The sequence below is a fragment of the Brachybacterium sp. AOP42-C2-15 genome, assembly GCF_052377065.1.
GTDB lineage: Bacteria > Actinomycetota > Actinomycetes > Actinomycetales > Dermabacteraceae > Brachybacterium.
This window is the reverse complement of sequence record NZ_JBQSWK010000029.1, coordinates 1-53,023: the sequence shown is the minus strand read 5'-3', so window position 1 is coordinate 53,023 and position 53,023 is coordinate 1. Positions and strand designations below refer to the sequence as shown.

63 protein-coding genes are annotated in these 53,023 nt (G+C 69.2%); 32 read left to right on the top strand and 31 right to left on the bottom strand.

The annotated features are described in order from the left end of the window. Nucleotides 1-126 precede the first annotated feature (126 nt). The 3 genes from ACT3SQ_RS14720 to ACT3SQ_RS14710 all read left to right on the top strand — a co-directional run bounded on the left by ACT3SQ_RS14720 (nt 127) and on the right by ACT3SQ_RS14710 (nt 3,382). A complete protein-coding gene (locus ACT3SQ_RS14720) occupies nt 127-1,566 on the top strand; it encodes an MDR family MFS transporter (protein WP_442331890.1) in 1,440 nt (479 codons plus the stop codon). Nucleotides 1,567-1,660: 94 nt separating this feature from the next. Beyond that, entirely contained in the window at nt 1,661-2,407 is a 747-nt protein-coding gene (locus tag ACT3SQ_RS14715) for a helix-turn-helix transcriptional regulator (protein WP_441445897.1), read from the top strand. 177 nt (nt 2,408-2,584) lie between these two features. Beyond that, nucleotides 2,585-3,382 (top strand): VOC family protein, encoded by a 798-nt coding sequence (locus tag ACT3SQ_RS14710; protein WP_441445896.1) that lies wholly within the window; start codon nt 2,585-2,587, stop codon nt 3,380-3,382. A 103-nt stretch (nt 3,383-3,485) separates the two neighbouring features. Here ACT3SQ_RS14710 and ACT3SQ_RS14705 read toward each other — a convergent pair whose 3' ends face one another. After that, nucleotides 3,486-4,400, bottom strand: a complete 915-nt coding sequence (locus tag ACT3SQ_RS14705; RefSeq protein ID WP_441445895.1) for an NADP-dependent oxidoreductase — start codon at nt 4,398-4,400, stop codon at nt 3,486-3,488. A 150-nt stretch (nt 4,401-4,550) separates the two neighbouring features. Between ACT3SQ_RS14705 and ACT3SQ_RS14700 the strand changes: the two genes are divergently transcribed. Next, nucleotides 4,551-5,045, top strand: a complete 495-nt coding sequence (locus tag ACT3SQ_RS14700) for a flavin reductase family protein (RefSeq protein WP_441445894.1) — start codon at nt 4,551-4,553, stop codon at nt 5,043-5,045. Between the two features lie 13 nt (nt 5,046-5,058). On the opposite strand, the gene ACT3SQ_RS14695 is transcribed toward ACT3SQ_RS14700, so the two are convergent. Together ACT3SQ_RS14695 and ACT3SQ_RS14690 are read right to left on the bottom strand one after the other, a co-directional pair. Next, entirely contained in the window at nt 5,059-7,065 is a 2,007-nt protein-coding gene (locus ACT3SQ_RS14695) for a BCCT family transporter (protein WP_442331898.1), read from the bottom strand. A gap of 184 nt (nt 7,066-7,249) precedes the next feature. After that, nucleotides 7,250-8,911, bottom strand: coding sequence for an ABC-F family ATP-binding cassette domain-containing protein (locus tag ACT3SQ_RS14690; protein WP_441446328.1), 1,662 nt, complete (start codon nt 8,909-8,911; stop codon nt 7,250-7,252). A 210-nt stretch (nt 8,912-9,121) separates the two neighbouring features. Here ACT3SQ_RS14690 and ACT3SQ_RS14685 point away from each other — a divergent pair, with 210 nt between their 5' ends. From ACT3SQ_RS14685 to ACT3SQ_RS14675, 3 genes are all read left to right on the top strand, one after another. Further along, nucleotides 9,122-9,460, top strand: a complete 339-nt coding sequence (locus tag ACT3SQ_RS14685) for a hypothetical protein (RefSeq protein ID WP_441446327.1) — start codon at nt 9,122-9,124, stop codon at nt 9,458-9,460. Between the two features lie 174 nt (nt 9,461-9,634). Next, the gene (locus tag ACT3SQ_RS14680; protein WP_442331893.1) at nt 9,635-9,964 is read left to right on the top strand and encodes a hypothetical protein; all 330 of its coding nucleotides are present in this window, start codon (nt 9,635-9,637) and stop codon (nt 9,962-9,964) included. 222 nt (nt 9,965-10,186) lie between these two features. Beyond that, entirely contained in the window at nt 10,187-11,494 is a 1,308-nt protein-coding gene (locus ACT3SQ_RS14675) for an acyl-CoA dehydrogenase family protein (RefSeq protein ID WP_441445713.1), read from the top strand. Nucleotides 11,495-11,560: 66 nt separating this feature from the next. Here the strand turns inward: ACT3SQ_RS14675 and ACT3SQ_RS14670 are convergent, their stop codons facing one another. Then, entirely contained in the window at nt 11,561-11,698 is a 138-nt protein-coding gene (locus ACT3SQ_RS14670; protein WP_441445712.1) for a hypothetical protein, read from the bottom strand. Nucleotides 11,699-11,833: 135 nt separating this feature from the next. On the opposite strand from ACT3SQ_RS14670, the gene ACT3SQ_RS14665 reads away from it, so the two are divergent. The 4 genes from ACT3SQ_RS14665 (at nt 11,834) to ACT3SQ_RS14650 (ending at nt 16,259) form a co-directional block, all read left to right on the top strand. Next, on the top strand, nt 11,834-12,874 hold the full coding sequence (locus ACT3SQ_RS14665) for an LLM class flavin-dependent oxidoreductase (RefSeq protein WP_441445711.1): 1,041 nt from the start codon (nt 11,834-11,836) through the stop codon (nt 12,872-12,874). Between the two features lie 127 nt (nt 12,875-13,001). Then, nucleotides 13,002-13,415 (top strand): VOC family protein, encoded by a 414-nt coding sequence (locus tag ACT3SQ_RS14660; RefSeq protein WP_441445710.1) that lies wholly within the window; start codon nt 13,002-13,004, stop codon nt 13,413-13,415. Nucleotides 13,416-13,545: 130 nt separating this feature from the next. Continuing rightward, a complete protein-coding gene (locus tag ACT3SQ_RS14655; protein ID WP_441445709.1) occupies nt 13,546-14,502 on the top strand; it encodes a TIGR03885 family FMN-dependent LLM class oxidoreductase in 957 nt (318 codons plus the stop codon). Nucleotides 14,503-14,564: 62 nt separating this feature from the next. After that, nucleotides 14,565-16,259, top strand: coding sequence for an alpha-amylase family protein (locus tag ACT3SQ_RS14650; RefSeq protein ID WP_441445708.1), 1,695 nt, complete (start codon nt 14,565-14,567; stop codon nt 16,257-16,259). 36 nt (nt 16,260-16,295) lie between these two features. On the opposite strand, the gene ACT3SQ_RS14645 is transcribed toward ACT3SQ_RS14650, so the two are convergent. From ACT3SQ_RS14645 to ACT3SQ_RS14635, 3 genes are all read right to left on the bottom strand, one after another. Continuing rightward, nucleotides 16,296-16,445, bottom strand: a complete 150-nt coding sequence (locus ACT3SQ_RS14645) for a hypothetical protein (protein ID WP_441445707.1) — start codon at nt 16,443-16,445, stop codon at nt 16,296-16,298. Next, nucleotides 16,415-18,016 (bottom strand): L-lactate permease, encoded by a 1,602-nt coding sequence (locus tag ACT3SQ_RS14640; protein ID WP_441445706.1) that lies wholly within the window; start codon nt 18,014-18,016, stop codon nt 16,415-16,417. Before ACT3SQ_RS14640 ends, ACT3SQ_RS14645 begins: the two co-directional genes overlap by 31 nt. A 152-nt stretch (nt 18,017-18,168) precedes the next feature. Next, nucleotides 18,169-19,119, bottom strand: a complete 951-nt coding sequence (locus tag ACT3SQ_RS14635; RefSeq protein WP_441445705.1) for an L-lactate dehydrogenase — start codon at nt 19,117-19,119, stop codon at nt 18,169-18,171. A gap of 6 nt (nt 19,120-19,125) precedes the next feature. On the opposite strand from ACT3SQ_RS14635, the gene ACT3SQ_RS14630 reads away from it, so the two are divergent. Next, nucleotides 19,126-19,254 (top strand): TraR/DksA C4-type zinc finger protein, encoded by a 129-nt coding sequence (locus ACT3SQ_RS14630; RefSeq protein ID WP_441445704.1) that lies wholly within the window; start codon nt 19,126-19,128, stop codon nt 19,252-19,254. Nucleotides 19,255-19,433: 179 nt separating this feature from the next. Here ACT3SQ_RS14630 and ACT3SQ_RS14625 read toward each other — a convergent pair whose 3' ends face one another. Both ACT3SQ_RS14625 and ACT3SQ_RS14620 read right to left on the bottom strand, forming a co-directional pair. Then, complete coding sequence (locus ACT3SQ_RS14625) at nt 19,434-19,730, bottom strand: hypothetical protein (RefSeq protein WP_441445703.1); 297 nt, start codon at nt 19,728-19,730, stop codon at nt 19,434-19,436. A gap of 155 nt (nt 19,731-19,885) precedes the next feature. After that, entirely contained in the window at nt 19,886-22,177 is a 2,292-nt protein-coding gene (locus ACT3SQ_RS14620; RefSeq protein WP_444599772.1) for a sodium-translocating pyrophosphatase, read from the bottom strand. Nucleotides 22,178-22,461: 284 nt separating this feature from the next. Here ACT3SQ_RS14620 and ACT3SQ_RS14615 point away from each other — a divergent pair, with 284 nt between their 5' ends. Continuing rightward, nucleotides 22,462-24,027 carry an alkaline phosphatase D family protein gene (locus ACT3SQ_RS14615; RefSeq protein ID WP_441445701.1) on the top strand — a complete coding sequence of 522 codons (1,566 nt, stop codon included), beginning with the start codon at nt 22,462-22,464 and terminating at the stop codon, nt 24,025-24,027. A gap of 156 nt (nt 24,028-24,183) precedes the next feature. Here the strand turns inward: ACT3SQ_RS14615 and ACT3SQ_RS14610 are convergent, their stop codons facing one another. The 3 genes from ACT3SQ_RS14610 to ACT3SQ_RS14600 all read right to left on the bottom strand — a co-directional run bounded on the left by ACT3SQ_RS14610 (nt 24,184) and on the right by ACT3SQ_RS14600 (nt 25,984). Then, entirely contained in the window at nt 24,184-24,498 is a 315-nt protein-coding gene (locus ACT3SQ_RS14610) for a 4a-hydroxytetrahydrobiopterin dehydratase (RefSeq protein WP_441445700.1), read from the bottom strand. Between the two features lie 32 nt (nt 24,499-24,530). Then, the gene (locus tag ACT3SQ_RS14605) at nt 24,531-25,133 is read right to left on the bottom strand and encodes a GrpB family protein (RefSeq protein WP_441445699.1); all 603 of its coding nucleotides are present in this window, start codon (nt 25,131-25,133) and stop codon (nt 24,531-24,533) included. Between the two features lie 104 nt (nt 25,134-25,237). Beyond that, nucleotides 25,238-25,984, bottom strand: coding sequence for a hypothetical protein (locus ACT3SQ_RS14600; protein WP_441445698.1), 747 nt, complete (start codon nt 25,982-25,984; stop codon nt 25,238-25,240). Between the two features lie 187 nt (nt 25,985-26,171). Here ACT3SQ_RS14600 and arfB point away from each other — a divergent pair, with 187 nt between their 5' ends. From arfB to ACT3SQ_RS14560, 8 genes are all read left to right on the top strand, one after another. Continuing rightward, nucleotides 26,172-26,612 (top strand): alternative ribosome rescue aminoacyl-tRNA hydrolase ArfB, encoded by a 441-nt coding sequence (gene arfB, locus ACT3SQ_RS14595; protein WP_441445697.1) that lies wholly within the window; start codon nt 26,172-26,174, stop codon nt 26,610-26,612. Between the two features lie 71 nt (nt 26,613-26,683). Next, nucleotides 26,684-27,283 carry a 1-acyl-sn-glycerol-3-phosphate acyltransferase gene (locus ACT3SQ_RS14590; protein ID WP_441445696.1) on the top strand — a complete coding sequence of 200 codons (600 nt, stop codon included), beginning with the start codon at nt 26,684-26,686 and terminating at the stop codon, nt 27,281-27,283. Nucleotides 27,284-27,434: 151 nt separating this feature from the next. Further along, a complete protein-coding gene (locus tag ACT3SQ_RS14585) occupies nt 27,435-27,638 on the top strand; it encodes a hypothetical protein (RefSeq protein ID WP_441445695.1) in 204 nt (67 codons plus the stop codon). Nucleotides 27,639-27,665: 27 nt separating this feature from the next. Beyond that, nucleotides 27,666-28,289, top strand: coding sequence for a DUF3152 domain-containing protein (locus ACT3SQ_RS14580; protein ID WP_441445694.1), 624 nt, complete (start codon nt 27,666-27,668; stop codon nt 28,287-28,289). Between the two features lie 61 nt (nt 28,290-28,350). Beyond that, complete coding sequence (locus ACT3SQ_RS14575; protein WP_441445693.1) at nt 28,351-29,115, top strand: dihydrofolate reductase family protein; 765 nt, start codon at nt 28,351-28,353, stop codon at nt 29,113-29,115. Next, nucleotides 29,108-29,617 (top strand): flavin reductase family protein, encoded by a 510-nt coding sequence (locus ACT3SQ_RS14570; RefSeq protein WP_441445692.1) that lies wholly within the window; start codon nt 29,108-29,110, stop codon nt 29,615-29,617. Before ACT3SQ_RS14575 ends, ACT3SQ_RS14570 begins: the two co-directional genes overlap by 8 nt. Before the next feature lie 242 nt (nt 29,618-29,859). Further along, nucleotides 29,860-30,204, top strand: coding sequence for a TraR/DksA family transcriptional regulator (locus ACT3SQ_RS14565; RefSeq protein ID WP_441445691.1), 345 nt, complete (start codon nt 29,860-29,862; stop codon nt 30,202-30,204). A 67-nt stretch (nt 30,205-30,271) separates the two neighbouring features. Continuing rightward, nucleotides 30,272-30,886 (top strand): NAD(P)-dependent oxidoreductase, encoded by a 615-nt coding sequence (locus ACT3SQ_RS14560; protein WP_441445690.1) that lies wholly within the window; start codon nt 30,272-30,274, stop codon nt 30,884-30,886. On the opposite strand, the gene ACT3SQ_RS14555 is transcribed toward ACT3SQ_RS14560, so the two are convergent. The 11 genes from ACT3SQ_RS14555 to ACT3SQ_RS14505 all read right to left on the bottom strand — a co-directional run bounded on the left by ACT3SQ_RS14555 (nt 30,770) and on the right by ACT3SQ_RS14505 (nt 39,867). After that, nucleotides 30,770-31,630 (bottom strand): phosphatase PAP2 family protein, encoded by an 861-nt coding sequence (locus ACT3SQ_RS14555; RefSeq protein ID WP_441445689.1) that lies wholly within the window; start codon nt 31,628-31,630, stop codon nt 30,770-30,772. The two genes, ACT3SQ_RS14560 and ACT3SQ_RS14555, sit on opposite strands and share 117 nt — an antisense overlap. Before the next feature lie 159 nt (nt 31,631-31,789). After that, nucleotides 31,790-32,683 (bottom strand): amino acid ABC transporter permease, encoded by an 894-nt coding sequence (locus tag ACT3SQ_RS14550; protein WP_441445688.1) that lies wholly within the window; start codon nt 32,681-32,683, stop codon nt 31,790-31,792. Next, nucleotides 32,680-33,354, bottom strand: a complete 675-nt coding sequence (locus ACT3SQ_RS14545) for an amino acid ABC transporter permease (protein ID WP_441445687.1) — start codon at nt 33,352-33,354, stop codon at nt 32,680-32,682. Before ACT3SQ_RS14545 ends, ACT3SQ_RS14550 begins: the two co-directional genes overlap by 4 nt. A 154-nt stretch (nt 33,355-33,508) precedes the next feature. After that, the gene (locus tag ACT3SQ_RS14540; protein ID WP_441445686.1) at nt 33,509-34,378 is read right to left on the bottom strand and encodes a glutamate ABC transporter substrate-binding protein; all 870 of its coding nucleotides are present in this window, start codon (nt 34,376-34,378) and stop codon (nt 33,509-33,511) included. Nucleotides 34,379-34,438: 60 nt separating this feature from the next. Beyond that, nucleotides 34,439-35,233 carry an amino acid ABC transporter ATP-binding protein gene (locus ACT3SQ_RS14535; protein ID WP_444601268.1) on the bottom strand — a complete coding sequence of 265 codons (795 nt, stop codon included), beginning with the start codon at nt 35,231-35,233 and terminating at the stop codon, nt 34,439-34,441. Nucleotides 35,234-35,525: 292 nt separating this feature from the next. Then, the gene (locus ACT3SQ_RS14530; RefSeq protein ID WP_444592499.1) at nt 35,526-36,278 is read right to left on the bottom strand and encodes a hypothetical protein; all 753 of its coding nucleotides are present in this window, start codon (nt 36,276-36,278) and stop codon (nt 35,526-35,528) included. 13 nt (nt 36,279-36,291) lie between these two features. Continuing rightward, the gene (locus ACT3SQ_RS14525; protein WP_444592498.1) at nt 36,292-37,023 is read right to left on the bottom strand and encodes a hypothetical protein; all 732 of its coding nucleotides are present in this window, start codon (nt 37,021-37,023) and stop codon (nt 36,292-36,294) included. 153 nt (nt 37,024-37,176) lie between these two features. Continuing rightward, nucleotides 37,177-37,632 (bottom strand): OsmC family protein, encoded by a 456-nt coding sequence (locus ACT3SQ_RS14520; protein ID WP_444592497.1) that lies wholly within the window; start codon nt 37,630-37,632, stop codon nt 37,177-37,179. Nucleotides 37,633-37,739: 107 nt separating this feature from the next. Further along, nucleotides 37,740-38,075, bottom strand: coding sequence for a hypothetical protein (locus tag ACT3SQ_RS14515; RefSeq protein ID WP_444592496.1), 336 nt, complete (start codon nt 38,073-38,075; stop codon nt 37,740-37,742). Between the two features lie 491 nt (nt 38,076-38,566). Continuing rightward, entirely contained in the window at nt 38,567-38,863 is a 297-nt protein-coding gene (locus tag ACT3SQ_RS14510) for a hypothetical protein (RefSeq protein WP_444592495.1), read from the bottom strand. Between the two features lie 26 nt (nt 38,864-38,889). Then, the gene (locus tag ACT3SQ_RS14505) at nt 38,890-39,867 is read right to left on the bottom strand and encodes an aldo/keto reductase (protein WP_444592494.1); all 978 of its coding nucleotides are present in this window, start codon (nt 39,865-39,867) and stop codon (nt 38,890-38,892) included. 111 nt (nt 39,868-39,978) lie between these two features. Here ACT3SQ_RS14505 and ACT3SQ_RS14500 point away from each other — a divergent pair, with 111 nt between their 5' ends. Beyond that, nucleotides 39,979-40,338 (top strand): hypothetical protein, encoded by a 360-nt coding sequence (locus tag ACT3SQ_RS14500; protein ID WP_441445676.1) that lies wholly within the window; start codon nt 39,979-39,981, stop codon nt 40,336-40,338. A 181-nt stretch (nt 40,339-40,519) separates the two neighbouring features. On the opposite strand, the gene ACT3SQ_RS14495 is transcribed toward ACT3SQ_RS14500, so the two are convergent. Further along, the gene (locus tag ACT3SQ_RS14495; RefSeq protein ID WP_441445675.1) at nt 40,520-41,014 is read right to left on the bottom strand and encodes a GNAT family N-acetyltransferase; all 495 of its coding nucleotides are present in this window, start codon (nt 41,012-41,014) and stop codon (nt 40,520-40,522) included. 105 nt (nt 41,015-41,119) lie between these two features. On the opposite strand from ACT3SQ_RS14495, the gene ACT3SQ_RS14490 reads away from it, so the two are divergent. Next, a complete protein-coding gene (locus tag ACT3SQ_RS14490; protein WP_442332504.1) occupies nt 41,120-41,359 on the top strand; it encodes a PspC domain-containing protein in 240 nt (79 codons plus the stop codon). Nucleotides 41,360-41,476: 117 nt separating this feature from the next. Here the strand turns inward: ACT3SQ_RS14490 and ACT3SQ_RS14485 are convergent, their stop codons facing one another. From ACT3SQ_RS14485 to ACT3SQ_RS14475, 3 genes are all read right to left on the bottom strand, one after another. Beyond that, nucleotides 41,477-42,007, bottom strand: coding sequence for a hypothetical protein (locus ACT3SQ_RS14485; protein ID WP_444601267.1), 531 nt, complete (start codon nt 42,005-42,007; stop codon nt 41,477-41,479). 193 nt (nt 42,008-42,200) lie between these two features. Continuing rightward, nucleotides 42,201-42,641: a YtoQ family protein gene (locus tag ACT3SQ_RS14480; RefSeq protein WP_442332506.1), complete on the bottom strand. Its 441-nt coding sequence runs from the start codon at nt 42,639-42,641 to the stop codon at nt 42,201-42,203. Nucleotides 42,642-42,751: 110 nt separating this feature from the next. After that, the gene (locus ACT3SQ_RS14475) at nt 42,752-43,012 is read right to left on the bottom strand and encodes a type II toxin-antitoxin system RelE/ParE family toxin (protein ID WP_444592493.1); all 261 of its coding nucleotides are present in this window, start codon (nt 43,010-43,012) and stop codon (nt 42,752-42,754) included. Nucleotides 43,013-43,110: 98 nt separating this feature from the next. Between ACT3SQ_RS14475 and ACT3SQ_RS14470 the strand changes: the two genes are divergently transcribed. Then, nucleotides 43,111-43,854, top strand: coding sequence for a sulfurtransferase (locus tag ACT3SQ_RS14470; protein ID WP_444601266.1), 744 nt, complete (start codon nt 43,111-43,113; stop codon nt 43,852-43,854). A 107-nt stretch (nt 43,855-43,961) separates the two neighbouring features. Here ACT3SQ_RS14470 and ACT3SQ_RS14465 read toward each other — a convergent pair whose 3' ends face one another. Beyond that, entirely contained in the window at nt 43,962-44,756 is a 795-nt protein-coding gene (locus tag ACT3SQ_RS14465) for an ABC transporter ATP-binding protein (protein ID WP_444601265.1), read from the bottom strand. Nucleotides 44,757-44,929: 173 nt separating this feature from the next. Here ACT3SQ_RS14465 and ACT3SQ_RS14460 point away from each other — a divergent pair, with 173 nt between their 5' ends. Next, nucleotides 44,930-45,592, top strand: a complete 663-nt coding sequence (locus ACT3SQ_RS14460; RefSeq protein WP_444601264.1) for a FadR/GntR family transcriptional regulator — start codon at nt 44,930-44,932, stop codon at nt 45,590-45,592. A gap of 51 nt (nt 45,593-45,643) precedes the next feature. On the opposite strand, the gene ACT3SQ_RS14455 is transcribed toward ACT3SQ_RS14460, so the two are convergent. Beyond that, nucleotides 45,644-46,189, bottom strand: coding sequence for a TetR/AcrR family transcriptional regulator (locus ACT3SQ_RS14455; RefSeq protein ID WP_444601263.1), 546 nt, complete (start codon nt 46,187-46,189; stop codon nt 45,644-45,646). On the opposite strand from ACT3SQ_RS14455, the gene ACT3SQ_RS14450 reads away from it, so the two are divergent. Both ACT3SQ_RS14450 and ACT3SQ_RS14445 read left to right on the top strand, forming a co-directional pair. Next, nucleotides 46,166-47,059, top strand: coding sequence for an ATP-binding cassette domain-containing protein (locus ACT3SQ_RS14450; protein WP_444601262.1), 894 nt, complete (start codon nt 46,166-46,168; stop codon nt 47,057-47,059). The two genes, ACT3SQ_RS14455 and ACT3SQ_RS14450, sit on opposite strands and share 24 nt — an antisense overlap. After that, entirely contained in the window at nt 47,052-47,837 is a 786-nt protein-coding gene (locus tag ACT3SQ_RS14445) for an ABC transporter permease (protein WP_444599722.1), read from the top strand. The genes ACT3SQ_RS14450 and ACT3SQ_RS14445 overlap by 8 nt, the downstream gene beginning before the upstream one ends. Before the next feature lie 92 nt (nt 47,838-47,929). Here ACT3SQ_RS14445 and ACT3SQ_RS14440 read toward each other — a convergent pair whose 3' ends face one another. Continuing rightward, nucleotides 47,930-48,220 carry a putative quinol monooxygenase gene (locus tag ACT3SQ_RS14440; RefSeq protein ID WP_442332514.1) on the bottom strand — a complete coding sequence of 97 codons (291 nt, stop codon included), beginning with the start codon at nt 48,218-48,220 and terminating at the stop codon, nt 47,930-47,932. Between the two features lie 197 nt (nt 48,221-48,417). On the opposite strand from ACT3SQ_RS14440, the gene ACT3SQ_RS14435 reads away from it, so the two are divergent. Beyond that, the gene (locus ACT3SQ_RS14435; protein WP_444601261.1) at nt 48,418-49,209 is read left to right on the top strand and encodes an SDR family oxidoreductase; all 792 of its coding nucleotides are present in this window, start codon (nt 48,418-48,420) and stop codon (nt 49,207-49,209) included. 8 nt (nt 49,210-49,217) lie between these two features. On the opposite strand, the gene ACT3SQ_RS14430 is transcribed toward ACT3SQ_RS14435, so the two are convergent. Next, on the bottom strand, nt 49,218-49,589 hold the full coding sequence (locus ACT3SQ_RS14430; protein WP_444502734.1) for a zinc ribbon domain-containing protein YjdM: 372 nt from the start codon (nt 49,587-49,589) through the stop codon (nt 49,218-49,220). Nucleotides 49,590-49,908: 319 nt separating this feature from the next. On the opposite strand from ACT3SQ_RS14430, the gene ACT3SQ_RS14425 reads away from it, so the two are divergent. From ACT3SQ_RS14425 to ACT3SQ_RS14410, 4 genes are all read left to right on the top strand, one after another. Continuing rightward, a complete protein-coding gene (locus ACT3SQ_RS14425; protein ID WP_442332517.1) occupies nt 49,909-50,601 on the top strand; it encodes a histidine phosphatase family protein in 693 nt (230 codons plus the stop codon). 24 nt (nt 50,602-50,625) lie between these two features. After that, a complete protein-coding gene (locus tag ACT3SQ_RS14420; protein ID WP_442332518.1) occupies nt 50,626-51,189 on the top strand; it encodes a DUF3090 domain-containing protein in 564 nt (187 codons plus the stop codon). Continuing rightward, a complete protein-coding gene (locus ACT3SQ_RS14415; protein ID WP_442332519.1) occupies nt 51,189-51,956 on the top strand; it encodes an SCO1664 family protein in 768 nt (255 codons plus the stop codon). The genes ACT3SQ_RS14420 and ACT3SQ_RS14415 overlap by 1 nt, the downstream gene beginning before the upstream one ends. Before the next feature lie 172 nt (nt 51,957-52,128). Further along, nucleotides 52,129-53,023, top strand: an 895-nt coding sequence (locus ACT3SQ_RS14410) for an alpha/beta fold hydrolase (RefSeq protein ID WP_444502735.1), incomplete at its 3' end; no start/stop codon positions are given.

Here is a 53,023-nt window from a genome sequence, read left to right as displayed (position 1 = left end):
GCTCATCCCAGCCCAGAGACCTTGCACCCAGTGCAACTTCACCCCTAGTGTCGAGCGCGGCGACGAATGCCGCCCGACGAGCGGGAAAGCAGCCCGATGGGGATCACGACAGGAGACGTTCCGAGCATGGGGCAGCACAACGAGGGGACCGACGGCGAAAAGGGCTCCGCACCGGCGGTGAACCCGAACCTCGTGATGGCGGTCCTGCTCGCGGGAGCCTTCGTCATCATCCTCAATCAGACCCTCCTGAACACGGCCCTGCCGGCGTTCATGGTCGACTTCGGCATCACCGCGAACACCGCTCAATGGGTCACCACGCTGTTCATGCTGGTCAACGGGATCATGATCCCGGCAACGGCGTTCCTGATCCAGAAGTTCACCACTCGCACGATGTTCTTCGCCGCGATGGTCATCTTCACCCTGGGGACGATCATCTGCGCCGCCGCCCCGGAATACCCGGTGCTGCTGCTGGGCCGGATCGTCCAAGCGGCCAGCGGCGGGATGATCATGCCGCTGATGCAGACGATCCTGTTCGCGATCTTCCCGATCCACAAGCGCGGCACCGCCATGGGCACCTTCGGACTGGTGATCTCCTTCGCCCCCGCGATCGGCCCCACCCTCTCCGGCTTCATCGTGGACCACTGGTCCTGGCGGTGGCTGTTCGTGATGATGCTGCCGATCGCGCTCGGAACCCTCCTCTTCGCGCGCTTCACCCTGAAGAACGTCACCGAGCAGACGAATCCACGCCTGGACGTGCTCTCGCTGATCCTGTCCTCCTTCGCCTTCGGCGGACTGCTGTTCGGCTTCAGCAATGCGGGCAACGTCGGCTGGCTGAGCCTGCAGGTGCTCATCCCCCTGATCGTCGGCGCCCTGACCCTGGTGTGGTTCGTGCACCGTCAGCTGCGGCTGACGGAGCCCCTGCTCGACCTGCGGGTGCTGAGCAACCGCATGTTCACGCTCGGCACCGTGCTGGGGATGCTGGTATTCATGGCGATGATCGGCGGGATGCTGATGATCCCGCTGTACATGCAGAACATGAGTGACTTCACCGCGATGGAATCCGGGATGGTGCTGCTGCCCGGAGCGGTGATCATGGGCATCATGTCGCCGGTGACCGGGCGGTTCTTCGACCGCTTCGGTGCCTCCGCGCTCGCGATCACCGGCTTCGCGGTGCTGACGGTGACCAGCTTCCTGCTGGCCCGGCTGACCGTGGACACGACCTTCACCTACATCGCGATCGTCAATGCCGTGCGGATGTTCGGCACCGCGATGGTGATCATGCCGGTGACCACCGCCGCGCTGAACCAGCTCCCGCAGCGGCTGATCCCCCACGGGGCCGCCGTGAACAACACCATGCGACAGGTCGCGGCTTCCATCGGCACCGGGGTGCTGGTGACGGTGATGACGGCCACCGCACGGGACCCGGAGGAGTACGGTGTGGCCGGTGCCATCCACGGGGTGAACGTGGCGTTCATCGTGGCCGGCGGGATCGCCGCAGTGGGCCTGATCGGTTCGTGCTTCCTGCGCGGCTCCCGGCCGACCCACGAGGTCACGGACGAGCACTGAGCTGCGCAGAGTCTGCCGAGGACGCCGCCACCCACGGCCCTGTGCCCCGCGAGACCCTTCTGGAACGTCCGGCCAGGACCGTACACTCTGAACTGTGACCACGCTCACGCCCGCTGTCGCGGAGGACAGGTTCGCCTCCGTGCTGCGCCTCGCGCACGAGAACGCCGCCACCCTGGACGTCGCCGACCTGGCGGCGTACGCCGGGTACAGCCGCTTCCATTTCTCTCGGATCTTCAGCGCCCGGGTGGGTATCGGTCCCGGCCAGTACCTCACGGCACTGCGGATCGATGCGGCGAAGCGAATGCTGCTGACCGGGAACGATGCGGTGATCGACGTGGCCGGTGCCGTCGGCTTCGACTCGCTCTCGAGCTTCAGCCGTCGCTTCCGCAGCACCGTCGGGGTCGCGCCGGGGCAGCTGCGCCGACTCGCCGACCGGATCAGCGACCGGCCGCCGCGCCCCTTCGCGCTGCTGCGCCCGCATCCTCAGGCGGTCCGCGTGCACCTGTCGCTGCCCGTGACGGCGCAGACGCGCGGCGACGCGTCGGTGTGGGTGGGCTGGTACCCGCAGCCAGCGCCGATCGGGCTGCCCCTCTCGGGTGCCCTCGTCTCCGGAGTCCCTCACGTGGATCTGCCGCTGTGCGAGGGGGCCCCGTTCCTCCTCGGATTCCTGGTGCCCGCACACGCCGACCCGCTGGACATGCTGGTGCCCGAGCAGCCAGTGGTGGCGGTGCACCCTGCACCGCTCATGGCGCCGGGCGAGGTGACGCTCGAGTTCGCCGCGGGAGGGTCAGCGTTGCGGCCGCCTCTGCTCTCGGCCCTGCCGAGCCTCTGCCGTCGCTGAGACCCGGGTGGCGCGGGGCCGCCCTCGCCCTCGAGCATCCCGGCACGAGCCGCACACACCTGGCCGCACACGCCAGGTCACCGTCCAGGTGCGCAGGATCGGACAAACCTGCGCGACCCGCCCCCTCTAGGTTGGGGGCACCAGGGCCCACGGGTCCACCGCACCCCAGGAGGAATGATGACTCGCAGCACCGGCACCAGCACCTGGCTCGATCTCAGCATCACCGACACCGACGCGGCGAAGGCCTTCTACGGAGGCCTGTTCGGCTGGGAGTTCGAGGACCTCGGCGAGAGCTTCAACCACTACCACCTGATCCGCAACGGCGGCGCCCTGGTGGGCGGGCTGATGAACGTCTCGGGCATGACCTGCCCGGCCGGTGATCCGCTGCCGCCAGAATGGGGCGTCTACCTCGCCGTCGACGACGCCGATGCCCGCACCGCGAAGGCGACGGCGGCCGGCGGCACGGTCATGGTCCCGCCCGATGCGATCAGCGACTCGGGGCGGATGTCGGTCGTCCTCGACGCCACCGGCGCGCCCATCGGCCTGTGGCAGGCCGGGAACCTCGAGGGCTACGAGTTCACGGGCACGCCCGGCTCACCGGTGTGGTTCGAGCTGATGACGCACAAGTACGACGAGGCCGCCGCGTTCTACACCGAGGTGTTCGACGCCCAGCTGGTGCCGATGGCGGAGGAGATGTCCGGGCCGGACTTCCGCTACGCCACCAACGGTCCCGGCGAGAGCGTGAGCTGGGGGCTGTGCGACGCGACCGGCATGATGCCCGAGGACGCCACCGGGTGGCGCGTCTACCTGGGCGTGGGCTCGAGCGATACCGCGATCGCCCGGGTGAAGGAGCTCGGCGGAACAGTGCTGGACGGACCGACGCCTTCCCCCTTCGGGACCATCGCCACGATCGCTGATCCCGAAGGCGCGACCTTCCAGATCAGCGCGATGGGCGAGGCCGAACCCGAGGGATGAGCCCCCACCGGCAGCACAGGTGGTCCCCGCCTGCTCGCTCCGGGGCCGGAGACGAGGACGGCGCTGCACCGCGCAGTGCAGGGCCGTCCTTCGCCTGCGAGACTCAGCGGGTCGCGTCGATGAGGAGCTTGCCGGATTCCGAACCCTCCATGCTCGCTTCGAAGGCCTTCCCCGCCTCGGCGAGCGGAAAGGTGCGGGCGATCTCGACGTGGAGCGCGCCGGCCGCGACCTTCTCGAGCAGGCTGCGCAGCCGTGCGCCGTCGGGCCGCACCCAGACCCAGCGCCCGCCGGCCTCCTCGACCGAGGGATCCGCGATCGAGACGTGCCGGCCGCCGTCGGCCAGGACCGCGAGGGTCTCCTCGCGCACCCCGCCCACGAAGTCCGCGACCGTGCTCACGCCGCCGGGAGCGATCTCGCGCACTCGCTCGACCAGGCCCTCCCCGTAGGTGACGGGCGTGACGCCGATGGCCTGCAGCTTCTCGTGGTTGCGCGCGGAGGCGGTGCCGATCACGGTTGCGCCGCGCTCACGGGCGAGCTGCGCGGCGAGATAGCCGACACCGCCGGAAGCGGCATGGATGAGCAGGGTGTCCTCCGCCGTCAGCTCCAGGGTGTCGAGGCTGCGCAGCGCCGTCAGCCCGGTCAGCGGCAGACCCGCGGCGGCCTCGAACTGCACGCCGTCCGGGATCGCGGCGACCGAGGTGGCCGGCAGCGCGACGTACTCCGCGAAGGTGCCGCCGTGGATGACGTCCTTGCGGCCGTAGGAGGCGACGCGGTCACCGGGCGTGAATTCGGGGGCGTCGGGGCCGACGGCCTCGACCACTCCGGCCACATCCCAGCCGGGGATCACGGGGAAGACCGCGTCGATCAGGGAGTCCAGGCCGCCGCTCATCACCTTCCAGTCGACCGGGTTGACGGAAGCGCGCTCCACCCGGATCAGCACGTTGCCCGGGCCGAGAGTGGGCAACGGGGCGTCGGTGAGCTCGAGAGTGGAGGGGTCGCCGTATTCGGAGTAGGTCATTGCACGCATGAGGGGGCAACGCGTCGCGGGGGCGGTGCATTCCCTGCGGGGTGTCAGGTACACGACGCATATGACGCTGCGTGACGCCGCACGTCCGAGATGAAACTCCTCCCCTGACTCGGAGGCGGTGGGAGGCCTACAGTGAAAGCCATGCTGTCCGACATCGCGCTCCGTGAGGCGTTCTCCCATTTCCCGCAGGGTCTGGTCCTGGTGGCCGCCGAGATCGGCGGAGTCCGACACGGGCTGATCGCCTCGACCTTCACCGTCGGCGTCTCCCTGGATCCGCCGCTGGTGTCCCTCGCAGTGCAGCACAGCTCGAAAACCTGGCCGGCCCTGCACGAACAGGGGCATCTCGGGGTCACGGTGCTGGGCCGTGCTCAGGCGCCGTTCGCGCGCCAGCTCTCGGCGACCGATCGGGGGCGCCGCTTCGACGGCATCGACGTGACGGTGGATCCCCACGGCGCACTCACCCTGCAGCACGCCCCCGCCTGGATGACCGTGCAGGTGCACGACCAGATGCGGGCCGGGGACCACGACCTGGTGCTGCTCGAGGTGCTCTCCATCGACAGCACCCCCGAAGCCGAGGCAGTGGTCTTCCATCGCAGCCGCTTCAAGGAGCTGGCGCACGAGGACCCTGCCGCCTGACACCCCTGGACGGTCAGCGGACAGGTTCGGGGTCTGACCCCGTGCCGCTCGGATCCTCAAGTGCGTCCGCCTGGTCAGCAGGATCCGCATCGTCGACGGAGACGACCTTGCTCTCCCCCGTCTCAGGGATCCAGCCGTCGGCCCATTCCCCGGTGTCGAAGTCGTAGCCGACAGGCTCGCCGTTCTCGTCAGTGCGCTGGTACCACTCGGTGAACTCCCCGTCGGTGGAGTCGACCACGGCGCCGGCGCCCTCACCCGGTTCGGTGCGGACCACCTGCAGGCTGAAGTCGTCGTCGAACTTGTCCACGCCGTCCACGACGGCGTTGTCGATCGCCGCCGCGGCGTACTGCTGGCGCAGGGTGAGGGGGTCGCTGCGCAGCTCCCGCAGCCAGGCCACGATGATCAGGAGCATCACCACGGCGAAGGGCACGGCGGTGATGATCACCAGCGACTGCAGCCCCTGCAGCGCGGTCTCACCGCCCAGCAGCAGCATCACCACCGCGATGCCGCCCATCACCACTCCCCAGAAGACCACGACCGGCTTCGGCGGGCTCTGGCTGCCCTTGGTGGTGAGGATGCCCATCACCACGGAGGCGGAGTCCGCTGCGGTGATGAAGAAGATCGCCAGGATGAACATGATCAGGATCGGCAGGAACTCCGCGAACGGCAGGTTCTCCACCATCGTGAACAGCACCTGGGCCGGGTTCACCGAGTCCATCTGGCCTAGCGAGCCGTCGCGGTACATCGAGATCGCGGTGCCGCCCATGATCCCGTAGGCCAGGAACAGCAAGGAGGAGGGGATGAGGATGACGCCGAGCACGAACTGGCGGATGGTGCGGCCGCGGGAGATGCGCGCGATGAAGACGCCCACGAAGGGCGACCACGAGATCCACCAGGCCCAGTAGTACACGGTCCAGGCGGACTGGAAGTCGAGGGTGTCCTGGCCCCATGAGGCCGAGCGCCCCATGAACTCGAGCAGCGAGCCGAGGTACTCCATCACGGCCGAGGGCAGCAGGTTCAGCAGGAACAGGGTCGGACCCAGGATGAACAGCGCTGCGGCGAAGCCGATCGTGAGCACGATGTTGGTGTTCGAGAGGTAGCGGATGCCGCGGGAGACGCCGGAGACCGCCGAGAGAACGAAGCCGACCGAGAGCACCGCGATGATCACGATCATCATGGTGTTGGTCAGTTCCGAGGCACCCGAGACGATCACGAAGCCCTCGCCGATCTGCAGCACAGCGATGCCGAGCGCGGCGGCGGTACCGAACAGCGTCGCGATGATCGCGAAGATGTCCACCAGCTGCCCCGCCCAGCCCTCGGAGTGCTTCTTGCCGAACAGGCGCTCGAAGATCGAGGACATCAGCAGGGTGCGTCCACGCCGATAGGCCGCGTACGCCACTGCCCCGCCCACCAGGGCGTACATCGCCCAGGCGTGGAAGCCCCAGTGGTAATAGGTCTGTGCGAGAGCCGTGTGCAGCGCCTCGACCGATTCGGGCTCGTTCGTCAGCGGCGGCGGGGTGAGGAAGTATGTCAGCGGTTCCGAGGGTCCCCAGAACATCACGCCGATGCCGAGGCCGGCGGCGAACAGCATCGCCACCCACGAGAAGGTGGAGAACTCCGGGGTCTCCCCGTCCTTGCCCAGCGGGATCTTCCCGTACCGGGAGAAGGCCAGGATCAGCAGGGTCACCAGCACCACCGTGGCGACGGCGTTGAAGAGCCAGCCGAGGTGGGTCATGACCCAGGCATAGGCGACGTTCGCGACGTCGCCGACGCTGGTGGGGCTGACGATCCCCCAGATCACGAAGGCGACGGCGAGGACGCCGGCGACGCCGAACACGATCTTGTCGATGCTGTAGCGACGGCGCTGCTCGTCGATGCCGATCCCCGGCACCAGGGCCGGGTGAATGTCATGGGGGTACTGGGGGCGGGAGTAGTCGAAGCTCGCCAGCGGGTTGCCGGGTGGGCGCCCTGGGGATCCGCCGCGCTCGCCCTTCTCCCTCGGGGCGGTGGGCTCGTCCAGGTTCGTCACGTCGTGACTCCGTTCGGGTGGGGAAGGCGGGACGGTTCCAGTACGGCGGGCCGCGAGACGGAGTCATCGCGTGCAGTCGCCGGCTGTTTTCCGACCGCTGCGCGTCGCACGCCGCAGGCATTCGAGCGCCTACTGTAATCAGCGAATCCGCTGCCCGGGACAGGAGACGGCGATCTCACAGCTCGGCGAGCGTCCCGCTCTCGACGTGCCAACGGCGGTCGGTGCGCACTGTCTCGAGCATGCGCCGGTCATGGGTGACCAGCAGCAGGGTGCCCTCATAGGACTCCAGCGCCTGCTCGAGCTGCTCGATCGCGGGGAGGTCGAGATGGTTGGTGGGCTCATCGAGCACCAGCAGGTTCACGCCGCGGGCCTGCAGCAGGGCGAGGGCGGCACGGGTGCGCTCCCCCGGTGACAGCTCAGCGGCGGCACGGCCCACGTGGTCGGCGCGGAGCCCGAACTTCGCCAGCAGGGTGCGCACCTCAGCCGGGGACTGCTCCGGCAGCTGGGCCTCGACGGCGTCAGCGAGCGGGATAGACCCCATGAACAGCGAGCGGGCCTGGTCGATCTCGCCGATCCGCACGCTCGCGCCGAGCGACGACGACCCCTCGTCCACCGCGCGCCTGCCCAGCAGCGCCCGCAGCAGCGTCGACTTGCCCGCTCCGTTGGGCCCCGTGATCCCGATCCGCTCCCCGGCGGCGACCTGGGTCGAGATCGGTCCGAGGGTGAAGTCGCCCTGCCTCACCACCGCGCCGGTGAGGGTGGCGACCACGCTGCTCGAACGCGGTGCGGCACCAATCGTGAACTGCAGCTGCCATTCCTTGCGGGGTTCCTCCACCTCGTCCAGGCGCGCGATCCGGCTCTCCATCTGGCGCACCTTGCGGGCCTGCTTCTCGCTCGACTCGGACTGTGCGCGGCGGCGGAGCTTGTCATTGTCCGGGGACTTCTTCATCGCGTTGCGCACGCCCTGGCTGGACCATTCGCGCTGGGTGCGGGCTCGGGAGACGAGATCTGACTTCGTCGCGGCGAAATCCTCGTACTGCTCGCGGGCATGACGGCGCACCGTGGCCCGCTCCTCGAGGTAGGCGTCGTAGCCGCCGCCGTAGAGGCGGTGGGAGTTCTGGGCGAGGTCGAGCTCGAGCACCTCGGTGACACAGCGAGCGAGGAACTCGCGGTCGTGGCTGACCAGCACCACTCCCCCGCGCAGTCCGTGCACGAAGGTCTCGAGCCGCTGGAGCCCATCGAGGTCGAGGTCGTTGGTGGGTTCGTCCAGCAGCACCAGGTCGAAGCGGCTCAGCAGCAGCGCGGCCAGTCCCACCCGGGCGGCCTGACCGCCGGAGAGTGAGGTCATCTCGGTGTGCTGCACGCCCTGGGCCTCGTAGGGCAGCCCGAGATCCGCGAGCACCGCGGGGATCCGCTCCTCCAGATCTGCGGCGCCGCTGGCGAGCCAGCGCTCCAGGGCGGTGGCGTACACATCAGCCGGGTCGGGGCCGCCGCGCGGCGACTCCTGCCCGAGGGCGGTGGCCGCCGCGTCCATCTCCGCGGTGGCCTGCGCGCAGCCGGTGCGGCGGGCGATGTAGCCGGCGACGGTCTCGCCGTCACGGCGTTCGTGCTCCTGCGGCAGCCAACCCACGAAGGCGTCCGACGGCGAGAGGGAGAGGGCACCGGCGTGCGGGGCATTGACCCCGGCGAGCAGGCGCAGCAAGGTGGACTTGCCAGCACCGTTGGCACCCACCACGCCGATCACGTCCCCGGGCGCGACGGTGAGGTCGAGATCCTCGAACAGGACACGGTGGCCGTACCCGCCGGCAAGGCCGTGGGCGACGAGAGTGGCGGTCATCCGCACATTCTCCCACTGCGGCGAGCAGCACTCGCCGCCGCTGCCGCGTGGAGCTCCGGGTGATGACCCTTCTGCTCGCCCTGCGGTAGTTCACTTGTCAGCCATCGGCTGCATTGTGGACAGGTGTCGGACTGCTGGAGGGACGACGCACCTCCCTCGCGCCGACCCACCCGGTCCAGTCGCGAGCTCGCCTCTGCGGAAGGACCCCTCATGCGCTTCACCCCTGACCTGGCCGTCGCCTTCGGCGACTGGATCAAGCGCGACCGGATCCGGCGCGCCCTCATCGCCGCTCGGCCCGAGCTCGCCGGCACCCTGATGCTCGACGCCCAGCGGCCGCTGCTGCGGATCCCTCGCAAGAGCGGAGCGGTGGTGGTCATGGCAAGGATGCATGAGGCAGAGCCGACCTCGTGGGTCGTGGGGATCTCGGACGCTTCAGCACCGGTGCTCCACGAGCTCGACTCCGCCGACGACGTGGTGGCGCTGACGCTCGATCTGCTGGCCCTGCCGATTCCGACTCCCGACGGGACGGAGCCCCGCCTGCGGGGCTGACCGCTCGCGACCGACGAGAGCCACCTCACGCCATGGCATCACGTGGACACTTATCCGAAATGTCCGACTTTTGGCGCATGATGGGGGCGTGCTCCTGCGCAGCATCGGCAGGCAGCTCCCCCGCGACGGCCGCTCCCGGCCACCGCGATCACTCGCCCCTGTGGAAGGACCTGCATGCTTTTCACCCACGACATGGCAGCTGCCTTCGGCGACTGGCTCGAGCGTGAACGGATCCACGATGCTCTCGTCAGAGCCCGTCCCGAGTTGGACGGCCGGCTCATGCTCGATGAGGAGCGGCCCCTGCTGCGCATCCCGCTGCCCCACGGGGCAGGCATCGTCGTCGCGAAGACGGACGGGGAGTCGAGCGCCGGTTGGGTCCTCGGCATCCCTCATCCGCAGTCCCCCGCCCTGCACGAGACGAGCTCGCTCGGAGAGCTCGTCGGCCGGGTGCTCGAGGTGCTGGACACCTGGGGCGGCCCCGACGGCAGATCCCTGCGGGACTGACGAGGGCGCCTCGACGCGACGGCGCCGTGACCATATTGTCACGCCGCGGGCTCAGACCGTCCAAGAGCTCTGCGAAGAACCGGGCGGCTTCGTCTGCGATGCATCCCCGGGCGTCACCCCGGAAGTCACCACATGACGGCATGCGACAGCTCTCTGGCCTCCACGCTCTGCGGCTCCTACAGTCGGCCATCACCCACCGTAAGAGTCCACGAAAGGCCCGCTATGACCACGATCGCTGAGCTCCGTGACCGCTTCTCCCCCGTGCTGACGTCCATCGCCGCCGGCACCCTGGACCGGGAACGGGACCGGACCCTGCCGGTGGCCGAGGTGCGCGCCCTCGCCGACGCCGGTCTCGGGCGCGTGCGGCTCCCCGTGGACGCCGGGGGCCTCGGCGCGACGATCCCGCAGCTGACCGCGCTGCTGGTCGACCTGGCCGCCGCGGACTCCAACCTCCCGCAGATCTGGCGCGGACACATCGCCTTCGTCGAGGATCTGCTGGTCACTCCGCACACCGAGTTCCGCGATCGGTGGCTCGCGAAGATCGCCGACGGCGCGGTGATCGGCAATGCGTGGTCGGAGATCGGCTCGGTGGAACGTGGCTCCTTCGGCACTCGGCTCACTGTCGACGGCGAGCACGCTGGGGTGACCGGGCAGAAGTTCTACACGACCGGCTCGATCTACGCCGACTACTCCGACACCCTGGTCGAAGCGGCGGACGGCGGCCAGCACATCGCCGTGGTCCCGCTCGCCCAGCCCGGGGTGCGCATCAGCGATGACTGGGACGGCTTCGGCCAGAAGCTCACCGGCACCGGCACGATCATCTATGACCACGCCCGCCTCGAGGCCCGCGATGTGATCCCCTTCGCCGATCGCTTCGACTACCAGACGGCCGTCTACCAGCTGGTGCTGCTCGCCGTGCAGGCGGGGATCGCCTCTGCCATCGAGACGGATGCGGTCGCGGCAGTAGCCGCCCGCACCCGCACCTACAGTCACGGCAACGCCGATCGGGTCCGGGAGGATCCGCAGATCCTCCAGGTGGTCGGGGAGATCTCGGCCGTCGCGCATACCGCGAGCGCCCTCACCGCTCAGGTGGCCGACGCCGTGCAGGCGGCGCACGACGCCGCGCTGCACGGAGGAGAACAGGCGCGCGCCGCCGTGGTCGAGGCGGAGATCGCCTCGGCCCGTGCCCAGGTCGTCACCTCGCGACTGGTGCCGGAGGCGGCGACCCGACTGTTCGACGCCCTGGGAGCATCCGCCGTGCGCGAGACTGCGGCGCTGGATCGCCACTGGCGCAACGCTCGCACCGTCGCCTCCCATAATCCGTGGGTGTACAAGGCCAAAGAGATCGGCGCGTGGGAGGTCAACGGCACCGAGCCGGGGTTCCAGTGGGCGATCGGCACGGTGAGCGGCCAGTCCCCGGAAGCGAGCTTCGCTTCCGCGGTGCCCGTCGACTCCACGGCATCCGTCGACTCCACAGAGTCCGTCGATTCCCCGGTGCCCGTCCATTCCACGGTGTCCGTCGGCGCCTGATCGTCGCCCGGCCGACGGGGACCAGGTCACTCCCCGTCGGTCGGCTGCGGCGCCCGGACGAGGGCGCTAGCGCAGCAGGCGTGAGAGCAGGCGGTGCGCGGCGCGTCGGCCCGCACGCTCCCCCATCGCTTCCGGCCCTCGCTGGGCGGCACGGACATCGCCCCGAATCCGTCGTGCGCGGAACAGCCAGTTCAGCATCTGCACCTCCTGATGGTGGTCGCCCTCGACCGTACCGGCTACCGGGCGGGCAGGCCCAGACCCAGACCCAGACCCAGACCGCGCTCGATACGATGCGGACTCTGGCCACACCCCGTTCTCCCCTCTCGAAACAGGTGCCCGATGCCCGATCGTTCCCAGTCTCTGCAGCGCCTCGGCTTCCTCACCATCGGGCTGTTCGATCCGGAGGACCCCGCCGCCGGGCACGAGTCGACGTTGCGGATCATCGAGCTCGGTGAGGAGCTGGGGTTCGACAGCGCCTGGCTGCGCCACCGCCACCTGCAGTTCGGGATCTCCTCCCCCGTGGCCGTGATGGCCGCGGCCAGTCAGCGCACCCGACGGATCGAGCTGGGCACCGCGGTGACCCCGCTGGGCTGGGAGAACCCGCTGCGGCTGGCCGAGGATCTCGCCACGGTGGACGTGCTCTCCGGGGGCCGGATCAATCCAGGGGTCAGCGTGGGCACCCCGATGCAGTACGAGACCCTCAAGCATGCTCTCTACCCGCACACCGCAGAGCTCGAGGACTTCAGCAAGGCCCGGGTGGAGCAGCTCGCCGGCTTCCTCGCCGGTGAGCCGGTGCGGGACCTCTCCGGCAAGCAGGGCGTGGTCGAGGAGTACTCCTCCCGGGTCGAGCCGTACTCCCCCGGGCTGCGAGACCGGCTCTGGTACGGGGCCGGCAGCATGAGCTCAGCGGCCTGGGCCGGGAAGCATGGGCTGAACCTGCTCAGCAGCAGCGTCATCTTCCCCGACCAGGGGCAGGATCCGGACTTCGCCGCCGTCCAGGCCGCTCAGATCCGGGCGTTCAGGGAGGCCGCCACGGCACATGCCCCGAATGCCGCTGCCCGCGTCTCCCAGGGCCTGGTCGTCATCCCCACGGACTCGGCGAGCCCGGAGCAGCGGGAGAAGTACCGGGACTATGTCCAGGAGCGACTGCCTCGCACCCACAGCCCGCAGGGACCCCGCGGCATGATGTTCGCCCCGGATCTCCTGGGCACCAGCCAGGAGATCGCCGAGCAGCTCTGGGCTCACGCCGGATTCCGCGAGGTGGACGAGGTCGCCTTCGCCCTCCCTTTCAGCTTCGAGCACGAGGACTACGTGCAGATCCTCACCGATATCGCAACGCGGCTCGGTCCGCTGCTGGGCTGGTCACCGCGGTCTGAGTGACCGCTCCTGCTCATCCCGCTCAGGACTGATGCCACACATCACCGTCACCGTCAACCAGGAGGCGACCTTCCCAGATCTTTCGTGCTGACCGTTCCGTAGCCACGAGGTCAGGGAGGATGATGCCGCCATGACCACAGTGAGCACCTGTCTCTGGTTCGATGGCGACATCGACGAGGCCGCCGAGTTCTACGTCTCCCTGCTGCCCGGCTCGAAGCTCCTGGGCCGCAGCGTCTACGAGGCGGGCGGCGGACCACCGGACGGTCCCGATATGACCGGTCAGGCGCTGACCGTGGAGATCGAACTCATGGGTGTCCCGTACATGCTGCTCAACGGCGGGCCGCAGTTCCCCCTCTCCGAAGCGGTCTCGATCGTGGTCACCGTCGACTCGCAGGCGGAGATCGACCGGCTGTGGGAGGCGCTCGTCGCGGCGGCGGGCGCGAGTCGCAATGCGGGTGGTGCGTCGACCGGTTCGGGCTGTCCTGGCAGATCGTGCCGCAGCAGCTCACCGCCCTGCTCACCGGGCCCCACGCCGAGGCGGTGACCGCCGAGCTGATGACCCAGGTCAAGCTCGACATCGCGCGTCTGGAGGCCGCGGCGGGCTGAGTCCCGGCTCCCCGGCCTCTCGGTCGGACCACTTCCGAACGGTGCCGCGCTCTGCTAGGAACGACGACATGACTGTCTACGGCTTCCATGCCTCCCACGAGCAGATCTCCCCGCGCCAGCTGCTCGCGGACGTCCAGCTGGCCGAGCAGGTCGGATTCCAGGCGGCCATGTGCTCGGACCATCTCGAGCCGTGGTCGCAGAGGCAGGGGCATGCCGGGATGGCTTGGCCCTGGCTGGGCGCGGCGCTCGCCACCACCGAGCTGACCTTCGGCACCGTCACCGCCCCCGGGCAGCGCTACCACCCCGCGATCGTCGCCCAGGCGATCGCCACCCTCGGGCAGATGTTCCCGGGACGCTTCTGGACCGCGCTGGGCACCGGCCAGTTCGCCAATGAGCACGTGACCGGGCAGGGGTGGCCCCGCAAGGACGTCCGACAGCAGCGCCTCGAGGAGAGTGTCGAGGTGATCCGTCGTCTGCTCGCCGGCGAGACGGTCTCCCACGACGGCCTGGTCACGGTCGAGGAGGCGACCGTCTGGGAGCTCGCCGAGCCGCGGCCGCCGCTGATCGCGCCGGCGATCAGTGTGGCCACCGCGATGCGCGGGGCGCGCTGGGCCGACGGGCTCGCGACCATCAACCAGGATCCGTCCCTGCTGCGCGAGATGCTCGACCGCTGGGCGGATGCCGGTGGCGCGCCGCACCGCATCCTCCAGGTCCACCTGGCCTGGGCCCCGACCGAACAGGAGGCGTTCGCTGTGGCGCACGACCAGTGGCGCTCCAACATCTTCCCCTCCCCCGCCTCCACCGACCTTCGCGTGGCGACCTACGACGCGGTCAGCGAGCACGGAGTCGGCTCCGAGCAGCTGCGCGAGGCGGTGCTGGTCTCCTCCGACCTCGGCGAGCTCACCGAGCAGATCCACGACTTGGCGTCCCTCGGCTTCGACGAGGTGTACCTGCACCACGTCGGCCAGCAGCAGCGACCGTTCCTGGAGGCCTTCGGCGAGAAGGTCCTGCCCCAGCTGCGGTGACCGACCGCCCGCAGTGAGGGCCCCGCACCCCGGCCCCGTTCCCGTCCCCGTGAGGAGACCCCGTGCTGAAGACCGAGACCTCGGACCAATGGTGGAAGTCCGCCGTCGTGTACTGCCTGGACATCGAGAAGTTCTTCGACGGCAACGACGACGGCGTCGGCGACATCGACGGCCTCTCGCAGCGTCTGGACTACCTGGCCGGACTCGGGGTGACCTGTCTGTGGCTGATGCCGCTGAACCCCACCAAGGGCCGTGACGACGGCTACGACATCATCGACTACTACGGCGTGGATCCCCGTCTGGGCGACCACGGCGACCTGGTGGAGCTGCTCCGCACGGCGAAGGACCGCGGGATGCGCGTGATCATGGACCTGGTCGTCAACCACACCTCCCACCAGCATCCGTGGTTCACAGCGGCTCGCTCGTCCCGCGACAGCCCGTACCGCGACTACTACGTGTGGCGGGACGAGCCGCCCGAGGACACCTCCGACCAGGTGGTCTTCCCCGACGCAGAGGACTCGCTGTGGACCTACGACGAGAAGGCCGGCCAGTACTACCTGCACAACTTCTACTCCGAGCAGCCGGACCTCAACATCACCAATCCGGCGGTGCAGCAGGAGGTCGCGAAGATCATCGGGTTCTGGCTGCAGCTTGGCCTGGACGGCTTCCGGGTGGACGCGGTGCCGTACTTCATCGAGAGCCGCGGCATCGTGCCGGACGCCTCCGCCGACTACTCCGACCCCCACGAGTACCTGCGCAGCCTCTCCGCTTTCATCGGCCGCCGACGCGGCGATGCGATCCTGCTCGGCGAGGTGAACCTGCCCTACGAGGAGCAGATGGCGTTCTTCGGGGGCGACGACGCCGATGAGCTGACCATGATGTTCGACTTCGAGCTGATGCAGCGGATGTACCTGTCGCTGGCTCGGCATGATGCCACCGAGATGGCGCGCACACTGAACCGTCGGCCGTCGCTGAAGCCCACCCGGCAGTTCGCGACCTTCGTGCGCAACCACGACGAGCTCACGCTCGACAAGCTCAGCGAGGACGAGCGCCAGGAGGTCTTCGACGCCTTCGGGCCCGAGGAGGAGATGCAGCTGTACGGTCGCGGGCTGCGGCGACGGCTGCCTCCGATGCTCGACGGCGATCCTCGGCGGCTCACGATGGTCTACTCGCTGCTGTTCGCCCTGCCCGGCACGCCGGTGCTGTTCTACGGCGAGGAGATCGGCATGGGCGAGAACCTCGACATCCCCGGTCGACTCTCGGTGCGCTCCCCGATGCAGTGGACGGCGGGCAAGAACGGCGGCTTCTCCGTCGCGAAGCCGTCCGCTCTCGTCGCCCCTGTGACCGGGGGACCCTACGGGGCAGAGCACGTCAACGCCGAGGATCAGCGCTCCGACCCGGACTCGCTGCTGTCCTTCATCGGGCAGCTCGCCCGCCGCTACCGGGAATGCCCCGAGGTCGGGATGGGCGACTACGAGGTCCTCGCGTCGGACGCCCCCGCGGTGCTCGTGCATCGCTGCACCTGGAACCCCTTCGGCGGCGGCACCTCCTCCTCCGTGCTGGTGCACAACCTCGCACCCGCGGCCACCACGCTGACCGTCCACGTTGCCGAGGTCGAGGACGGCACCGAGGTGCTCGACCTCTTCAGCGGCGAGCGGCACACCATCGGTCAGGAGGGGCGGCTCACCCTGGACGTCGGCGGATACGGCCACCACTGGCTGCGACTGCTGCTCACGGGGGACCGACGGCTGCGGTGACGAGGACCGACGACTGCGGTGCCGGGGCCGGGTGCCTCAGCCCTGATCGCCGCGCAGCCGGTCGATGTGCTCGGAGGCCTCGACCCCGCTGCCGAATACCTGGCGCGGACGGCTGCTGCAGGTGGAGACCACGCGCACCGGCACCACGCCGCCGCTCACAGCAGCAGCGCGAGCACGAAGTTCCATACGCAGATGACGGCCAGCATCCCCAGGCTCGGAGCGATCGCCCGGCGCAGGATCTCGCCCTCCCGGCCGGACAGGCCCACCGCGCCAGCGGCGATCGCGATCGACTGCGGGGAGATGACCTTCGCGGTGGTGCCGCCGGCGGTGTTGCCGCCCACCAGCAGCGCGGGCGCCGCCCCGATGCCCTCGGCGGTGGCGACCTGCAGCGGAGCGAACAGGGTGTTGTTGTTGACGACGGAGCCGGTCAGGAACACCCCGATCCAGCCGATCACGGGAGCGATCAGCGGGAACAGCGGTCCGACGGCGGCCAGCGCCGAGCCCATCGAGGTCGAGCCCCCGGAGTAGTTGGCGATGTTGGCGAGCACCAGGATCACAGCGATCAGCACGATCGCCTTGCCCAGGCTCTTGAGGGTGCCGCCCAGCTCGCGGAGCAGCTCGCGCAGGGAGACCTGCGGGGTGGTGAGGAAGGAGAGGATCACGGCGAGCAGGATCGCGGTACCGGTGGCGCCGAGGATCGAGACGTTCCAGGTGTACTCGACGAGGTCGCCGGCGGCGGTGGAGACCTCCCCGGTCAGGCCGGGCAGCGGGACGCGGAGGGTGGTGGCGGCGAGGGCGCCGGTGGCGAACAGCTCCTTCACCGGGGGCAGCGACCATAGCAGGATGAAGCCGGAGAGGATGTAGAAGGGGCTCCAGGCCACCACCACCTCGTGGAAGCTGTGCTTCTCGGCCTCGGGGATCGGGGAGTCGTTCTCGCGGTAGATCCGTCGCGGCTTCCACACCCGGCTCACGGCGAAGACGGCCACCATCGCCGCCAGGCCCGCGCCGATGTCCGCCAGTTCGGGGCCGAGGAACCACAGCACCCCGCCCTGCACCCCGCTGAAGACCACGGAGACCACCAGGGTGAGCGGGAAGGTCTCGCGCAGTCCCCGCAGCCCGTCCATCATCACCACCAGCAAGAACGGGATCAGGAACGTCAGCGGCTGCAGCACGATGACCAGAGCGCGGGAGAGCTCCATGACGTCCAGGCCGGTCACCTGGGCGCCGACCAGCACCGGGATGCCGATCGCGCCGTAGGCGCCGGCACCGGCGTTCGCGACCAGCGAGATCACCGCGGCCCTGATGGGCGTGAAACCGAGCTGCACCAGCAGGGCGGCGCAGATCGCGATGGGGACGCCGAAGCCTGCCACCCCCTCGAGGAAGGCGCCGAAGCCGAAGCTGATCAGCAGCACCTGCACCCGCTGGTCAGCGGAGATCGCTCCGATCGAGGAGCGGATGATGTCGAAGCGGCCCGAGAACACGGCCAGGCGGTAGAGCCACACCGCCATCACGATGATGTAGGCGATCGGCCAGATCGCGGTGAGCAGGCCGGAGAGCCCGGCGCCGGCCACGGCCGAGGCCGGCATGCCGAAGACGAGCAGTGCGACGAGCACCTCGACCACCAGGGCGATCAGTCCCGAGATCACTCCCGAGAGCTTGAAGACCACCATCAGGAGGAGGAAGACGAGGATGGGCAGGGCGGCGACCAGCGCGGAGAGCGTCAGGTTGCCGAGGGGGTCGATGGATTGCATCCACATGTGCGGGGTTCCTCTGGATCGGGGCCGGGGACGGTGTCACGCCGGCGGGCACGAGGGGATCGACCCGCGGCGACCGGATCGCGGTCCCCGGGGGTCGGGGGTGGGGTCATCCGCGGGAGTCCCTCGCTCCTCCCGTGGATCGCGACGGCGGATCAGTCGCGCAGGTCCGCGGCGACCTTCTCGAGCGCCGCGGCGGACTCGCGCAGCTTCGCGATCTCCTGCTCGTCGAAGGGGGTCTCGTAGATGGGGTGGGCGCCGGAGGAGTTGACGATGCTCGGCACGGACAGCGCGACGCCGTCGATGCCGTGGAAGTCGGAGAGCACCGTGGAGACGTTCAGCACGGCGTTCTCGTCGCCGAGGATCGCCTCGACGATGCGGGCGCTGGACAGGCCGATGGCGTAGTTCGTGGCGCCCTTGCCCTGGATGACCTTGTAGGCGGCGTCGCGCACGTCGACCGCGATCTGGTCGAGCTGTTCGGGGGTGAACATCGGCGTCCGGTCCTCGCCGGTCCAGTCGAGGATCGGCACCGCATTGATGCGGGCGGCGGACCACAGCGGGAACTCGGTGTCCCCGTGCTCGCCGACGATCTGGGCGTGCACGCTGGTGGACGCCACGTTCGTGCGGCGCGCGATCTCCCACCGCAGCCGCGAGGAGTCCAGCACGGTGCCGGAGGAGAAGACGCGCTCGGCCGGGAGCCCGGAGCCCTCGTGGGCGAGCATGGTCAGCACGTCGCAGGGGTTGGTGACGATGACGAAGACGGCGTCGGGCGCGACCTCGAGAGTCTGACGCATGAGGGAGCGGACGATCTTCGCATTCGTCGCGGCCAGTTCGATGCGGGTCTGGCCGGGCTTCTGCTTGGCACCGGCGGTGATGACCACGACGTGCGATCCCTCGGCCACAGCGATGTCCGAGCCGCCGATGATGTCGCCGCCGCGGGTGAACAAAGTGCCGTGGGCGAGGTCCAGCACCTCCGCCTCGGTCTTCTCGGCGTTGATGTCATACAGCGCGACGTGGCGGGCGGACCCGCGGATGAGGGCCGCGTAGGCGACGCTGGAGCCGACGGCGCCGGCTCCGATGACGGTGAGTTTTGAGTTCTCGATCATGTTGTCATGTTAGTAAGAAGGCAGGGCGTACCTCAGGGACCAAGGCCCTTACCGTGTGGTCGGCCCAGGCCCATCGCTCCGGCCCGGCTCGTGGCCCGGCCCGAGGCGACGAGGTGCATCGACTGCGCGCCGTGAGCCCGGCCGTCGGGACGATGCGGCCCGGCGCCGAGCAGCTCCCCCGCGCCGCGCCTGCGCTCGCGGCCCCCGCGAGATGCCGATGGATCTGCGCCGTGCCGGAGGGCCCCGGTTCGCGGCGAACCCGAGGCTCTTCGACAAGGGCGGACTCCTGACGGACCTCGGAACCGTCCCCTCGTCTACACGCTGCGATCCCCAGCACCGGACACAGGTGCCGACCCCTGCCGACTCGGGCGCATGGAGATGACCAGGTAAGTGCTGAGGATGCCGCCCCCGAGGAGTGCGATCGCGATGAGCACCCAGTGCCCCAGCGCGGGGTCGATCAGCTCGAGGACATAGATCAGGACGGCCGCGAGCGCGAGCACGATCCCCTCCATCACGGCGAACGCGATGAAGAAGCGCTGCCGCTCCTGCTGGACGCGACGGGAGTCGGCTGCGGCTGCATCGGCGGAGCTGCTGGCAGGCAAGTGGTTCATGGGCTCATGCTAAGCACTCCGGCGCTACCCCTTCGAGGGCGAGTCACGCGGGCCTGAGCCCGGCTCGCCCTCCCGGACGTCGAGGCGTCGATCCTCGGCGGTCTCGGCGGCCCCGGGGGTGTCCTCGAGCGGAGCGACCACCGCCGGGATTCGGTTCAGGAGAGGTCCGACCTGGCGTCGTCGTCCACCTCGGCATCCAGCACCACTCCGCGACGGATCGAGATCGTCACCGCCACCGCGATCGCGGCCACGGCCGCGGCGGCGATCAGGTAGCGCAGCGGGTTCGCGTCCCCGCTGAGCGCGCTCATCCCGACCACGGCGGGGGCGATCAGCACCGCGACCAGGTTCATCACCTTGAGCAGCGGGTTGATGGAGGGGCCGGCGGTGTCCTTGAACGGATCGCCGACGGTGTCTCCGATGATGGTGGCCTCATGTGCGAGCGAGCCCTTGCCGCCGTGGTGGCCGTCCTCCACGAGCTTCTTGGCGTTGTCCCAGGCTCCGCCGGAGTTGGCGAGCATGATCGCCATCAGCACGCCGGTGGCGATGGCGCCGGCGAGATAGCCGGCGAGGGCCGGCGCTCCGAGGCCGAAGCCGACGGCGATCGGGGCGGCGACGGCGAGCAGGCCGGGGGTGGCGAGCTCCCGCAGCGAGTCGCGGGTGACGATGTCCACCACCCGCCCGTACTCGGGCTTCGCGGTGCCCTCCATGATCCCGGCGATCTCGCGGAACTGGCGGCGCACCTCATACACCACAGCACCGGCGGCCCGGCCGACGGCGCTGATCGCGAGGCCGGAGAACAGGAACACCACGGCGCCGCCGATGATCACGCCGACCAGGGTCTGCGGGGAGAAGACGACGGACTGATCCAGGAAGTCCTGGTAGCGGTCCCCGAGCACATCACGGATCGCGTCGGTGTAGGAGCCGAACAGGGCGGTCGCGGCGAGCACGGCGGTCGCGATCGCGATGCCCTTGGTGATGGCCTTGGTGGTGTTGCCGACGGCGTCGAGCTCGGTGAGCACCTGGGCGCCCTCGACATCGACGTCCCCGGACATCTCGGCGATGCCCTGGGCGTTGTCGGTCACCGGGCCGAAGGTGTCCATCGCGACGATCACGCCGACGGTGGTGAGCAGGCCGCAGCCGGCGAGCGCGATCGCGAACAGGCCGGCGATGCCGGAGCCGCCGAGCAGGAAGGCGCCGAACACGGCGGCGGCGATGACCAGCGCGGTGAACACCGCGGATTCCAGCCCGAGGGAGAAGCCGGAGAGCACCACGGTCGCGGCGCCGGTGCGGGAGGTCGCGGCGACCTGGCGCACGGGGCGGTCCTCGGTGCTGGTGTAGTAGCCGGTGAGGTAGAGGATCAGCACACCGAGGGCGATGCCGATCGCCACGGCTCCGGCAGCGATGATCCGCGGATCGTCGATCGCGGCGGTGGTCTCCTCGATCCCGAGCTCGGCGAAGGTGCCGGGGAGGTAGAGGAAGGCAGCGATCGTGCACAGCACCGCGGAGATCGCGGCGGAGACCAGGAAGGAGCGGCGGATCGTGGTCAGGGCGCTCTGGCCCCGCTTCGGGGTGGTGAGGTAGATGCCGATCAGGGCGGTGAGCACACCGATCGCGGGGACGATGAGGGGGAAGACCATGCCGGCCTCCCCGAAGGCGGCCCGGCCCAGGATGAGCGCGGCGACGAGGGTCACGGCATAGGACTCGAAGAGGTCCGCCGCCATCCCGGCGCAGTCCCCCACGTTGTCGCCGACGTTGTCCGCGATGGTCGCGGCGTTGCGGGGATCGTCCTCGGGGATGTTCTTCTCGAGCTTGCCGACCAGGTCGGCGCCGACGTCGGCGGCCTTGGTGAAGATGCCGCCGCCGACGCGCATGAACATCGCGACCATCGCGGCGCCGAAGCCGAAGCCCTCGAGCACCAGGGCGGCGTCCCCGCGGAAGAGGAGCACCACGATCCCCGCGCCGAGCAGGCCGAAGCCTATCGTCGCCATCCCGACGCAGGCCCCGGTGCGCACGGCGATGAGCATCGCCGGATCTCGGCCGACCTCGTGCGCCGCTGCGGCGACCCGCACGTTCGCGCGCACTGCGAGCCACATCCCGAGGTAGCCGATCAGGCCCGAGAACCCCGCACCGACCAGGAAGGCGACCGAGCGGGCGACGCGCAGCAGCATCCCCTCGGTGCCGGTGGCGCCGTGGGTGGGCAGCAGCAGGAGCAGCAGGAAGGTGAGCACGGCGAAGACGCCCAGGGTGCGCAGCTGACGACGGAGGTACGCGGCGGCGCCCTCCTGGACCGCCGCGGCGACCTCGTTCATGGCGTCGGTGCCGGTCTTGGCGCGCAGCACCTCGGTGCGGAATCGGAGGGCCATCGCGATCGCGATCAGGGCGATCACCACGATCACCCCGACCGTGGTGAGGCTCGCCGGGGAGAGGGTGAGGGAATCCGGTGTCATGAGGTCCTCCGCACGTCGTCGTGGGTATGGGGTCCTTCATCCCGCCGCGCTCGTCATCGGGCACGACGGACCTGGTGCGCGAACTGTAGCCGCGATCGGCCCCCAGGAATACCCTTTCGGCGCATCCGGCGGGGCGCAGGCCGCCGTGCTGATGGAACCTGAACTCAGCCGTTCCGAGGATGTTCACCGCATGGTCATGGTCCCTCCCGTGAACTGCGGAGGGGTGCGCTCCTACGGTGGTCGGGGCCGTTGACGACACGGCTCGTTCCCGATCTGGAGTACCCGTGCCCCTTCCTCTCCTCACCCGTCCCAGCCGCCGCACCATGCTCATCGGCGGTGCCGCGCTCGGTGCGGGTCTCGCCGTCCCCGCCTCGATCCTCGCGCTGACCGCCGGCCGGGTCGCCGCACCGTTCACCCTCGGGGTCGCCTCCGGTGATCCGCTGCCGGACTCGGTGGTGCTGTGGACCCGCCTCGCCCCGGAACCGCTGCTCGAGGACGGCGGGATGCCGCAGCGCACCGTCGAGGTCGAGTGGGAGATCGCGGAGGACGACGACTTCGCGACCGTCCTGCAGAGCGGGACCGTGCAGGCACTGCCCGAGGAGGCCCACAGCGTGCACGTCGAGGTGGGAGGGCTCGCACCGGGGACGCCGTACTGGTACCGCTTCCGGGTCGGTGGAGAGATCTCCCCCGCAGGTCGCACCCGCACCGCACCGGCGGCCGGATCCCTGAGCCCGATCTCCTTCGGCGTCACCTCCTGTGCGAGCTTCGAGCAGGGGTGGTTCACCGCCTACAAGCACCTGGCCCAGGACGATCTGGACGTGGTGTTCTGCCTGGGCGACTACCTCTACGAGTACGCGGCCGGGAAGCAGGGCGGGGTGCGACGCCACGAGGGCGATGAGATTCACACCCTGGGCGAGTATCGCCGCCGCCACGCCCAGCAGAAGACCGACAAGGACCTGCAGGCGGCCCACGCCGCCGCGCCCTGGATCGTGACCTGGGACGACCACGAAGTGGACAACAACTACGCGGGCATGTCCCCGGAGAACGACGACCCGGGCCAGGGAAATGCCTCCACCGCGGACTTCACAGCGCGCCGCACCGCGGCCTACCAGGCGTACTGGGAGCACATGCCCCTGCGCCGCTTCCGCAAGCCGGTGGACACCGCCTTGCCGCTGTACCGCGGATTCGACTACGGGGATCTCGCGCGGTTCAGCGTGCTGGACACCCGCCAGTACCGCGACCCGCAGCCCTACGGCGGGAAGAAGGACATGGTGGGCCCCGAGCAGTGGGCCACCGACATGCTCGGCGAGGAGCAGCACCGCTGGCTCGAGCAGAGTCTGGTGGAATCACGCGCTGTGTGGAATGTGGTGCCGCAGCAGATCTTCTTCGCGAACATGGACTACAAGGTCGGCGGGCCCGGCGCGTACAACGACGGCTGGGACGGGTACCAGGGGTCCCGCGACAGGGTCCTCGGCCTCGTCGCCGAGCGTGAGATCGAGAACTTCGTGGTCCTCACCGGGGATGTCCACTGCCACTACCTCAACGACCTGCGCCGAGACTTCGAGGACGATGCGAGCCCTGTCCTCGGAAGCGAGGTGGTGGTCACCTCGGTCACCTCCAACGGCGACGGGATGAACGTCTCCGACGGCCAGCTCGAGCTGTGGCAGAGCGACATGCCGTACATGCACTACCGCCAGGATCGTCGCGGCTATGTCACCTGTGAGGTCTCCCCCGAGCAGTTCCGGGCTGATTTCCACACCGTGGAGTACGTCTCCACTGCGGATGCGCCGCGCGAGACGGACGCCTCCTTCGTGATCGAGACCGGGGTCGCCGGGGCGCATCGCGTGTGAGCGGCGAGCTCCTGCTCACCGCTCGCTGCACCCCGCCCCGAATCCGTTCAGCGTCACGCGGCCGTTCAGCTGTGCGCAGCCATTCAGCCTGGCGCAGCCATTCAGCCTGGCACGGCCGTTCAGCATGGCGAGGCGGGTTCAGCCGGGCGAGGCGGTTCAGCCTTGCGAGGCGGCGATGTCGAGCTGCGCGGCATAACCGCTGATGACGCGGGCAAGCTCCAGGTCGCGGCTGGTGACGCCACCGACGTCGTGGCTCGTCAGCGTCACCGTGACCTCCGGATAGGTGAGGGTGAGGTCCGGGTGATGGTTCGCCTTCTCTGCGGCGGCACCGATGCGGTTCACAAGATCGAGACCGGTGGCGAAATCACCGGTGGCGAAGCCGGCGGTGAGCGTCTCGCCGTCCTGCTGCCAGCCTTCGAGGGCGGCGTCGGCGATCTCGGTGGAGGACAGAACTTTCTTCGAATCAGCCATGGCTCCATCGTGCCCCGGTGGTGGTCGCGCGGCTACCCCTCGGAGGTTCCGGTATCTCGGCCGGTGATGAACGAGCCCTTGGCCTGCACGTACGCGAGCCGGTCCTCGGGGTGCTCCCTGGCCAGGCGCCGCTTGCACTTCGCATAGGCATCGCGCTCCGCCGGGTGGGTGCGCAGGTGATCGCGGAAGGCGAGATAGCGGCGCCACTGCTCATCACCGTGGTCGAGCACGTGGACATTGACCAGCCGCACTCCAGGCTCGAGCTCGAGGGCGTAGATCCGATCGGGGCGGTTCCCATCGGCTTCGCCGCGGTAGAGATGCCCGGCGCGCATCAGCCACCCGTGCAGCGGCAGCGGGTCCGAGCCGGGCCGCTGACCGATCGCCACGTCGAGGATCGCTTTGGCGGGCAGGCCGGGCACTGAGGTGGACCCGATGTGTTCGAGGGCGAGGGCGTCGACCGGGCGGGTGGGTGTCAGCGCGTCGACCAGCCCGGCGAATGTCCGGGCCCAGCGGGGCGAGGGCTCCGAGAGCTCCACGACGCCTCGGCGCACGCCGAGATCGGCATCGCGCAGCGCGGCGGCGAGCGCGGGTGCCATCGGTGCCGCGTGCTCGCTGCGCTGGAAAGGAAGGGTCATCGGTTCCACCTGCTCGACTCCTGACGGTCTCACCGGCACCGATACCGGTCTCGGCGGTGCCGAGGCAACGAGCGGTGCCGGAGCGACGAGCGGTGCCGAGGCGACTATAGGCGGCGAGTCCTCCACACCCCGAGGATGATCGCGAGCTGGACCACCAGCAGCGCCGCCCCGATCACCACGTCGCCCCAGTCCATCGCGAAGCCGGACTGCAGAGTGCCGATCCCGCTGGCGACCGGGTAGAACAGCGGCCACAGGATCAGCAGGTTCCGCACCAGGGCGAACACGACGGCGAAGACGAGTGCGAAGGCGCCGAAGCTCAGCGCCGCGAGCAGCGGGACGCTGCCCACGTGTTGGAGCGTGAAGCCCGCGCCGGTCAGTCCGATCGCCGGCAGCCAGCCGAAGGCGCGCTCCCAGCGTAGGAAGAGCCAGCCGAAGACGAACAGCGGCTCCCACAGCACCATCAGGTTCCCGAGCAGGTGCGGGAGCACCGGGATCCCCTGCTCGGCGGACAGCATGACCAGCTGATAGGCGGAGCCGACTCCCAGCACCGCGGAGATGACCAGGGACCGAGCCAGGAAGCGGCGGGTGATGCCGAGTCCCGCGAGCCCCTCGCGGCGGCGATGCAGCACCACCCACGCCGGCACCAGAGTGCCCAGCAGCAGGATCCCGGCGTAGAGGAACACGGAATGGATCGTGGTTCCCGCCCAGTAGGAGGCCCAGAATCCCAGGAGGGTGAGCAGTGCGATGAGCGTGTCGGCGCCCGGATCCCATGCCACCGCCGGGCGACGAGTGCGCGCCGTCCCCTCGGCGCTCGACTCTGGACTGTGCGCCGCCCCCGCTGACTCAGTCATACGGCCATCGTGCCCGCTGCGCGCCGCCGCGTCCATGGCCCGCGGTGGCCAGCAGTCCGCGGTGGCCAGCAGTGCGCGGTGACTGGCGGCGCGCGCTGACCGGCAGCTCGCGTCAGGAGCGGTCGACGCGTGCAATCCCACGCTCCGGCCGGCGCCTTCCCGCCCGCCCGTCGGCCAGACTGGAGGTATGGACGATCTGCTGGTCACCCCGGGCCCCGGCGCACCGCGCGGCCTGCGGGTGCCGGCCGCTGAGCTGGACGAGCAGTTCTCCCACGCCTCCGGCCCCGGCGGGCAGGGAGTCAACACCACCGATTCCCGGGTGCAGCTGAGCCTGGACCTCGCCACCACCACCGCGCTCGACGCGGTCCAGCGGGCACGGATCCTGTCCCGGCTCTCCGGGAAGCTCGCGGGCACAGTCCTCACCGTGACCGCATCGGAGCAGCGCTCACAACGACAGAACCGCCGGGCGGCACGGGAGCGTCTCGCAGCACTGCTGCGGGAGGCTGTCGCCCCTCCCGTGGTGCGCCGGGCGACTCGCCCCACGAAGGGCTCGAAACGTCGGCGGCTCGAGGCGAAGAGCCGACGGGCGGACCTCAAACGCACCAGGCGCCGGCCCGGAGGGGAGTGATCTCCTGGAGATGCGGCGACGGCCTGCGCGTTCTGCTCCCTCGGCTCCCCCACCTCGTCTAGGTTGAGCCCATGCTCCGTCGCCTCCTCGCCCGCGCCTTCTGGGCCCTCAGCCCCTGGACGCTCGTCACCGAACCGGCTCCGCGCCAGCCCGCTGTCATCCTCGGCGCCCCGCACACCTCCAACTGGGACTTCGCGTTCATGCTCGCGATCTCCTGGAAGTTGCGGCTGCCGCTGCGCTGGCTGGGGAAGCACACGCTGTTCACTTCGTGGAGGGGCCCGATCATGCGGGCTCTGGGCGGGATCCCGGTGGACCGCTCGGACCCGAGCAAGGTGGTCGACGAAGTGGTGGCCCGGGTGCACGCCGGTGAGGTGTTCGGCCTGGTGGTCACGCCCGACGGGACCCGCGGCGCGCACACCCATTGGAAGTCCGGCTTCTACCGCATCGCCCGCACCACCGGGCTGCCGGTGGTGCTCGGATATGTGGACCGCACCACGATGACCGCCGGACTGGGCCCGAGCCTCGAACTCACCGGCGACATCGGTGCGGACATGGACCGGATCCGTGACTTCTACGCGGACAAGACCGGCTATCACCCGTCGATGCGGGTCGAACCGCGTCTGCGGGAAGAGGGCACGACCACGGACCCCGCATCTCCCGACCCCGCCTGAATCGAGCGGCCAGGAGCCCCGGCGTCGCGGGCACGGTGAGTCGATGCCGACGACGCGGCAGCTCATCGCCCCAGGCTATCAGGGTGGAGACCGCTTCCCGGGTCCCGCGTTTCTCCGTCGCGCAGCCGGTCCGGTCCTCTAGCGTGAGCCTGTGCCCCCGCCCTCCGCTCCTCGTCCCCAGCTCCGGCTCACCCGGCGCGGCCGGCTGGTCCGTTCCGGCCTGGTGCTGCTGCTGGTCGCGCTGCTGATCCTGGCGCTGGTCGCCGTGGTCCGGGCACTCGGCGGGGACGAGGACTCTCAGAACCCCGGCTCGAGCTCCCGCACCGCGTCCGCGACCGACGACGCCGGCGGCTAGGGCCCGTCGGATGCTGGCGGAGCGACCGTGGAGACGCTCACCCCGGAGGCCGAAGGCACCCCGGAGGCTGAAGGAGACGGCCCGGCCGACGAGGAGGCGATGGTGCGCACCGGCACCGTGGGCGCCGGCACCTGGACCTTCGCTCAGCCTTCCCCCGCGCCTGCAGCCGCGGAGGGTGCGACGGTGCGCACCTACGCCGTGCGGGTCGAGGACGGCATCGGAGTCAGTGCCGAGGAGGCTTCGGCGGAGATCGCCCGGGTCCTCGCCGATCCCCGTGGCTGGCAGGAGCTCGAAGGAGTGGCGTTCCATCAGCTGGCGACAGCCGAGGAGGCCGAGTTCACCATCTCACTGGGGTCCCCGCCCACCGTGGATGCGCTCTGCCTGCCGGCGAAGACCGGAGGGACCTGGAGCTGCCGCATCGGCCCGGACGTGGCGCTGAACTCGGACCGCTGGCTCCACGCCACCCCGACCTATGGCGACCTCACGGAGTACCGCGCCTACATGATCAATCACGAAGTGGGTCATCTCCTCGGCCACAGCCATGCCCAGTGCGGCGGAGCCGAGCAACCCGCGCCCGTGATGCTGCAGCAGTCCATGGACCTCGAAGGATGCGCGCCGAACGCCTGGCCTGCGACCAGCGCGACAGGCTGAGCGCCCGCTCCCCCCGCTGCACCGTCATCGCGTCCCGCAGCCGGCGGCGTAGGGTGCCCTGATGGAGCTCCTCGAGCACGGCGCGCACGTTCCCGACCCCCTCGAGCCTTACCTCGCTGTGGACCGCTCCCGACCCCGACATGAATGCTGGGTGACCGGGCACATGGTGGCCGGCCTGGACGGCACCGCCGCGATCGACGGGCGCGTCGGGGCCCTGTCCACCGCCCCCGACCAGTCGCTGTTCCGCCGCATGCGGCAGATCGCCGATGTGGTGCTGATCGGTGCCGAGACCGTGCGCCGCGAGGGCTACGCGCCGATCCGGCTGTCCGAGCAGGCACGCGAGCAGCGTCGGCTCAGCGGTCGTTCCGCGACCCCGCCGGTCGCGATCGTCAGCCGCAGCCTCGACCTGGATCTCACCGCGAGCGTCTTCGCGGGCGCGCCCGCGGACGCGCGGACCCTCGTCATCAGCTGCGCCGCCGCCGATCCGCGGCGCCTGGCCGCAGTGCGTGAGACGGCGACGGTGATCATCGCCGGCCAGGACCGGGTCGACCCGGCGACCGCGCTGCGCGCACTGGCCGAACGCGGAGATCGGGTGGTGCTGTGCGAGGGCGGCCCGCGATGGCTCGGCGAGCTGGTCGCCGCCGACCGCCTCGACGAGCTGTGCCTGTCCCTCTCCCCCCTGATGGGCGGGGACCCGCTGCCGGTCAGCGTCACCCCTCCGGGTGCACCGCTCAGCAGCTTCGCGCTGAAGGCCGCGATGGTCGAGGAGGACACGCTGTTCCTCCGCTACGAGACACTCCCGCGAAAGGGCTCAGCCGATGAATGACGACGCCTTCACACAGCTGATGGCCGCAGCCGATCCCGCGATGGTCGTGGTCACCACCGCGGCCGACGGTGAGCAGGCCGGCTGCCTGGTGGGCTTCCATGCGCAGTCGAGCATCTCGGCCGCGCACTACTGCCTGTGGCTGTCCAAGGCGAACCACACCTACCGGGTCGGGCTGCGGGCCACCCATTTCGCGATCCACTTCCTCACCGCCGAGGACCTCGACCTCGCGAAGCGCTTCGGGACCCTCTCCGGCGAGGACGAGGACAAGTTCTCCGGGCTCGAGATCAGCATCGACGAGAGCGGGGTCCCCCTCCTCGAAGCCTGCCCGCACCGGATGCTCGTCGAGCGACTCACCCTTCTCGACGACAGCGGGGACCATATGTGCGTCACCACGACGTTGCGCTCGGCCCGCTCGCCGAGTTATTTCGAGCCGCTGCGGATGTCCCAGGTCGCGCATCTGCGAGCGGGCCACGCGGCCGAGGAACGGGCGATCCGGCCCTGAGGCCACCGCCGGTTCGACGGCCCGGCGCGGGCCCTTCGAAGTCAGATCCTGCGCCTCTCCCCGCCCGCGCTCACGGGTGAAGTCATGCGCTCTCGCCTGCCCCGCCCGGCGAGCGGGGGCGCGGGGCAACACGAGCACCCAGCCGCCGAGGGAAGATCTGTCATCAGCGCGACGGCGGGGCACACTGGGAGCAGCGCACCGGGGGCAGCAGCCTCTCGCCGCAGACCTGAAGGGAGCTCGCAATGGACTCGTCACCGTCACGGGCAGCGAGCATCGCGGCCCGTCGGCAGGAGGCGCTCGCGCGCCTGACGGACATCGAGCAGGAGCTCTTCGCGCTGCGGCGCACGCGCGAGGGCCTCAGCGACGATGATGAGCACGATCCCGACGGGGTCCCGCTGTCCGCCCAGTGGTCCCGGCTCGAAGGCCTGCGCCAGAACACGCTCGAGACTCTCGCCGCGATCGACGACGCGCACGCTCGCTGGTCGCGCGGCGAGGACGGCCGGTGCAGCGCCTGCGGTCGCCCCATCGCGCCGGCACGCCTGGTGGCCCGACCGGAGGCGACCACCTGCATCGACTGCGCGCCGTGAGCCCGCCGCACCCTGCGAGCAGGGTGGCTACGATTCACGCAGGCATCGATGACGTGAGGGGAATTCTGTGAAGATCACTGTGATCGGCGTCTCGACGGGCACTGGAGCGCTGCTGGCCTCCCTGGCGCATGAGCAGGGCCATGAGGTCACCGCGCTCTCCCGCCGCGGCGCAGCTCCCGCCGGTGCCCGCGCGCTCTCCGGCGACGCCCTGGCGCCGGGAATCGCCGCTGAGGCCGTGGCCGGCGCCGATGCCGTGGTGGTGACCGTCGGCGGAGCCAAGGGTGTCCCTCACCAGCGCGCCGCCGTGACCAGGGCGGTGGTCACCGCGATGCAGGCCGCGGGCGCCCGCCGACTCGTCGTGCAGTCCTCGCTGGGAGCGGGAGACTCCGGCTCTCAGCTGCCCGGCATCGTCGGGTGGGCCATGAAGACTCTGCTCGCGAAGCCGCTGGCCGACCATGACGAGCAGGAATCGGCGGTGGTCGAGTCCGGGCTGGACTGGACGCTGGTGCGTCCGACAGGTCTCACGAACGGGCCCGCCTCCGGGGCATGGCGCGCACTCGAGCCCTCAGAGCAGGGAACCCTGCGCGGGTCGATCTCCCGCAGCGATCTGGCCGCCCTGCTGCTGGACGTGCTCGCGGATGACTCGACGATCGGCAGGAAGCTCGGTGTGAGCGCCCGGTGAGGTGCGCCGCGCTGCCGTCGCGTCCCCCGAGCGCCGATCCGCCTCGACCAGCAGTCGCAGGAGCAGACCGCCGGCGAGGAGACCGCCGTTGAGGTCGGTCATCCAGTGCCAGCCGAGCAGGAAGGACACGCTCACGGAGTTCACGCAGAGCAGCACCACGATCCAGCGCAGGTTCCGCACCACATGCTGGGAAGCGCTGCTGTAGTGCGAGATCAGGTGCACGGCCGTGCCGTAGATCAGCACCGCCTCCGCGGCGTGACCTGAGGGGAAGCTGATCCCCAGGGTGCCCATCTCGAGCAGGCCCGCTTCGAAGAAGCGGGGGTCACCCGTGGAGGACGCTCCGCGGCCGAGCAGCACCTTGAGCGTTCCCACCCCGCCGAGGAAGCCCGCCTCGGCGAGCAGGGCGATCACGACCGGTCGCCACGAGCGCCGTCGTCGTGCGAGAACGATCGCGACTATTGCCAGCACGGGCAGGCACACGGCTTGGCCGGCGATCCGGTCCAACACGTTCTGGGCGAACGCCAGGGAGGACGGGTCGATCTGCACGAGCCAGCGCCGCGCCAGGAGCCGGTCCACTTCCTGCAGGGGGCCCACCGCCAGCAGGCTCACCGCGACCAGGGCGAGGAGAAGAGCCGGGACCGACGTCACCCGGTCGAACCAGCTCAGATCGAGTTCCCTGAGCGGACGCCGGTCGAGCGGGGTGTCGATCATGGCGTCGGTCGAAATCTGGGTATCGGCGACCATCGTCGAGAAAGCCTAGGAGACTCCCCGGACGGAGAAAAATGGCCGGGCCTCTCGTCGAGCACGGTGCGCGGGAGATCACAGGATCTGCGGCACGCTCGGCGCCGTCCCGCGGTCTCTCATGTCGCGTCTTGCCCCATGGTGCAGACCATGGCGCTCACGTCACTTCACGTCCTGCCCCATGGTGGAGACCATCGTGGTGGACGTGGTCGGGGCCGTGGAGCCGCCGGTACGGGAGGACAGCATCCCCGCCAGCCAGGTCGCGACCTTGGTGAGCAGGTAGTTGATCACGATGAAGATCAGCGCCGCGACCACGAGGGTCTGGAAGATGTTGGAGTAGCCCGAGCCCAGCTGGCGGGAGTACTGCAGCAGTTCGTAGAAGCCGATCAGGAAGCCGAGCGCGGAGTCCTTCAGGATCACCACGAACTGACTGAGCAGCGATGGGAGCATGGCGGTGAGGGCCTGCGGCACCTCGATGATCCGCAGCGACTGGTTGCGCGTCATGCCGACGGCGGCGGCTGCCTCCCGCTGCCCCTTCGGCAACGAATGCACTCCGGAGCGGATGAGCTCGGCGATGACCGCCCCGTTGTAGAGGGTCAGCCCGATGATCACCGCGAAGTAGGCGGAGTCCTCCGAGGCGAAGAGCCCCGTCGGCGCGATCCGCCGGGAGAGGAAGAAGTACAGGAAGAACATCATCACCAGCACCGGCACCGCGCGGAGGAACTCCACGACCACGCTCGAAGCGACGCGGATGATCGCGAACGGGGCCAGCCGCAGGAAGCCGAACACCAGACCGAAGACGGTCGCGGTGATCACGGCGATGCCCGAGGACTGCAGGGTGAACTGCAGACCAGGGAGGTAGTAGTTCGTCCACGCGTTGCCGTTCAGCGCGTTCGCCCACTGATGCGGCGCCAGCTGCCCCTGCCGATCCAGCTGCAGCAGCACCAGCGCCCCGATCGCCAGGATCACCGCGAGAGCGATCAGGTTCGTCAGCAGAACATTGCGCTTGGCCCGCGGGCCGGGCGCGTCGAAGAGGATGCCCGCCTGCGCGCTCATCGGGCCACCGCCAGCTTGTCGGAGAGCCAGGTCGTGAGGATGCCCATGGGGATGACGATCAAGCAGAAGCCGATCGCGATGGTGAGGAAGATGTAGACCATGAGGTTGGGGTTGAACTCGATCATCGTGCTCATCAGGCCCGAAGCCTCGGCCACAGAGGCGGCAGCGGCGACGGTGGTGTTTTTGGTCAGGGCGATCAGGGTGTTGCCCAGGGGCGTGATCGCGCCGCGCAGCGCCTGCGGGAGCACCACGATCCGGGCCGCTGGCAGGAAGGTGAGGCCGATGGCCCGCGCGGCCTCCACCTGGCCGAGCGGCACCGTGTTCACGCCCGAGCGGATCGCCTCACAGACGAACGCGGCGTGATAGATCGTCAGGGCGATCACGGCGTAGGTGAAGAAGTTCAGGTCGAAGCTCGAGAAGAACTCGACCTTCAGCTGGCCCCAGACCGCGAGCACACCGAGCACCATGATGATCGTCAGCGGGGTGTTGCGGACGATGTTGATGTACGCGGTGCCGACGGCGCGGAAGGAAGCCACCGGCGAGATCCGGAACAGAGCCAGGACTGTGCCCAGGAGGAATGAGCCGACGGCGGCAATCGCCGTCAGCTTGATATTCATCCAGAAGGCGCCGAGCACGTCGTACTCGGCGAAGAGTTCGAGGAATCCGTTCATGTGCTTCCTGTCTGGGTGGCCCATGGCCGAGGGCGGGGACCGTCCGGTGCCGGGGCGGACGGCGGCAGGTCGGGCAAGATGCCCGTCCTGCCGCCGTCACGAGGTGCGGCGGGGCCGCGAAGTGCGGCGAGGCTGCGAAGTGCAGCGGGGCCGCTCAGTCGTCGCAGGACTCGAGCTCGGACTCGGGTCCGCTGTTCAGCTCCTCGTCGGGGGTGTACCCGGTGCCCTCGGTGGCGGTGTCCAGCGCTTCCTGCCAGGCCCCGTCTTCCTTCATCTTCGTGATGGCGGCGTTGATGTCCTCGCACTTGTCGGAGCCGGTGGGGATGCCGACGCCGTAACGCTCCACCGAGAAGGTGTTGCCCACGACCTTGAACTTGCCGGTGTTCTCCGGGGTGGCAGCGAGTCCGGCGAGGATGATGTCGTCCGTGGTCACGGCGTCCACCTGCCCGGATTCGAGGTAGGTGACGCACTCGGCGTAGCCACCCTGCTCGACCAGCTCCACGCCCTGGGAGAAGTCGTCCTTGATCTTCTGAGCGGAGGTCGAGCCGGTGACCGAGCAGAGGTTCTTGCCGTCCAGGACGTCGGGTCCGGTGATCTCGGTGTCGTCGGCGCGGACCAGGAGATCCTGGCCGGCCACGAAGTAGGGGCCGGCGAAGTCGACGCGCTCGTCACGCTCGTCGGTGATGGAGTAGGACGCGAGGATCATGTCGACCTCGCCGCCCTCGAGGGCGTTCTCCCGGTTGGCCGAAGGGGTCTGGACCCATTCGATCTGGTCCGCGCCGTAGCCGAGCTCTCCGGCCACATACTTCGCGACCTCGACGTCGAAGCCGGTGGGGTCGCCGTCCCCCTCGCGGAAGCCGAGACCCGGCTGATCGAACTTGATACCGATGCGGAGGCTCTCGCCGCCGCTCTCACCGCCACCGCCACCACCGCCCTCGTCGCCGGACTGCGAGGGGGCGCAGGCGGACATGACCAGTACGGCTGCGGCGGCGATCGCCGCTGCTGATGCGAGCTTCTTGCGCATGGTTCCTCCAGTTGGGTGGGGAGTGATGGTGCGGTGCAAAAGACGATTCACGCGGGGTGTTCAGTGCGCCAGGATCTTTCCGAGGAAATTCTTGGCGCGGTCGTGCTGCGGGTCGGTGAAGAAGGTCTCCGGATCGGTGTCCTCGAGGATCCGCCCTTCGTCCATGAAGATGACGCGGTCCCCGGCCTTCCGGGCGAAGCCCATCTCGTGGGTGACCACGACCATGGTCATTCCCTCGCGGGCGAGCTGGACCATGACGTCCAGGACCTCCTGCACCATCTCCGGGTCCAGCGCGGAGGTGGGCTCGTCGAACAGCATGACCTTCGGCTTCATCGCCAGGGCCCGGGCGATGGCCACCCGCTGCTGCTGACCGCCGGACAGCTCGGCCGGCATCTTCTTGGCCTGCGCGGACACCCCGACGCGCTCCAGCAGCGCCATGGCCTCCTTGGTCGCCTCAGCCTTCTTGATGCCCTTGACCTTAATCGGGCCGACCGTGACGTTCTCCAGGATCGACTTGTGGGCGAAGAGGTTGAAGGACTGGAACACCATCCCGACCTCGGCGCGCAGCGTGGCGAGCGCCTTGCCCTCCTCGGGCAGCACCTTGCCGTCGATGCTGATGCGGCCACCCTCGTCGATGGTCTCGAGCCGGTTGATGGTCCGGCACAGAGTGGACTTGCCCGATCCCGACGGGCCGATCACGATCGCCACCTGCCCTTCGGGGATGGTCAGGGTGATGTCAGTGAGGGCCTGGAAGGAGCCGAAGTGCTTGTTGACGCCCGCCAGTTCGACGAGCGGGCGCTTCGAGGTCGCGGCGGCGGCAGCGACGCCCTCCGACTCCGGTGTGGTCTGCGTCATAGCGCCGAGAGTATCTGGTCCGCCCCAGCATTCCCCGAGGTCGCAGTCACCTTGACCAAATCGTTGTCTCCGCGGCGTGGCCGTCGCCGCGACAGCCTGCCCGAGGCTGGCTCCGTCGCCAGCCACGTGTCCCTCCGCTGTGCGGCCCGGGCGAGGAGGCCGCGTCTCGCCGACTGCTCCCGACCGATGCGGCTCATCCCACGCTGACCGACCATTGCCGTCCCGTCCGGGTCCTCGGGATCGATCGAGGAGAGGATGGAGTAGTTCCCACCGTGCTCGTACCCCCACCAGCTCAGCAGGGAGGCGTGCAACAGCCCGGCCGGCGTCTCTTCGGGAGGTCGCGCAGACCGACCACTCCCCCTCGCTCGAGGTCCTGGCACTGCCCATACAGGACATGGAGCACCTCGTAGAACTCCTCCATGAGCTCCCTGGCGCGGGCCTCTGTGGAGATGAGGAGATATTCCTCGTTCTCGATGATCTGCTTCAGCGATTCGGGGACCCGGCGATATCCACGCTGGTCAGATGCCAGTGCCCGCAGCTGCTCGACGTAGGCATCGAGCACCTTGAGATATTTGCTCCCGGCGAGCCGCTGCACGGCCATGATCCGAGCGCTTCGGCATCGTCGGGAGATCTCGTTCGCGAGCCTCGCGCAGAAGATCCTGCAAGCCTCTGTGTCGGCAGGACCCACGGCTCCGAAGATCTCCCTGAACTGCAGCACGTCGGCCTTCGACTCCAGGAGATCGGCGCCGTTGCGCCATGCCCGGTGCCGATGGGCGATGAGGAGCCCCTCACCGTAGGGGCGGCGGAACTCGACTCCGTCCGCCTGCTGCAGCTCCGGGCTCCAGGCGCCGTCGGACCGGCCTGGGTCCCACGCCCAGAAGGTCAGGATCTCAGCGATCTTCTCGACCTCTGCGGCGAGCCCTTCGGCGGAGCACAGCAGGCGGCCGGGTGCATCGAACAGTTCCAGGAGCACCCTGCCGTCTGCGCGGAGCCTCACCCGGAGCTCGGTCGCCGGAGTGCGTCCAGTAGCGGGAGCTCGGCTCATGGCATCGGCTCCTTCATGCATTTCTGCGCCTCGGAGGCAGATCGCGCAGCCCGACGATTCCCGCGCGATCGAGGTCCTGAGTCTGCTGGTACATGACCTCGAGCACCTCATAGAACTCAGCCATGAGGCGGCGGACTCGAACGTCCTCCGCGAGGAAGAGATACCCCTCGTCACGTACGAGCATCTGCAGCTCTTTCGGGACCCGGTGATAGCCCTGCTGGTCCGATGCCAGTCCTCGCAGCTGATCGACGTAGGACTCGAGCACCGGGCGGTATGCACCGCCAGCGAGTCGCTGCTCCGCCAGTGACAGTCCGCTCCGGCACCGAGTGCGCACCGCGTCGGCCAACTTTCTGCAGAACTCCTCGCAGCCTGCACGATCGGTGGGACGCACAGCTCCGAAGAACTCCGCGAAGCCGTGCTCATCCTTCGCCGGCAGCAGCCTGGCGCGGTTCCACTCCTGGTTGCGCTGATCGGAGATGAACAGCGCCCGGTGAGAGGGGCGGGAGAAGGCCTCCGCGTCTGCCTGCAGCAGCTCGGGGCTCCAGGTGCCGCCCGGCCCGCCCGCATCGCACGCCCAGGACACGAGGATCTCCGCGATCTCCTCCGCCCCCTCAGCGATGCTCACCGCGGAGCACAGCCGAACATCCCGTCGCCCGACGAGCTCGAGGAGGACTCTGCCGTCGGCGCGGAGCCGGACCCAGAGATCCCTCGCCGGGATCCGCGCGCCGCCCGAGGACCCGCTCATGCCGCCTCGCAGCATGACGGCTGCGGGGCCGACGGGCGGGCGGGCTTCGCCCCGGTGGGCAGTCGCTCCAAGGGTGCTCCTCGAGGGGTACGCCGCGCATGCTGGGCGCGGAGCCGAGAGCCTATCGGCCACGCTTTCCGCGAACGGCACACCTCAGGCGATGATCTCGAACTCCGGCTCGATGGTGATCGTGCTGCGCAGGGAGTTCGCGATGAAGCAGCGCTCGTGCGCCTGCTCGACCAGGTCCTGCAGCGTCGCCGCGTCCGTGCCGCGGGCGCGGATCCGCGGGCGCAGCACCATCTCGGTGATCGACATCGGCTCGGAGTCTTCGGGCATCACCCCGGAAGCGGCATCCTCGTAGGAGACGATGTCGACGCCCGCGCGGGCGGAAGCGCCGAGGAAGGACAACATCTGGCAGGAGCTCGCCGCGACCACGAGCAGCTGCTCAGGGTTCGCCAGCGCCGGGTCCCCGCGGAAGGCCGGGTCGGCACTGAGAGTCATGTCGACCCCGGGGGCCACGCTCACATGATGTTCGCGGGAGTAGGAGCGGATCCCCTCACCGGTGCTTCCCGTCCAGCTGAGCTGCGCGTCGTACTCGTGGGTGTACATGTGGCCATCGTAAGGAGGGAGGGCGGTGTACCGGTCCAGGCGTCCGGATGCGCGTCCAGCCCGCAGCGCTCGTGCCGCTTCTGAGACCGCCCCTCCCCCGTGGCCGTTCAGCGACCGAAGATCCTCCGCAGCGCCGCCCCGAGCCCACGGCCGGTCGCTGGCTCCGCCAGTACCTCGAGGCGCCGGGCCTCCGCCTCGTCCTCGGCGACGAGCTCGGCCGCGTACTCGTTCGCCCTGTCGAAGGCGCCGAGCCTCTCACTCAGCTCTCCGAGCACGAGCAGGTCGATATGAATCCCGGTGGCCCGTCCCTGCGCGTCACGGGTCTCGAGCACGGGGAAGAGACGGTGGGCGCGCGCGATCAGCATCGCGATGTTCTCGCCGTCGCTCGCGCCCGGGAGGGCGGCGAGGAGCGTGCCGAGCGGGCCGTCGACCTCGATGTCCATCCGGCTGTACCAGCCCTCGCCCCCCCTCGGGTCTGAGCACCTCCTCCAGCCAGCGATCGGCCTCCGACGGCACGCTATGGGCACTCGCCTCCGCGTCCGCCATCGCCACCGTCGCGAACCGTGACGTCCCGACGCCGTACAGGCCTCTCACCCCAGCGATGCCGCCGATGGGCTGCTCGTCCAGGTCAAGGCTGTCCCGCTCGAAGACGGCCGGGTGCACGGAGACGGTCGGCTCCTCGGAGAGGATCAGGCTGAGCGAGACCTCGCGACAACCGCGGTACTCGTAGTGCTCGGGGACCCGGGCGATCGTCACCGCGACGGGGTGGTCGCCAGGCGGGATGGGCACCACATTCGGGAACTGGAGCCACAAGGCATCACACACGGCGAGCCGACCCGAGGGCACGCGGAGGGTGCCGAGCTCGGTCACCTCGAGAGTCGCAGGCTGCCCGTCGGGGAGGAGGACCTCGCCAGATCTCAGGGAGAACAGGCCGTCAATGCGCATGGCGGGTGTCCTTCTGGTCCCGACGATCAGGGCGTTCGATGCCCCGGGCAGGGCGGTCCCACTGCCGGATGAAGCTCGGCTCACCATAGCCGCCTCGCGCACTCCCTCCGAGGCGCGCCCGAGGGTCGGCACGGTCGGTGGAGGCGACCACCAGATCCCCGCAGTGGCTGATCGTCTCGAACCTGCCGGTGACCTCCCCGGACCCGAGGGAAGTGGCGTCCCCGGCGATGACGCGCTGGAGGTAGATCCGCCCTGACTCGCTGCTGACGATCGACCACCCGAGCATAGTCTGAGAAAGCAGTCGCGCCCCGCTCAGCGGCGGGACGCGGCGAAGGTCGAGTGGCCGGGGCCCGAACCCGGGGCCACGACGGTGTCGATCGCGTCGAGCTCCTCCGCCGTCGGCTCCCACTCCACGGCGCGTGCGTTCGCAGCGACCTGCTCGGGGCGGGTCGCACCGGCGATGACGGTGTCCACCGCGGACTGGGCACGCAGGCCTCCGAGCGCGATCTCGAGCATGCTGCGACCGGACTCCTCGGAGAGCGTCCGGAAGCCCTCGACCACGTCCCAGCGGGCGTTGTCGAAGCGGGCCGTCTCGGTGGCGAGACGGCTGCCCTCGGGGGCGCCGCCCGTCTGCGAGTACTTGCCGGTGAGCAGCCCGTAGGCGAGCGGGAAGTAGGGCAGCAGGCTCATCCCGAAGTGCTCGAGAGCGGGGACCAGTTCGGCCTCGGCGCTGCGGTTGTACAGGGAGTACTCGTTCTGGGCGGTGATGAACGCGGGCGCCCCCACCGCAGAGGCGAGGTGCGCGGCGTCGGCGACCTCCCAGGCCGCGAGGTTCGAGCAGCCGAGGTAGCGCACCTTGCCGGAGCGGACCAGGTCGCCGAGGGCGTCGAGCGTCTCCTCCATGGGTGTGATGCGGTCCGGGGAGTGGAGCTGGAAGAGGTCGATGTGGTCGGTGCCGAGGCGGCGCAGGGATCCCTCGACCGCGCGGAGGATGTAGCCGCGGCTGGCTCGGTTCGCCCGCGCTCCGGGATAGGTCTCCCCCATGTCCATGCCGAACTTGGTCGCGATCACGACCTCTTCGCGCCGAGCCCCGAGCGCCTTCCCGAGCATCGTCTCGGACTCGCCGATGCCGTACGTGTCGGCGGTGTCGAAGAAGGTCACGCCCTCATCGAGTGCGGCCCGGACGACGGCGGTGGCCGCGTCCTGGTCGATCCGGCGCCCGAAGGCGTTGCATCCGATACCGAGTGCCGAGACGACGAGACCGCTGGAGCCGAGGGAGTCATAGCGCATCGCCCCAGGCTATCGCGCAGATGGCAGTCTCCGGCAGTCGGTCTCGTCCGCCCGTCGGTGCGAAGGGTTACGGTGTGCATCCGACGGACCGACGCGAGACGGGGACGACCGATGGCACGGAAGAAGAAGACGCCGGAGGAGGTGGCGGACGAGCAGCGGCGGTACGCGCTCGCCGCCAGCGCGACCACCGATGAGGAGCTCGCACCGTTCCTCAGCGACACCAACCAGGCGATCCGCAATGACGCGGCGGCGAATCGGCACGCGAGCGCGGCACTGCTCGCCCGATTCGCGCATGACAAGTTCTGGAGCACCCGGGTCGTCGTGGCGCAGCACCCCAATACCTCTCGCGAGACGGTGATCGGGCTCCTCGAGCCCGACCCGAGGCGTCGCGGGGTCGTCCACCATGCCGCGCGCGAGCGGCTCGAGTCGGAGGGCGTCGAGTTCGGCGAGGATCAGATGCCGCTGGGCTGAGACGGCACGCGAGTATCGTCACCCGCGCGGTCCCGGGGTGCGTGGTCACTGCGGGGCCAGCTGGGCGATCTCACCGCAACCATCGCGTCAGTGCGTCGGCCCTTCGCCACCGAGGTCGGTGACCGCGATCGACGTGCCCTCGCGCTCCAGATCCGCGTGTCATCTGGTTCAGGGGCACGCCTCAACGTCGCTCCGCTCCCTCGTGAATCCGACCGGTGGGCAGCGGTTTCACCATGATCAGGCAGGGAGTGCCTTCGCCCCACAGCTCGGTCTCCTCCAGCGGCAGGAAGCCCTGCTTCTCGTAGAAGTGCCGGGTGCGTGCATAGGCAGGGTCAGGATGCGATGCACCGAGGGTCTTCACCTCCAGCAGCCGCACGCCCCGGGCACGGGCATCGGCCTCGAGGGCGGAGAGCATCGCCGTACCGATGCCAGCCCCGTGCGCGGCGCGCTCCACGACGATCAGGTGCACCTCGGCGGCCGACGGGAAGTGACGATCCACCAGAGTGACGCCGACGACAACATCCGAGGCGTCGCGGACGGTCCAGGTCTCTTTGGTACGGGCGGCCTCGACGTACTCGGCGTTCGACTCGGGACGGCCGAACCATTCGGGCACGGTGACGAGCAGGCGGGCCACATCGTCGGGCACCGGGTCATCTCGGTGAGCGATCCAGGTCATGGCGCACATCGTAAAGCGAGGCGGAACGTCGGGTCAGGGAACCTTCCATTTTTCCGGGGGTTGCCCCCACTGCGGGAACTGCTGGTGCTCCGTACCGTGGAAGCCATGAGTGCCTTCTTCAACACCTTCCGCAGAATCGGCTTCCGACGTGGGCCTCGCCGCCTCGTCGCGGGCATCGGCGGTGGTCTCGCCGAGAAGTTCGGAATCGACGTCTGGCTGGTGCGTCTGCTGCTCCTGGCGTCCTTCCTGCTGCCCGTGCTCGGACTCGGCGCCTACCTGGTGGCCTGGGCCCTGCTCCCCTGGCAGGACGGCCGCATCCCGCTCGAGCGCGTTCTCGAGCGGTGATCCGGAACCATCCCGGCTTCGTTTCCGGAGCTGCCCCTCACCGGCTGAACAGCGCGAACTCTCCGCTCAGAGTGCCCGCGAGGCCCCTCCAGACTGCATGAGCGACAAAGACCGTGTTCATCCCGGCCCGCAGCGCGCGTTGATGAGCGACTGAGCAGTGTCGGGCAGCGTGGCCGGGTCATCGAAGTGGCGAGCGCTCTGACAGACACGGACGAGTCCTTCCCACACCTCGCGATACAGAAGCGGATCCGCCTGCATGCGCTCCGCCTGCAGTGCCGTGAGCGGGAACCGATAGCTGCCGTCCCAGTGGCCTTGCGGCACGTCGAGGTCAAGAAGGAGGGCGCCCCTCCGCCGCACGATCGCGGGGGCCCAGTTCCACTCAGCTCCCTGTGGCCTGAAGAGCTCCTCGGTGTCATCGGGGAGTCGGAACGAGACGGGCTGTCCGCTGGTCTGGCCATTGACGAGCTCCCTGGCCACCGTGAGCCACACGACCGTGCCGTCACGGATACCGAGGTTCGTGGCACCCCATCGCGTCGCGGGTGGCACGGTCGGGAAGTCCCACGCCACGGTCCGCGCGTCCTCCGGGTCGTAGCTCGCTGCTGAGGCCTTGAGCTGTCGCACCTCGTGCGGGCCGAGCACGTCGAGCACCGACTGCACCTCGACGCTGTTGACCGGCCTTCCCAGCGCACTCTCGAAAGTCCCGTACCGCGCCGTGCGGAGGGACGGCTTTGCTTTGCCTGCACGTCGACGTCGCGAAGGTGTCATACCGGCTGAACTCCCGAGTTCTGTGGGCTGAGTGCTCTGCCGACAGCGTGACAGCGCCCACGATGAGTCCGCCGGCTCACGCCTTCAGCACGTACCGCAGGGTTTCCACAACCTGGTCGGTGGTCGTGCACCAGGCCTGTGCTCCGGCGTCGACCTCTTTGAGCGGGTGGATGATATCTGCCTCGTGGAGGGTCACGTAGGGCGTGCCCAGCGCGGCGCAGTAGCCGGCATCGAAGGCGGCGTTCCACTGCTTGTACTTGTCCCCGAAGCGCACCACCACCAGATCGGCCTGCGCGATCAGGGTGCGGGTACGAATGGCGTTGACCTTGGCGGACTGGTGATCACGCCAGAACGGGCTGTCGTTCTCACCCAGATGGTCGCCGGCGGCGTCGCTCGCGGGGTGGTCGGTCACCGGCGCGGTGAAGACCACGTCCAGCCCGGCGGCCTCGGCACCGCGCCGGATCTCCTCACGCCACTCGGAATGGATCTCGCCGGAGAGATACACAGAAAAACTCATAGCTGAAGGCTCCTTATGGGGTGCGGGTGGGCCTGGCCTGCGCTCTTCGTCCCACCATCTCATCAGTGCAGTGAGAAGAGCCAACCTCAGTGCGTGCCCCAGCCCTCGGCTCAGAGGTGCCGGGAAGGGTCCATCCGCTGATTCAGGATGCGGACGATGTCCAGGTGGTCGGCACGAAGAACGAAGAAGACCGCATGACTGCCGATCGCATAGCTGACGTAGCCTTCGCGGATCTCGCTCCTGGCGCGCCCTCGGCCTGGATCCGCGTCGACGCGCTCGATCGCCATCTGGATCTCGCGGAGGTGCTTCTCCGCCTGACGGGCGTCCCATCGCTCAGCCCGATCTGGAATCGCGCAGGCTGATCGCGGCACAAGAGTGGGCCAAGGTGGGTTGCGGCTCGTCCTCGACGAGCCCCTGCACGCATCACAGCTGAGCACCTCTCCCGCGCAGTCCTCTGTAGGCTCGACCTGTGAAGACCGTCCTCAACATCTCCGCCTACCTGTTCACTCAGATCACCGATCGTGAGCAGCTGCGTCCCGTGCTGCGCGCGCGAGCGGACGCGGCGGGCTTGAAGGGCACCATCCTTCTGGCTGAGGAGGGCATCAATGTATTTCTCGCGGGAGATGCCGACGCGGTGCGTGGGTTCGTCGATGAGCTGCGCGAGGACCCCCGCTTCGCCGCTCTGACCGCGAAGGAGAGCTGGTCGGACGCCCAGCCGTTCCGCAAGATGCTGGTCAAGCTCAAGCGCGAGATCATCCGCATGGATCACCCGACAATCCGCCCCATCGAGGAACGCGCACCCGCCGTGGCGCCGCGCACCCTCAAGCGCTGGCTCGATCAGGGCCACGATGACGATGGCCGCGACGTCGTCATGCTCGACACCCGCAATGCGTTCGAGGTCGATTACGGCACGTTCGAGGGTGCCGTCGATTGGCGCATCGAGCGGTTCACGCACTTCCCCGACGCTGCGTCGACGAATCGCGAGGCGCTCGAGGGCAAGACCGTCGTGAGCTTCTGCACCGGTGGGATCCGCTGCGAGAAGGCCGCGATCTACCTGCGCGAAGACGGCATCAACGCGCTTCAGCTCGATGGCGGCATCCTCGGCTACTTCGAGCAGGTCGGCCACGACCACTACGACGGGGACTGCTTCGTCTTCGACGAGCGCGAGGCGCTCGCTCCCGACCTCACGCCGCGGGCCAACATCGCCTCATAGTGCGCCGTTCGAGGTTCAATGAGCTCGATGTGCCTGCATCACGCATCGGAGCCCGCGAGCCGCGACCCACGGCCGACAGCCGACGGCCGACGGCCGCTCCGCACCGCTCAGCGCCTCGTCGCGGCTCGCGCCTGCCAACGGCCAGAGCGGTGCTCGATCTCGATCGGGTGGTCGAAGCACCCGCTCACCATCTCGGTCGTCAGCACTTCATGGGCAGCTCCTGCAGCGTGCACCCGGCCAGCCTTGATCAAGATGGCGTGCGTCGTCGTCGCAGGCAGCTCTTCGAGATGATGCGTCACCAAGATGGTGGCCAGGTCTGGTCGTGCCCGGTGCAGCGCGTCGATGGTGGCGAGGAACTGTTCACGCGCTGCGACGTCGAGTCCCGTGGAGGGCTCGTCCAGGAGCAGGAGCGGGGGATCGGGCAACAGGGCACGCGCAATGAGAGCGCGACCTCGCTCGCCCTGCGACATCGTCGGCCAGGCCGCCGCCTCGAGCCCGGCAAGTCCGAGCATCTCGATCAGCTCATCGGCGCGAGCTTGGATGAGTGCGTCAGGGACCCAGCGCGACATGAGCTCGGTCGTGCCTGTCGCGCCGGTGAGAATGACCTGACGGAGAGTGAGCGGCGAGCCCGGTGAGTGCCGCGGATTGACATGTCCGATGGACTCGCGAAGTTCGCGAATGTCGACGCGGCCGAGCTTGCGACCGAGCACGTGGACGGTGCCACGAGTGGGATGCGCGACCGCGCCGCACATGCTGAGGACGGTGCTCTTGCCGGCTCCGTTCGGGCCGATCAGTGCCCATCGCTCCCCCGCACGGACGGTCATGGTGATGTCGGAGAGGATCTGCCGGGATTCGCGCACGAAGCCGACGCTCTCTAGCCGAAGGATCTCCCGGTCAGTCATCGGCGTGCTCCCCCTCAAAGAGGTGGCCCTGCGACTCGCGGCTCCCGACGGACACCATCCGGAGTTTCCTGAGGAGGCGGAGAAGGCGGAGCGGAAGGCGGAGCGGGCGGAGGTGCTGGGACACGGGCTAGACTGTACACAACTTCTCAGACAAGTAGCGAAGTGGAGGCTTCATGGCGCAGGTGATTCGCACCCCGCTCGCCGAACAGGCAGCAGATCTGCTCCTGGACCGCATCCGCGCCGGCGAGTGGCCACTCGGCTCGAAACTGCCCGGGGAGAACACGCTCGGCCCGCAGCTGGGCGTGGGCCGCTCGACCGTGCGTGAGGCCATCCGCCGCCTCGCGGGCCAAGGCGTGCTCTCCACCCGGCAAGGAGCTGGGGTGTTCGTTGCTGCACTCGACATCGTCGAAGACTGGAGCGCAGTACTGCGAAAAGTCGACATCGATTCGGTGATCGAAGCGCGCATCGCAATCGAAGTCGAAGCTGTCGCGCTCGCGGCCGAGCGGTGGACCGCCGCTGAACTGCGCGCGATCCGGCATGCAGCAGCCACGCGTGACGCTCAGCGAACCGACATCGAAGCGCACGTCGACGCGGACATCGCCTTCCACCGAGCCGTCGTGGTGGCATCGCACAACCCGATCCTCGTCGACCTGTTCGATAGTTTCACTCCGCGCAGCCGCCGAGCCATGATCGATCTGCTGCGCCTGCGTGGCGAGTTCGGAAGCGATGCCGATCAGCAGGCGCACCTGCGCATCCTCGACGCGATCGCCGACCGCGACGGCCGGACAGCCTCAGCGCTCGCGCGGGAACACCTGCTCACCCTCACGACGGGATGACGGCCACGATGGGATGACGGCACTGTCCTCTCGCGCCGTCGCGAACGCGCCTCAGCCGTCGGATCGCATCGCGGCCGCGCGCACCGGGTCGAGCAGCCTGCGCATGCCGTCGTTGAACGCCGCACGATCGGGGAGGAAACCTCCGGCCAGGAGGAGGAGACCGGTACCCTGATCGAGCGCCGCCAGCAGTCGGCCCACCTCAGCGGCGGGAAGCGTCTCACCCTCGGCCCGGGCCCTCTGGGCGATCTCGCCGTAGCGGTCGAGCACCGCCCCCAAGCGTTCGTGCAGCTGCGGGGCGAGCTCCTCGTCGCGGGCCGCGCTGGCGATGAATTCCAGCGTCGCGAGCGCGAAGCCCTGCGTCGCCTCCGAGGGCACACCTTCCCGCTCCCCCGCCCCCCTGCCGGTGGAGGCCGGGTCGGTCGGCGTCTCGAACGGATCCTTCAGGTCGACCTCCGCGAGCTCGAGGTTGCGGTCCATGACGGCCAGGAAGAGCGCCGGCTTGCCATCGAAGTTCGAGTACACAGCCCCTTTCGAGAAGCCGGCCTCGCGCGCGATCCGATCCAGGCTCGCCGAGTGGTAGCCGTCCTCGGAGAACACCTGGCGCGCCGCGAAGATCAGCGCTTCGCGAGTCTGCCGCTGCCGATCTCGGCGAGAGAGGGGGTCGGGAAGCTGTGCCAGCATCCTGCTGAAGCGCGGCGGCACGTCGCCCTGCAGCCCCAGGCACAGGCCCCGATCGACGGGCTCACCCCCCGTTCTGCGATCGAGATCGCCGGCCGTCTCCGTGGGCTCTCGGCACGCGATGCGCGCCGGGCCGCCACCGATCTGGCCGAGGAGCTGGACATCGGAACGTGGCTGGACCGACGGGCGCTGCCCGAGGGCGGCGGCCTGTCCGGCGGGATCCGGCGGCTCACCGGTTTCGCCATGGCGGTGGCCGCCCCGGTCCCGCTGCTCATCCTGGACGAGCCCACCAACGACATCGATGCCTCCCGGCGCCGACTGCTGTGGGATGCGGTGCGCCGTCGAGGAGACCAGGGCAGCGGGGTCCTGCTCATTACGCACAACGTCGTCGAGGCCGAACGGATCGTGGACGAGCTCGCCATCCTCGACCGGGGCCGGCTCATCGCCGCCGGGTCACCCGCGCATATACGCGGGACGCAGGACACCGATCTGCGCCTGGAGCTGCAGATCCCACCCGACGCACCGGATCCGTCCGAGCACGATCCAGGACTGCCGGCGCTGCGCCGGGTCCGGACCGGGCGCCGCACGCTGATCACGCTGCCCGCCGCGGACGCCGCCACCGCGGTCGCCTGGGCGTCCGCCCAGCACGCCGCACACAGGATCGAAGGGTTCTCCATGGCACCGACGACGCTCGAGGACGCGTACCTGGCGCTCACCTCACAGCCCGATCCCGCTGCCGCATCCATCCCGGACGCCGACGCGACGGTTCAGGAGGCAGCTCATGCATGAGGCGACGCTCTCCCCTAAGCTTCCTGTCCGCCCTGTCCACGTGAGCCTCTGGGCGAGCTTCCGCACTCTGCTGCGCTGGTCGGTGGCGTCGATCGGCGCGATGCTGCCGCTCATCGTCGTCATCCAGGCGGTGCTGGCGGCCGGGATCATCCTCGGATTCGGGTTCCTGATCCCGGACATCACCGCGGAGAGCGCACTGTTCCTCGCCTCCGGCGCGCCGACGATCCTGCTGCTGATCATCGGGCTGGTCATCGTCCCGCAGGGAGTGTCGCGTGCCCGGGCCTCGGGTGCCCTGGACTACCAGCGTGCGCTGCCGGTGTCCCGACCGCTTCTGCTCGTGGTCGATCTCGTCGTGTGGACCCTCATCGCGCTGCCCGGGGTGGCGATCGGGCTTGTCGTGGCGTGGCTGCGATACGACCTGACCTTCTCGTTCGACTGGCCGCTGCTCATCCTCGCCTCGCTGCTCACGACGACGATGGCCACTGCCGTCGGCTACGCCCTGGCGGTCACCCTACCTGCAACCCTGGCGCAGCTCGCCTCCCAGGTCCTGGTGTTCTTCGTCCTGCTGTTCTCACCGATCACGTTCCCGGAGAGCCAGCTGCCGGAATGGTTCCAGTCCCTGCACCACGTGCTGCCCATCCAGCCCGCAGCAGATCTCATGCGGGCGGGGATCGCGTCCAGCGCGTTCGCCGCCGATGCGGGCGATCTCCTGATCCTGGCCGTGTGGACCGCTGCCGGCCTGCTGGTCACCACCAGGGCGCTGGTACGGCGGAAGTGAGCGGAAGGGCTGCCAGGGCCACCATGTCGAGCACCTGGCGGTCGCGCCGTGCGAGACCCTCCCGCTGGTACGTGCCGCCGAACCCCACACCATCACAGGTCGTCAGTGACCGCTTCGATGACATAGTCCCGCGCGATCCCTGACGTGGCCCTGCCCCACTCGCTCGCCCGCACGCGCGCCTGATGCGAATCGAAGGCCGCCTGATCCACGAACAGCTCCGAGACTGTCCACACGAGCGGGTCGTCCGTCGGCTCGACCTCGAAGCGGAGGCAACCGGCTTCGGCACGGGTGAGGTCGACATGCTGGCGAAGACAGCGGTGGACGACAGCCGCCTCATGACGATCCGCGCAGAGGAGTCTTCCGGTCAGCCTGATGAAGCTCATGCAGCCTCCGATGTCGTGCGAACGGCGGGAAGGACCCAGTCTCCACGATCTGTCCCCCGGCCCTGCTCGCTCTCGGAGAGTCCGGCGTCTCCGTCGCGGCGGCAGTCCCTGATGTTCACAGACCGGACGAATCGGAATACTCCGGTGCTGCCGGGCCTTGGACTCATCACCTCCGCCTCTCCTCCAGAAGGAATTCCATGACCAGCTCGACCGCTCCCACCGTCCTCGTCGTCGGCTCGACCGGCAGCATCGGTCGCCTCACCGTCGCTGAAGCCCTCGCGCACGGATACCGGGTCCGCGCCCTGGTGCGCGATGCGGAGCGTGCCTCGCACATCGTTCCCGCAGGCGCTGAGCTGGCGGTCGGAGACGTGACCCGCCCCGAGTCGTTGCGCGCAGCCGTCGACGGCGCCGAGGCAGTGATCTTCACCCACGGGGTGGAGACCACCGAGCAGGCCATCGAGGAGGTCAGCTACGCGGGGGTGCGTGACCTGCTCCAGCTCCTGGCCGGACGCGACGTGCGGATCGTGCTGATGTCGGCGGTGGGCGTCACTGCACGCAGCGGGCTGTACAACACCCTGCACCCGGCGGAGTGGAAGCGCCGCGCGGAGCGCCTCGTCCGCTTCAGTGGGCAGCCGTACACGATCGTGCGACCAGGATGGTTCGATGAGAACGGGCCCGACGAGCACCGGCTCGTGCTCCGCCAGGGCGACCGCCACCATGCCGGCGATCCGGGCGACGGCGCTGTCTCCCGCGAGCAGATCGCTCAGGTCCTCGTCGCCGCGCTCAGCTCGCCGGCGGCCACCGGCAGGACGTTCGAGCTCGTCGCCGAACAGGGCCCTGCGACGGAGGATCTGGAGCTCCTGTTCGCAGCCCTCCCTGCCGACCCGTCCGACGGTCTCGACGCCCCCGGGGACGTGCGCGACATGCCTCTGGACGACGAACCGCAGCGAGTGCTCGACGATCTGCGCGCGCTCCGCGACCAGGGGTGAGCGTCGGCTCAGAGGACCTTCTTGACCACGCTCGACTTGAGCTTCATGGCACCGAAGCCCGGGACCGTCGCATCGATGTCGTGCCCGTCGACCGGCTCTATGAGGCGGATCCCGCGCACCTTGGTGCCGACTTTGATGGCGCCGCCACCACCGCCCTTCACCTTGAGATCCTTGGAGATGGTCACGGTGTCCCCGTCGACGAGAACGTTGCCGACGGCGTCCCGGATCGCTGGCGGCGCATCTTCTAGCACGCTCTCTTCAGCATCCTTCGCGGTCCCGGCCGCCCATTCGTGGCCGCACATGGGGCACGCCAGCAGCAGGCCGGACTCGTAGGTGTACGCCGCATCGCACTGCGGGCAGCTGGGCAGGACCTCAGACATCGAACACGGACTCCCATCGGTGACAGCACCCAGGCGATTGCCTCGGTCGCAGTGGCCTCTGCCTGGCAGTATCCCCCATCGGGGCGTGGGCAAGCAGGCCTCCGCGGCATCCGGTGCGGGCCACGCGACTCCCATCACGGCTGGACGTTGAGCACTCGCACGTCACAGATGCCGGCTGAGGTGCGTCCGTGAATGAGGAATCCTCGTCATGGGACTGGGGTCGAGAGTCTCATCCCGGCGTCTTGAAGGACCCTAGAGGCTCACTCCTATGAGACACATGGGCGCAGGACGCGCGCGGCTGAGTGGTTAGGCTGGGTGGATGGCCACAGTCCTTCTCGTGCGGCACGGCCGCTCCACCGCCAATTCCGCTGGAGTGCTGGCAGGTCGAGCTGCCGGCATCAGTCTGGACCAGAGAGGGCGGGACCAGGCGGCGCTGACCGGAGACCGGCTCGCGCCTGTGCCCCTGGTCGGGGTGGTGTCGAGCCCTCTTGAGCGTTGTCAGCAGACCGCCCAGTTCATCCTGGATCGCCAGGCAGGCGCGCCGCACGCGCCCGTCGACCACGAGCTCACCGAGTGCGATTACGGCCGATGGCAGGGCCGCATGCTCAGTGATCTGGCGACCGAGGATCTATGGCCGGTGGTCCAGTCACAACCGTCCGCCGCCGTCTTTCCGGGCGGTGAATCCCTGGCCGCGATGCAGGCTCGGTCAGTGGCAGCGATTCGACGCCACGATGCGACGTTCGAGTCCGAGCACGGGCCAGGGGCCGTATGGGCGGCAGTCAGTCACGGCGACATCATCAAGTCGATCCTCGCTGACGCGCTCGGCATGCACCTCGACCTGTTCCAGCGCCTCAACGTCGGCCCCGCTTCCGTATCGATCGTGCGCTATGGCACGAGCCGGCCGAGTGTCTACGCGACCAACACCGATGCGGGCGATCTGTCGTGGTTGTCGAGCGGCGTCGACGCCGGCGATGCGCCGGTCGGCGGCGGTGCAGGCCAGACGACACCGTGAAGCTCGAGGTCGTAGAGTACTGACATGCATACGCGTGCTCATGAGTTCTCCTGGCCCGACCGGATCGTCATCGGCACCATCGGACTTCCGGGGGCGCGTACTTTCTACCTGCAGGTGCGCGCAGGGAAGGAAGTCGTGAGCATCGCCCTGGAGAAGCAGCAGGCGGCTCTGCTCGCGGAGAAGATCGACGAGATCCTCGACCAGCTCATCACCATCGAGAGCAACCCCTTCAGCATTCCCACGGGCACTCCCGTGGAGCTTGAGGACGATGATCCGCTCGAAGCCGTCCAGGAGCAGTTCCGCACAGGGGTCATGAGCTTGGCATGGGACCCGACCACGGCCCAGATCATCATCGAGGCGGAGCCTCTCATCGACGATGACGATGCCGCGGCCGCTGGCAACGCCGAATCGCTTCATGACAACGGGGCCGACGAGCCCGAGAGGCTGCTCGTGCGAATGCCTGTCGGCACCGCCCGCGCCTTCGCCGAGCGCACCCGCGAGATCGTGAGTGCTGGACGCCCTCTGTGCCCGCTCTGCGGTGAACCCGTGGACGCTGACGGGCACACCTGCACCCTTCCCGAGGGCTGATGTCGACGCCGGACCCGTTGGCTGCCGAGCTCACTCTCACCGGCCGTATCACGACGGCGTCGAACGCCACTTTTCTGGGCAGCATCAGCGACGTGTCAGTCGTCTACAAGCCGATAGCCGGCGAAAGTCCGCTATGGGATTTTCCCCAGGGAACGCTGGCCCACCGAGAGGTGGCCGCCTACCTGGTCTCGCAGACCCTCGGCTGGGGCGTCGTGCCCCGCACCTGGCTGCGGAATGGTCCGCTGGGCGAAGGAATGGTGCAGCTCTGGCAGGAGCATGACCCCACCCAGAACGCCGTGGACCTGATCGCGGCGGACCACGTGCCGGAGTCGGGATGGAAGCAGGTCCTTGAGGGACTCGATGAGGACGGACGGACGATCGCCCTCGTCCACGAGGACTCGCCGGCGCTGCGACGCATGGCGGTGTTCGACGTCATCGTCAACAACGCCGATCGCAAAGGCGACCACGTCCTCTCCCTGACCGACGGACACCGGCATGGCGTGGACCACGGGCTCACCTTTCACCGCGACCACAAGCTGCGCACCGTGCTGTGGGGATGGCGGGGAGGCGCCCTGACCGCCGACGAAGAAGACGGCATAGATCGTGTCAGCGAAGGTCTCGGCGGCGAGCTGGGCCGAGACCTGGCCGATTTGCTCAGCCCCGAGGAGATCACCTCGCTCGCCGCGCGCTGCGACCGGCTGCGCCTGACCGGGCGGTTTCCGGCTCCGAGCGGTGAGATGCCGGCGGTACCTTGGCCGCTGTTCTGAGGGAAATACTGGCTCATCGCATTTGAAGGTGGAGCAGGGGCCTGATTCCTCCGGTGTCGAGGAGAGGCCGGAGGAGGGAGCGAGCCTGTCGCTGGGGCTTATGCCGAATGACCCCTCATCGAGCGCTTCGGCGGAGCGCGCAAGGTCAGTGAGCGCGGCGTACAGTCAGGCCATGAGGAACGAGATATCGTTCACGACCTCCGCCGACGGCACGAGCATTGCGTGGTCCCGTCACGGCGAGGGCCCACCGCTTGTGCGTGCGGGTACCTGGCTGACACACCTCGAATACGACTGGTCCAGTCCGGTGTGGAATCACTGGCTGCTGGCTCTTGGCCAGCGCTTCAGCGTCATCCGCTACGACGCCCGCGGCAACGGACTCTCCGACCGCAATCCGGTCGATTACAGCCTGGCCGCGCTGCTGGCAGACCTTGAGGCCGTCGTGGACGCTGCGCGGCTCCCCAGCTTCGCTCTGTTCGGCATGTCGCAGGGCGGCGCTGTGGCCGTGGAGTACGCGCGGCGCCACCCGGAACGGGTCACTCATCTCATCTTGTTGGGGGCATACGGTCGAGGCATAGTGGCGAGAAACCCCGGCGCGGCGATTCTTGAGGAGATGGAGCTCGAGCTCCAGATGATCAAAGTGGGTTGGGGGCGCGCTGACCCGATCTATCGCCGCGTCATCACCTCGTCATTCATTCCCGGCGCGAGCGAGACGCAGATGCGTTGGTTCGACGACCTCGAACGTCGGTCGATGACGCCGGAGGCGGCTGTGGCCAGCAGCATCGGGAGAGCGAATGTTGACGTGAGCGCGTCCGCCCGTGCCGTCACCGCCCCCACTCTCGTCCTGCACGCGGATGGGGATCGATCTGTCCCCTTCGAGGAAGGACGGCGGCTGGCGGGCCTCATCCCAGGTGCCAGGCTCGTCAGCCTGCACGGGAAGAACCACATTCTGCTGGCCGATGAGCCGGCCTGGGACGAGTTCATCGACGAGGTGACTGCGTTCGCCGGCGCAGCGCCGGTGAAGCCTCCGAGCGCGAGCCTGACCAGCCGTGAACTCGAGGTGCTGCGCC

Excerpts from the sequence above, each read along its gene's own strand:
- ACT3SQ_RS14720 (WP_442331890.1), top strand. The coding sequence starts at position 127 with ATGGGGCAGCACAACGAGGGGACCGACGGCGAAAAGGGCTCCGCACCG.
- ACT3SQ_RS14710 (WP_441445896.1), top strand. The coding sequence starts at position 2,585 with ATGACTCGCAGCACCGGCACCAGCACCTGGCTCGATCTCAGCATCACC.
- ACT3SQ_RS14705 (WP_441445895.1), bottom strand. The coding sequence starts at position 4,400 with ATGACCTACTCCGAATACGGCGACCCCTCCACTCTCGAGCTCACCGAC.
- ACT3SQ_RS14700 (WP_441445894.1), top strand. The coding sequence starts at position 4,551 with ATGCTGTCCGACATCGCGCTCCGTGAGGCGTTCTCCCATTTCCCGCAG.
- ACT3SQ_RS14690 (WP_441446328.1), bottom strand. The coding sequence starts at position 8,911 with ATGACCGCCACTCTCGTCGCCCACGGCCTTGCCGGCGGGTACGGCCAC.
- ACT3SQ_RS14685 (WP_441446327.1), top strand. The coding sequence starts at position 9,122 with ATGCGCTTCACCCCTGACCTGGCCGTCGCCTTCGGCGACTGGATCAAG.
- ACT3SQ_RS14680 (WP_442331893.1), top strand. The coding sequence starts at position 9,635 with ATGCTTTTCACCCACGACATGGCAGCTGCCTTCGGCGACTGGCTCGAG.
- ACT3SQ_RS14675 (WP_441445713.1), top strand. The coding sequence starts at position 10,187 with ATGACCACGATCGCTGAGCTCCGTGACCGCTTCTCCCCCGTGCTGACG.
- ACT3SQ_RS14665 (WP_441445711.1), top strand. The coding sequence starts at position 11,834 with ATGCCCGATCGTTCCCAGTCTCTGCAGCGCCTCGGCTTCCTCACCATC.
- ACT3SQ_RS14660 (WP_441445710.1), top strand. The coding sequence starts at position 13,002 with ATGACCACAGTGAGCACCTGTCTCTGGTTCGATGGCGACATCGACGAG.
- ACT3SQ_RS14655 (WP_441445709.1), top strand. The coding sequence starts at position 13,546 with ATGACTGTCTACGGCTTCCATGCCTCCCACGAGCAGATCTCCCCGCGC.
- ACT3SQ_RS14645 (WP_441445707.1), bottom strand. The coding sequence starts at position 16,445 with ATGGAACTTCGTGCTCGCGCTGCTGCTGTGAGCGGCGGCGTGGTGCCG.
- ACT3SQ_RS14640 (WP_441445706.1), bottom strand. The coding sequence starts at position 18,016 with ATGTGGATGCAATCCATCGACCCCCTCGGCAACCTGACGCTCTCCGCG.
- ACT3SQ_RS14635 (WP_441445705.1), bottom strand. The coding sequence starts at position 19,119 with ATGATCGAGAACTCAAAACTCACCGTCATCGGAGCCGGCGCCGTCGGC.
- ACT3SQ_RS14630 (WP_441445704.1), top strand. The coding sequence starts at position 19,126 with ATGTTAGTAAGAAGGCAGGGCGTACCTCAGGGACCAAGGCCCTTACCG.
- ACT3SQ_RS14625 (WP_441445703.1), bottom strand. The coding sequence starts at position 19,730 with ATGAACCACTTGCCTGCCAGCAGCTCCGCCGATGCAGCCGCAGCCGAC.
- ACT3SQ_RS14620 (WP_444599772.1), bottom strand. The coding sequence starts at position 22,177 with ATGACACCGGATTCCCTCACCCTCTCCCCGGCGAGCCTCACCACGGTC.
- ACT3SQ_RS14610 (WP_441445700.1), bottom strand. The coding sequence starts at position 24,498 with ATGGCTGATTCGAAGAAAGTTCTGTCCTCCACCGAGATCGCCGACGCC.
- ACT3SQ_RS14605 (WP_441445699.1), bottom strand. The coding sequence starts at position 25,133 with ATGACCCTTCCTTTCCAGCGCAGCGAGCACGCGGCACCGATGGCACCC.
- ACT3SQ_RS14600 (WP_441445698.1), bottom strand. The coding sequence starts at position 25,984 with ATGACTGAGTCAGCGGGGGCGGCGCACAGTCCAGAGTCGAGCGCCGAG.
- arfB (WP_441445697.1), top strand. The coding sequence starts at position 26,172 with ATGGACGATCTGCTGGTCACCCCGGGCCCCGGCGCACCGCGCGGCCTG.
- ACT3SQ_RS14590 (WP_441445696.1), top strand. The coding sequence starts at position 26,684 with ATGCTCCGTCGCCTCCTCGCCCGCGCCTTCTGGGCCCTCAGCCCCTGG.
- ACT3SQ_RS14575 (WP_441445693.1), top strand. The coding sequence starts at position 28,351 with ATGGAGCTCCTCGAGCACGGCGCGCACGTTCCCGACCCCCTCGAGCCT.
- ACT3SQ_RS14570 (WP_441445692.1), top strand. The coding sequence starts at position 29,108 with ATGAATGACGACGCCTTCACACAGCTGATGGCCGCAGCCGATCCCGCG.
- ACT3SQ_RS14565 (WP_441445691.1), top strand. The coding sequence starts at position 29,860 with ATGGACTCGTCACCGTCACGGGCAGCGAGCATCGCGGCCCGTCGGCAG.
- ACT3SQ_RS14555 (WP_441445689.1), bottom strand. The coding sequence starts at position 31,630 with ATGGTCGCCGATACCCAGATTTCGACCGACGCCATGATCGACACCCCG.
- ACT3SQ_RS14550 (WP_441445688.1), bottom strand. The coding sequence starts at position 32,683 with ATGAGCGCGCAGGCGGGCATCCTCTTCGACGCGCCCGGCCCGCGGGCC.
- ACT3SQ_RS14545 (WP_441445687.1), bottom strand. The coding sequence starts at position 33,354 with ATGAACGGATTCCTCGAACTCTTCGCCGAGTACGACGTGCTCGGCGCC.
- ACT3SQ_RS14540 (WP_441445686.1), bottom strand. The coding sequence starts at position 34,378 with ATGCGCAAGAAGCTCGCATCAGCAGCGGCGATCGCCGCCGCAGCCGTA.
- ACT3SQ_RS14535 (WP_444601268.1), bottom strand. The coding sequence starts at position 35,233 with ATGACGCAGACCACACCGGAGTCGGAGGGCGTCGCTGCCGCCGCCGCG.
- ACT3SQ_RS14530 (WP_444592499.1), bottom strand. The coding sequence starts at position 36,278 with ATGAGCCGAGCTCCCGCTACTGGACGCACTCCGGCGACCGAGCTCCGG.
- ACT3SQ_RS14525 (WP_444592498.1), bottom strand. The coding sequence starts at position 37,023 with ATGAGCGGGTCCTCGGGCGGCGCGCGGATCCCGGCGAGGGATCTCTGG.
- ACT3SQ_RS14520 (WP_444592497.1), bottom strand. The coding sequence starts at position 37,632 with ATGTACACCCACGAGTACGACGCGCAGCTCAGCTGGACGGGAAGCACC.
- ACT3SQ_RS14515 (WP_444592496.1), bottom strand. The coding sequence starts at position 38,075 with ATGGACATCGAGGTCGACGGCCCGCTCGGCACGCTCCTCGCCGCCCTC.
- ACT3SQ_RS14510 (WP_444592495.1), bottom strand. The coding sequence starts at position 38,863 with ATGCTCGGGTGGTCGATCGTCAGCAGCGAGTCAGGGCGGATCTACCTC.
- ACT3SQ_RS14505 (WP_444592494.1), bottom strand. The coding sequence starts at position 39,867 with ATGCGCTATGACTCCCTCGGCTCCAGCGGTCTCGTCGTCTCGGCACTC.
- ACT3SQ_RS14500 (WP_441445676.1), top strand. The coding sequence starts at position 39,979 with ATGGCACGGAAGAAGAAGACGCCGGAGGAGGTGGCGGACGAGCAGCGG.
- ACT3SQ_RS14495 (WP_441445675.1), bottom strand. The coding sequence starts at position 41,014 with ATGACCTGGATCGCTCACCGAGATGACCCGGTGCCCGACGATGTGGCC.
- ACT3SQ_RS14490 (WP_442332504.1), top strand. The coding sequence starts at position 41,120 with ATGAGTGCCTTCTTCAACACCTTCCGCAGAATCGGCTTCCGACGTGGG.
- ACT3SQ_RS14480 (WP_442332506.1), bottom strand. The coding sequence starts at position 42,641 with ATGAGTTTTTCTGTGTATCTCTCCGGCGAGATCCATTCCGAGTGGCGT.
- ACT3SQ_RS14465 (WP_444601265.1), bottom strand. The coding sequence starts at position 44,756 with ATGACTGACCGGGAGATCCTTCGGCTAGAGAGCGTCGGCTTCGTGCGC.
- ACT3SQ_RS14460 (WP_444601264.1), top strand. The coding sequence starts at position 44,930 with ATGGCGCAGGTGATTCGCACCCCGCTCGCCGAACAGGCAGCAGATCTG.
- ACT3SQ_RS14445 (WP_444599722.1), top strand. The coding sequence starts at position 47,052 with ATGCATGAGGCGACGCTCTCCCCTAAGCTTCCTGTCCGCCCTGTCCAC.
- ACT3SQ_RS14440 (WP_442332514.1), bottom strand. The coding sequence starts at position 48,220 with ATGAGCTTCATCAGGCTGACCGGAAGACTCCTCTGCGCGGATCGTCAT.
- ACT3SQ_RS14435 (WP_444601261.1), top strand. The coding sequence starts at position 48,418 with ATGACCAGCTCGACCGCTCCCACCGTCCTCGTCGTCGGCTCGACCGGC.
- ACT3SQ_RS14430 (WP_444502734.1), bottom strand. The coding sequence starts at position 49,589 with ATGTCTGAGGTCCTGCCCAGCTGCCCGCAGTGCGATGCGGCGTACACC.
- ACT3SQ_RS14425 (WP_442332517.1), top strand. The coding sequence starts at position 49,909 with ATGGCCACAGTCCTTCTCGTGCGGCACGGCCGCTCCACCGCCAATTCC.
- ACT3SQ_RS14420 (WP_442332518.1), top strand. The coding sequence starts at position 50,626 with ATGCATACGCGTGCTCATGAGTTCTCCTGGCCCGACCGGATCGTCATC.
- ACT3SQ_RS14415 (WP_442332519.1), top strand. The coding sequence starts at position 51,189 with ATGTCGACGCCGGACCCGTTGGCTGCCGAGCTCACTCTCACCGGCCGT.